The 57,671-nt window shown below is 65.3% G+C and carries 39 protein-coding genes (1 of these 39 running past the window's edge); 23 read left to right on the forward strand and 16 right to left on the reverse strand.

Annotated features, from left to right (window positions below; all coding sequences use genetic code 11):
* Positions 1 to 152: 152 nt before the first annotated feature.
* Entirely contained in the window at positions 153 to 1,091 is a 939-nt protein-coding gene (locus GNK13_RS13260) for an AMP-binding protein (protein WP_203329054.1), read from the reverse strand.
* Between the two features lie 183 nt (positions 1,092 to 1,274).
* On the opposite strand from GNK13_RS13260, the gene GNK13_RS13265 reads away from it, so the two are divergent.
* The 4 genes from GNK13_RS13265 (at position 1,275) to GNK13_RS13280 (ending at position 5,921) form a co-directional block, all read left to right on the forward strand.
* Positions 1,275 to 1,466, forward strand: coding sequence for a YqaE/Pmp3 family membrane protein (locus GNK13_RS13265; RefSeq protein WP_164103017.1), 192 nt, complete (start codon positions 1,275 to 1,277; stop codon positions 1,464 to 1,466).
* A gap of 257 nt (positions 1,467 to 1,723) precedes the next feature.
* Complete coding sequence (locus GNK13_RS13270; RefSeq protein WP_164103018.1) at positions 1,724 to 4,633, forward strand: serine/threonine-protein kinase; 2,910 nt, start codon at positions 1,724 to 1,726, stop codon at positions 4,631 to 4,633.
* 74 nt (positions 4,634 to 4,707) lie between these two features.
* Positions 4,708 to 5,121 (forward strand): hypothetical protein, encoded by a 414-nt coding sequence (locus GNK13_RS13275; RefSeq protein WP_164103019.1) that lies wholly within the window; start codon positions 4,708 to 4,710, stop codon positions 5,119 to 5,121.
* Positions 5,122 to 5,249: 128 nt separating this feature from the next.
* Complete coding sequence (locus GNK13_RS13280; protein ID WP_164103020.1) at positions 5,250 to 5,921, forward strand: 3-keto-disaccharide hydrolase; 672 nt, start codon at positions 5,250 to 5,252, stop codon at positions 5,919 to 5,921.
* Here the strand turns inward: GNK13_RS13280 and GNK13_RS13285 are convergent, their stop codons facing one another.
* On the reverse strand, positions 5,922 to 6,443 hold the full coding sequence (locus tag GNK13_RS13285) for a hypothetical protein (protein WP_164103021.1): 522 nt from the start codon (positions 6,441 to 6,443) through the stop codon (positions 5,922 to 5,924).
* A 546-nt stretch (positions 6,444 to 6,989) separates the two neighbouring features.
* Between GNK13_RS13285 and GNK13_RS13290 the strand changes: the two genes are divergently transcribed.
* Together GNK13_RS13290 and GNK13_RS13295 are read left to right on the forward strand one after the other, a co-directional pair.
* The gene (locus tag GNK13_RS13290) at positions 6,990 to 7,937 is read left to right on the forward strand and encodes an aspartate carbamoyltransferase catalytic subunit (protein WP_164103067.1); all 948 of its coding nucleotides are present in this window, start codon (positions 6,990 to 6,992) and stop codon (positions 7,935 to 7,937) included.
* Positions 7,937 to 9,241 (forward strand): dihydroorotase, encoded by a 1,305-nt coding sequence (locus GNK13_RS13295; protein ID WP_164103022.1) that lies wholly within the window; start codon positions 7,937 to 7,939, stop codon positions 9,239 to 9,241. Before GNK13_RS13290 ends, GNK13_RS13295 begins: the two co-directional genes overlap by 1 nt.
* Before the next feature lie 23 nt (positions 9,242 to 9,264).
* On the opposite strand, the gene ruvB is transcribed toward GNK13_RS13295, so the two are convergent.
* On the reverse strand, positions 9,265 to 10,293 hold the full coding sequence (ruvB, locus tag GNK13_RS13300) for a Holliday junction branch migration DNA helicase RuvB (protein ID WP_164103023.1): 1,029 nt from the start codon (positions 10,291 to 10,293) through the stop codon (positions 9,265 to 9,267).
* Between the two features lie 177 nt (positions 10,294 to 10,470).
* Here ruvB and bioA point away from each other — a divergent pair, with 177 nt between their 5' ends.
* The gene (gene bioA / locus GNK13_RS13305; protein ID WP_164103024.1) at positions 10,471 to 11,835 is read left to right on the forward strand and encodes an adenosylmethionine--8-amino-7-oxononanoate transaminase; all 1,365 of its coding nucleotides are present in this window, start codon (positions 10,471 to 10,473) and stop codon (positions 11,833 to 11,835) included.
* Positions 11,836 to 11,847: 12 nt separating this feature from the next.
* Positions 11,848 to 12,441 (forward strand): sigma-70 family RNA polymerase sigma factor, encoded by a 594-nt coding sequence (locus tag GNK13_RS13310; protein ID WP_164103025.1) that lies wholly within the window; start codon positions 11,848 to 11,850, stop codon positions 12,439 to 12,441.
* A 220-nt stretch (positions 12,442 to 12,661) separates the two neighbouring features.
* Here the strand turns inward: GNK13_RS13310 and GNK13_RS13315 are convergent, their stop codons facing one another.
* Together GNK13_RS13315 and GNK13_RS13320 are read right to left on the reverse strand one after the other, a co-directional pair.
* A complete protein-coding gene (locus GNK13_RS13315) occupies positions 12,662 to 13,015 on the reverse strand; it encodes a hypothetical protein (RefSeq protein WP_164103026.1) in 354 nt (117 codons plus the stop codon).
* Between the two features lie 169 nt (positions 13,016 to 13,184).
* A complete protein-coding gene (locus tag GNK13_RS13320) occupies positions 13,185 to 14,921 on the reverse strand; it encodes a serine/threonine-protein kinase (protein WP_164103027.1) in 1,737 nt (578 codons plus the stop codon).
* A 140-nt stretch (positions 14,922 to 15,061) separates the two neighbouring features.
* Between GNK13_RS13320 and GNK13_RS13325 the strand changes: the two genes are divergently transcribed.
* Both GNK13_RS13325 and GNK13_RS13330 read left to right on the forward strand, forming a co-directional pair.
* Complete coding sequence (locus GNK13_RS13325; protein ID WP_164103028.1) at positions 15,062 to 21,169, forward strand: hypothetical protein; 6,108 nt, start codon at positions 15,062 to 15,064, stop codon at positions 21,167 to 21,169.
* On the forward strand, positions 21,169 to 22,803 hold the full coding sequence (locus GNK13_RS13330) for an ABC transporter permease (RefSeq protein ID WP_164103029.1): 1,635 nt from the start codon (positions 21,169 to 21,171) through the stop codon (positions 22,801 to 22,803). Before GNK13_RS13325 ends, GNK13_RS13330 begins: the two co-directional genes overlap by 1 nt.
* A 57-nt stretch (positions 22,804 to 22,860) precedes the next feature.
* On the opposite strand, the gene GNK13_RS13335 is transcribed toward GNK13_RS13330, so the two are convergent.
* The 3 genes from GNK13_RS13335 to GNK13_RS13345 form a co-directional block, all read right to left on the reverse strand.
* Positions 22,861 to 24,315, reverse strand: a complete 1,455-nt coding sequence (locus GNK13_RS13335; RefSeq protein WP_164103030.1) for a hypothetical protein — start codon at positions 24,313 to 24,315, stop codon at positions 22,861 to 22,863.
* A gap of 115 nt (positions 24,316 to 24,430) precedes the next feature.
* Entirely contained in the window at positions 24,431 to 25,735 is a 1,305-nt protein-coding gene (locus tag GNK13_RS13340) for a DUF1552 domain-containing protein (RefSeq protein ID WP_164103031.1), read from the reverse strand.
* Positions 25,735 to 29,055, reverse strand: a complete 3,321-nt coding sequence (locus GNK13_RS13345) for a DUF1592 domain-containing protein (RefSeq protein WP_164103032.1) — start codon at positions 29,053 to 29,055, stop codon at positions 25,735 to 25,737. Before GNK13_RS13345 ends, GNK13_RS13340 begins: the two co-directional genes overlap by 1 nt.
* Before the next feature lie 265 nt (positions 29,056 to 29,320).
* Between GNK13_RS13345 and GNK13_RS13350 the strand changes: the two genes are divergently transcribed.
* Positions 29,321 to 30,787: a DUF1570 domain-containing protein gene (locus tag GNK13_RS13350; protein ID WP_164103034.1), complete on the forward strand. Its 1,467-nt coding sequence runs from the start codon at positions 29,321 to 29,323 to the stop codon at positions 30,785 to 30,787.
* A 5-nt stretch (positions 30,788 to 30,792) separates the two neighbouring features.
* On the opposite strand, the gene GNK13_RS13355 is transcribed toward GNK13_RS13350, so the two are convergent.
* The 3 genes from GNK13_RS13355 to GNK13_RS13365 all read right to left on the reverse strand — a co-directional run bounded on the left by GNK13_RS13355 (position 30,793) and on the right by GNK13_RS13365 (position 34,436).
* Entirely contained in the window at positions 30,793 to 32,169 is a 1,377-nt protein-coding gene (locus GNK13_RS13355; protein WP_164103035.1) for a DUF11 domain-containing protein, read from the reverse strand.
* A 55-nt stretch (positions 32,170 to 32,224) separates the two neighbouring features.
* Positions 32,225 to 33,073: a hypothetical protein gene (locus tag GNK13_RS13360; protein ID WP_164103036.1), complete on the reverse strand. Its 849-nt coding sequence runs from the start codon at positions 33,071 to 33,073 to the stop codon at positions 32,225 to 32,227.
* 130 nt (positions 33,074 to 33,203) lie between these two features.
* Entirely contained in the window at positions 33,204 to 34,436 is a 1,233-nt protein-coding gene (locus GNK13_RS13365; RefSeq protein ID WP_203329056.1) for a hypothetical protein, read from the reverse strand.
* 218 nt (positions 34,437 to 34,654) lie between these two features.
* On the opposite strand from GNK13_RS13365, the gene GNK13_RS13370 reads away from it, so the two are divergent.
* The 7 genes from GNK13_RS13370 to GNK13_RS13400 all read left to right on the forward strand — a co-directional run bounded on the left by GNK13_RS13370 (position 34,655) and on the right by GNK13_RS13400 (position 46,078).
* Positions 34,655 to 35,698: a hypothetical protein gene (locus tag GNK13_RS13370; RefSeq protein ID WP_164103039.1), complete on the forward strand. Its 1,044-nt coding sequence runs from the start codon at positions 34,655 to 34,657 to the stop codon at positions 35,696 to 35,698.
* Positions 35,699 to 36,036: 338 nt separating this feature from the next.
* On the forward strand, positions 36,037 to 36,996 hold the full coding sequence (locus tag GNK13_RS13375; protein ID WP_164103040.1) for a UbiA family prenyltransferase: 960 nt from the start codon (positions 36,037 to 36,039) through the stop codon (positions 36,994 to 36,996).
* Between the two features lie 33 nt (positions 36,997 to 37,029).
* Positions 37,030 to 37,962, forward strand: coding sequence for a TIM barrel protein (locus GNK13_RS13380; RefSeq protein WP_164103042.1), 933 nt, complete (start codon positions 37,030 to 37,032; stop codon positions 37,960 to 37,962).
* A gap of 15 nt (positions 37,963 to 37,977) precedes the next feature.
* On the forward strand, positions 37,978 to 39,312 hold the full coding sequence (locus tag GNK13_RS13385; RefSeq protein WP_164103043.1) for an alkaline phosphatase family protein: 1,335 nt from the start codon (positions 37,978 to 37,980) through the stop codon (positions 39,310 to 39,312).
* 1,054 nt (positions 39,313 to 40,366) lie between these two features.
* Complete coding sequence (clpX, locus tag GNK13_RS13390) at positions 40,367 to 41,656, forward strand: ATP-dependent Clp protease ATP-binding subunit ClpX (protein WP_164103044.1); 1,290 nt, start codon at positions 40,367 to 40,369, stop codon at positions 41,654 to 41,656.
* 380 nt (positions 41,657 to 42,036) lie between these two features.
* Positions 42,037 to 45,015 carry a VWA domain-containing protein gene (locus GNK13_RS13395; RefSeq protein ID WP_164103047.1) on the forward strand — a complete coding sequence of 993 codons (2,979 nt, stop codon included), beginning with the start codon at positions 42,037 to 42,039 and terminating at the stop codon, positions 45,013 to 45,015.
* A 22-nt stretch (positions 45,016 to 45,037) separates the two neighbouring features.
* Complete coding sequence (locus tag GNK13_RS13400) at positions 45,038 to 46,078, forward strand: alpha/beta hydrolase family protein (RefSeq protein WP_164103048.1); 1,041 nt, start codon at positions 45,038 to 45,040, stop codon at positions 46,076 to 46,078.
* Positions 46,079 to 46,253: 175 nt separating this feature from the next.
* Here GNK13_RS13400 and GNK13_RS13405 read toward each other — a convergent pair whose 3' ends face one another.
* On the reverse strand, positions 46,254 to 47,360 hold the full coding sequence (locus GNK13_RS13405) for a pyridoxal phosphate-dependent aminotransferase (RefSeq protein WP_164103049.1): 1,107 nt from the start codon (positions 47,358 to 47,360) through the stop codon (positions 46,254 to 46,256).
* A 120-nt stretch (positions 47,361 to 47,480) separates the two neighbouring features.
* Here GNK13_RS13405 and GNK13_RS13410 point away from each other — a divergent pair, with 120 nt between their 5' ends.
* From GNK13_RS13410 to GNK13_RS13430, 5 genes are all read left to right on the forward strand, one after another.
* Positions 47,481 to 48,041: a DUF4416 family protein gene (locus GNK13_RS13410; RefSeq protein WP_164103051.1), complete on the forward strand. Its 561-nt coding sequence runs from the start codon at positions 47,481 to 47,483 to the stop codon at positions 48,039 to 48,041.
* Between the two features lie 209 nt (positions 48,042 to 48,250).
* The gene (locus GNK13_RS13415; RefSeq protein ID WP_315852988.1) at positions 48,251 to 49,384 is read left to right on the forward strand and encodes a glycosyltransferase family 4 protein; all 1,134 of its coding nucleotides are present in this window, start codon (positions 48,251 to 48,253) and stop codon (positions 49,382 to 49,384) included.
* A gap of 91 nt (positions 49,385 to 49,475) precedes the next feature.
* Entirely contained in the window at positions 49,476 to 51,731 is a 2,256-nt protein-coding gene (locus tag GNK13_RS13420) for an O-antigen ligase family protein (RefSeq protein WP_164103052.1), read from the forward strand.
* A 189-nt stretch (positions 51,732 to 51,920) separates the two neighbouring features.
* Entirely contained in the window at positions 51,921 to 53,156 is a 1,236-nt protein-coding gene (locus GNK13_RS13425; RefSeq protein ID WP_164103054.1) for a DUF1573 domain-containing protein, read from the forward strand.
* Positions 53,157 to 53,219: 63 nt separating this feature from the next.
* Positions 53,220 to 54,965 carry a multiheme c-type cytochrome gene (locus tag GNK13_RS13430; RefSeq protein ID WP_164103055.1) on the forward strand — a complete coding sequence of 582 codons (1,746 nt, stop codon included), beginning with the start codon at positions 53,220 to 53,222 and terminating at the stop codon, positions 54,963 to 54,965.
* Here GNK13_RS13430 and GNK13_RS13435 read toward each other — a convergent pair.
* The 4 genes from GNK13_RS13435 to rbfA all read right to left on the reverse strand — a co-directional run.
* Positions 54,950 to 55,090 (reverse strand): hypothetical protein, encoded by a 141-nt coding sequence (locus GNK13_RS13435; RefSeq protein WP_164103056.1) that lies wholly within the window; start codon positions 55,088 to 55,090, stop codon positions 54,950 to 54,952. The genes GNK13_RS13430 and GNK13_RS13435 overlap by 16 nt on opposite strands.
* A gap of 89 nt (positions 55,091 to 55,179) precedes the next feature.
* Positions 55,180 to 55,932, reverse strand: coding sequence for a YebC/PmpR family DNA-binding transcriptional regulator (locus tag GNK13_RS13440; protein WP_164103058.1), 753 nt, complete (start codon positions 55,930 to 55,932; stop codon positions 55,180 to 55,182).
* Between the two features lie 190 nt (positions 55,933 to 56,122).
* Positions 56,123 to 57,175 (reverse strand): hypothetical protein, encoded by a 1,053-nt coding sequence (locus GNK13_RS13445; protein ID WP_164103059.1) that lies wholly within the window; start codon positions 57,173 to 57,175, stop codon positions 56,123 to 56,125.
* 39 nt (positions 57,176 to 57,214) lie between these two features.
* Positions 57,215 to 57,671 carry the 3' portion of a 30S ribosome-binding factor RbfA gene (gene rbfA, locus GNK13_RS13450; RefSeq protein WP_164103060.1) on the reverse strand. It continues 17 nt past the right edge of the window, so only the last 457 of its 474 coding nucleotides appear in the window; the start codon falls outside the window, past its right edge; it ends in the stop codon at positions 57,215 to 57,217.

The raw sequence follows: 57,671 nt of genomic DNA on the forward strand, positions 1-57,671 counted from the left end.
TCGGCTTGCCGTTAAACGACTTGGTAGCCAACTGCTGGGCACTGCTGACTTTATGGCAATTCAGCGTAAGAAAGTGGCGCTGTCCAGCTAGCGCCCCGCGGCTCACCCGAGGCTAGCGCCTACGGCTCAAAAGATTGGAAGCTCACCCGAGGCTAGCGCCTACGGCTCAAAAGATTGGAAGGCTGCAGGAGCCGCTTGGCTTGGTCACGGAGATTTGGGAAGGGGCAGAGGTTTAAGTAGCTGACCTCCGAATACAGGAAATCGAGGGAGTGGGCTTCCAGTCGCTGGCTGCGTATTAGCCGCCTCGCCTGGACCGGGAGCGGGAAGCTTTGAGGAATGCGAATGCCTTGGAGAAGCCTCCGAGCGATGGCGGCGAATCGCGTCGACGTTCGCCGCAGCATTTCCGAGCGGACGATGCGATGCGAGTGAGCAAAAACTCTCACGTTACTCAAGTACAAAACGTGACAGAACGGCAGCCCGATCACCGCAGCGGCCTGCAGGGGTCCGCTGGCCATCAGCCCCTCCTCGACCTCGGTGGGGCTGATCCGAAAACCCGAACTTTTGATCAGATTGTCGCGGCGCCCGATGAAGTAGAAGTAACCTTCCGCATCCTGCCGCACGAGGTCCCCGGAATAACAGACGCGATCCGGGACACCTCCCCCGTCCCGCGGAAAGGGATGCGGACGGATCACGCGATCGGTCAATTCCGGCTGTCCCCAGTAGCCGAGCGAAACGGTCGGGCCGTGGTGGACCAGTTCGCCGACCTGGCCGGGCTCGCACCGCCGCCCCGCCTCGTCGACCACCAGCAACTCGGTGTTCGGAATTGCCCGCCCCATCGATCCCGGGCGACGGTCGAGTTCGGCGGCCGGCAGATAGGTCGAGCGAAACGCTTCGGTCAGCCCGTACATCAGGATGACCTCGGTCTCGGGCAGCGCCGCGCGGAGTTTCTCCAGCACGGGTAACGGCAACGCGCCGCCCGTGTTGGTGATGTAGCGAAGCCGCAAGTTCTGCTTTTCGAGCGCGGCGTAGGAGTGCACCAGCAAGGCCCACAGCGAGGGGACGCCAGCCAAACCAGTAATCCGCTCGGCCACTACGCCCCCAGATTTCCTGGATTCGCCGCCGGACGCTCGCCCACGGCTCCTGACAAGCATCCGGGGCTGTCAACGGCTCGCCTGCCGACAGCTTTGCCGCAGCGTCGGCGTGCCGCGGCACAGTGGTTGCATTCTGAACAGGCAGAGTTGACCCACCACTTCCGCTTGTAGGGCAGACCACTGATGTCCACCGCTAGAACGAATACCGTCACCGGAAGCGACTTTTTCAAGCTGCTGTTCGCGATCCTGCTGCCGCCTGTCGGCGTGTTTCTCGAAGTCGGCCTCGGGCTGCACTTTTGGCTCAACATCGTGCTGACGATCCTCGGCTACATCCCGGGCATCATCCACGCGGTCTGGATCATCGCGACTCGCTGAGCCGGGTGCCGCCTGGACGCACGTTGACCAGTGCCAGCGCAAGCTGACGGGCTAGAGCCAGCGCAAGCGGACCGGCCAGAGCCAGCGCAAGTTGACCGGCCCCGGCTTGATAACTAGGTTGAATTGATACTGCTCGGGCTCTTCGGACGCATGTCGAGGAGCCCGACCGTTCTTGTCTTTCGCCCGGTTCACGCCACACACGCTCGTCCGACCCGCGTCCCGATCCGCCCGCGACCCTTACTCCTGCGCCCACCCTGATGGATTCTCGTTTTCCTCATGCGGTTTCCTCGGGCGACGAGGTGGGGCGTGCCAAGCCCCAGTTGTCCGCCGGGACGAATCCGCCCGAGGGGCTCGAGCCGCCTGAAGAAGCGGGTTTGCCGGAAGTCGGTCCCGACGACGCCACGGTCCGCCGCGAGTCGGGCTCCACGCCGATCCCGCCCAGCGGCCCCCCTCTGAACGATGCGGAACGACCGGCCGCCGGCTCGAGCGTGGGCCCCACTTTGCCGGTAGGTGGCAGTTTGCAGGAAGGATCGGGTTCGCAGTTGGACCCGGGCTCCAAATCGGGGCTCGAGGAAGCCCAAACGGTCATCACCGATGCGAACCGTCCCGAATTGCCGCTGCAGGCGAGCGGTGCGGGAACTCCAGCCGAGGTGGCCAAGGTGCTGCTCGGGCACCAGCTCGACCACTTTGAGCTGGAGAGTCTGATTGGCAGTGGCGGGATGGGAGCGGTCTTTCGGGCCCGCGATACGCGGCTCGACCGAACCGTGGCTCTCAAAGTGATTCCGCGGGTCGGGGACGATCCAGAACTGCTCCGCCGGTTTCGCAACGAAGCTCAAAGTGCGGCGCGGCTGGACCACCCCTGCATCGCGCGTGTTTACGACGTCGGCCGCCACCAGGAGTGGCACTACATCGTTTTCGAGTACATCGAGGGGACGAACCTGCGGGATCTCGTCGCTCGCGAGGGGCTGCTCGATGTGGACGACGCGATTTACTACACGCGGCAGGTGGCCGAAGCGCTCGATCACGCCCATCGGCGCGGCGTGACGCACCGCGACATCAAGCCCTCCAACGTGCTGGTGACTCCCGACGGGCTGGTGAAGCTGGTCGACATGGGATTGGCTCGGGCTCAGCAGTTGGAGATGTCCGAGGACATGACAGCCAGCGGCGTGACGCTCGGCACGTTTGACTATATCTCGCCGGAGCAGGCCCGCGATCCTCGCAACGTGGACGTCCGCAGCGACATCTATTCGCTCGGCTGCACGTTGTACTTTGTGCTCACTGGCCGGCCGCCCTATCCGAGCGGCACGGTGCTCCAGAAGCTGCTCAGCCATGGATCGTCTCCGCCTCCCGATCCGCGGCTGATCCGCAGCGATTTGAGCGACAACCTGGTCGCGGTCCTGCACAAGATGTTGGCGAAGCAGCCCAACGACCGCTATCGCAAACCGCTCGACCTGATCTCGGATCTGTACGCGCTGGCTCAGCGTGAGAATCTACCTCGGTCGCTTTCGGCCGGCTCGATCGCGATCGCCCCGGACCATCGTTTTTCGCAGCTGGTCGAGCGGCACCTTCCCTGGATTGCGGCGGTCACGCTGCTGATCGCCGTGACCGCATGGCTGCAGCTGCTCTCCCTGGCCGGCAGCGACCTGCCGATCACCGAGCCGGGGCCGGCTCCTCCGGCACTCGTCCGGACGGCCGACCGCGCGGTTGCCGAGCCCGCGGGGCCGGAGCCCGATCCGGTGATCGCCGAGACCGACGCGGAGGCGGAGTCGGCTGGTAATGCCAATCTCCAGTCGCCCGACGAGGCGGCCGAACCGCCTCGCTTTGAAGGCATCCCCGCGGCGGTCGTCGGCCTCAACCGTGAATCCCGCAGCAGCGACAGCGGCAGCAGCAGCAACAGCCCGCCGATGCCCAGCTCGACCGCTCCGGCCCCGGCGCTAACGACGATCCGCGTGATCGGTCCCGGAGAGGAGGGAGCCAGCACGATCGACAGCAACAACCGCTTGCTGGTCACCTCGTTCGAGGAGGCGATCGAGGCGGCTCGCAACGCCCCGGACATCAAGCTGATCGAGCTAGCCGCTCCAATTATTCGCAGTGGACCGGTGACGCTGCCTCGCCGCGGGCTGACGATCCGTGGCACCGGCGAGTCGAACGTGCTGAGTTTCGTCTCGCACACGCCGCAGGTTGAACAGCGGACGGCGATGTTCGACCTCGGTCCGCACAGCGTTGATTTTGAGGACCTGCACCTGGTCTACCGCCTCCCGGAGTCGGCGGTCGATGGGGGAGCGATGTTCACGTTGGCCGGTGACAACACGGTCCGCTTCAGCCGCTGTTCGATCACGGTCGAGAACCCGATGCAGCGGGACGCGGTCTACGCCTTCGAGACTCGGCTGCTTCCCTCGGAGCCGAGCGAGGACGCCGCGGAAGCCGACGCCGACGCATCCGACGCCAAGGAGGGAGGAACCGCCGCCAGCTCTTCGCCGCCGCTGGTCGCGATCCAATTGAGCGATGTGATCGTGCGAGGGCAGATGTCGATGCTGTCGCTCGATGCCGCCGCGCTGGTCCAACTCGTCTGGGACAACGGGCTGCTGGCGGTCTCGCAGCGGATGATCGAGTCGGCCGGAGCGCTCACCCATGCGCCAGCCGGGGCCGCGGTCCGCATGACGCTGCGGATGAGCAACGTCACGGCGTCCCCCTCGGAGGGGCTCGTGGCGGTTCGCTTGAGCCCGGAGTTGCCCGAGCCGGTCGTCGTCGATCGGCTCGCCCAGAGCTGCGTGTTTACGCTCAGCAGCGACGCTCCACTGGTTGAAATGAACGGGCTGAGCGACGTCACGGCGATCGACCGCCGGGTGATCCTGCGGGGCAAGGATAATCACTACGACAGCGCCGATGGACGGACCAACGTGATCGTCCTGGCCACCTCGCTCGACTCCGGACGGTTGGTCTACGGCGTCTCGGATTTGCTGGCGGCCGACAAGCCTTACTGGACGCAGGAAGAGTCACCGCAGGGGATCGTGCTGTGGGACGGACCGATGCCGGTCGAGATCCCCACCCACCTGCATACCCCTTACGATTATCTGCAGCAGGGGGTCGTCCGCCCCGGTTTCCAGCTCGAGCGATTGCCGGAATTGCCACTGCCGAGCCCGTCGAATGGGTCAAGTGGAATTTGACATTCCAGGGATCACCACGTTTAATCAAGTGACAGCGATCCGAGCCTGCCCTTTAATCTATCGGAGATTTGTGGATGAAACGTGTTTTGATGTTCGCTTTGGTGGCCGCCTTCCTGACTTCCCCGGCGATGGCGATCAGCCATTTCAAGAAAGTCTGGGGGGAGCACTATACGCCCAGCGGTGACGACCCGGGGGCCGATAAAGTCGATCCCGAGTTCCGCTCCGCGACTCGCAAAGCGGGCTGCTTCATCTGTCACGTGAAGGGTGAGGACAAGAAAGAGGTGCGGAACGAGTACGGCAACGCGATGCACGACTTGCTCGACGCCGAGAACTACGATCGCGACCGCATCAAGGCGGAGCCGGAAAAGGTTCAGAAGGAAATCATCGAGGCTTTCGAGAAGGTCGCCAAAATGAAGTCGAAAGACGGCAAGACCTTTGGTGAAAAGCTGCAAGCTGGCGAACTGCCCGCGACCGACGCCGGGCTGTAAGCCGCACCGAGCGTCCGCGGACGCTCGCGGTCCCTGCGACACAATCTTTTTGCGACTCCAAACGCCAGGCGGCACCGCTCGTCTGGCGTTTTTTCTTGACCCCCCAGCCCCCTCCCAAACTTCCTATCATGCCGAACTTGATGCGATTCACCCTGGCTCGCTTGGCGGTTGCCACCACCGTCGCCCTCTCCGCCGCACTCCCCGCCCAGGCCGCCGAGCCGGAGGCGAAACCACAGGCCGCTGAAGAGGGCTTCATCCAGCTGTTCAACGGCGAGAATCTCGAAGGCTGGAAAGCCAACGAAAACTCCTCCAGCTGGTCGGTCGAAGAGGGAGCGATCGTCTGCGAAGGCCCCCGCAGCCACCTCTTTTACACCGGCCCCGAAGCGCCCTTCAAAGATTTTCACTTCATCGCGGAAGTCAAAACGACCCCCGGCAGCAACGCGGGAATCTACTTCCACACCAAGTATCAAGAGCAGGGCTGGCCGAAGTTCGGCTTCGAGTGCCAAGTGAACATCAGCGGCCGCGACGGGAAGAAATCGGGGGGGCTGTATGGCATCCGCGACGTCGCCAATCCCCCGGCCAAGGACAACGAGTGGTACACCCAGGAGATCATCGTCCGCGGCCGCAACATCGTCCTGAAGCTCAATGGCGAGACGCTGGTCGACTACACCGAGCCGGAAAACCAGCCCGCGTTTGACGAACGGTTCGAGCGACGGATCGGCAAAGGCACGTTCGCCCTTCAGGCGCACGACCCGGACAGCAAGGTGTACTTCCGTAACCTCCGCGTCAAACCGCTGTAGCTAGAAGCCCATCGCGGCGCGGCGACCATTGGCCGGAATGATGTCGTCGAAGATGCCTCCGAACATGCTCGACTCGACTTCGGCAACCTGCAGCCGGTCGCCCGGCCGCAGGCAGTAGTCATGCTCGGGCAACAGCACGTTGGTGCCCGGGCGGAAGCGGATGCCCATCCGCACGCCCCCGATCGCATCGGGCGAATTGCGGTAGAGCACGGCCTGCATCTGCGAGAACTGTTTGCTCAGGCCACTCTGCCGCAAAAGATCACTGACGTACACCGGTTTGCCGTCCGCCGGCAGCGGCAGAATCCGCGTCGGCGGCTCGGCGCCTCGGACTTGAAGCACGATCGAGTTCTTCTGTTGAGCTTCGGCGATCGCGCTAAATTCGCGGGTCGCTTGGGAAGCCTGGAGCTGCAGGGGCTCGGCTGACTCGTCGTTGCTTCCGAATCCAGCGGGGCTGAACATCGTGCAACCGCCGCTCGCGGCAGCGAGCGTGGCGACGAGCAACAGGGATCGCAACTTCTTCATAGCGGCGAAACGCCTTGTGCGTGATGGGTGAAAACGCGCGCCCCCCCGAGCGACCCTCGCCCCCCCCGGTCGACTTTGCCGATTCCGCGGATACTGCGGGGTATCGACCGCCGCCCCCAGAGAACTTGAGCCGAAAAGGAAAAGCGAGCGGCTGCTGATTCCTGCTCAGCGAAGCGGTGCTCGCGCTCGTACTCGCGCTCGCGCTCGCGCTCGTACTCGTACTCGTACTCGTACTCGCAACCCGGCCCAGAGCCTGCCGTCGAGCCCGCTGCGCAGAGTAGCCGCACCTCGATGCGCTCGATTCGAGTACGAGTACGAGTACCGCTTCGCTGAGTACGAGTACGAGTACGAATAGGAGTACGAGTACGAATAGGAGTACGAGTACGAAGGAGAAGCCTCTCGCCTCTTGCCGCTCGCGTGTTAAGCTGTCGCGAGTTTTTGCCCGCCGCCCCCCAGAGCCCTGTTGCACGCACCGTGAATCAGCCTGCTCAACCCGCCCCCGACGCGTCCACGGCCGCCGCCTCGCCGGCGGCTCGCGGGGGAGCCGTGACGCCTCCGCCGGTCGATTGGAACCGCCGCCATCTGCTCGATCTGGAGCGGCTCTCGGCTGCCGAGATCACGGCGCTGCTCGACACGGCTCAGTGGATGAAGGACGCCACCGGAGGCTGCCGCAACAAGCTCTCCTTGCTCAGCGGGATGACGTGCGCGAACCTGTTTTTCGAAAACAGCACTCGAACGCGCAACAGTTTTTCGCTGGCCGCCCGCCGGCTCGGAGCCGACACGGTCGAGTTCAGCAGCGGCGGGAGCAGCGTGGCGAAGGGAGAAACGTTCGTCGACACGGCCAAGACGATCGAGGCGATGGGAGTCGACTGGGTGGTGACGCGGCACAGCACGCCGGGCACGCCGCACCTGCTGGCCCGCGAGCTGCGCTGCCGGGTGCTCAACGCTGGCGACGGGGCTCACGAGCACCCGACGCAGGGCTTGCTCGACATGCTGACGATTCGCCAGCACCGAGGACGGATCGAGGGGCTGACGGTGGCTCTGGTCGGCGACATCGCTCACAGCCGCACCGCGCGGAGCAACCTGTGGGGGCTGCGGAAGCTCGGAGCACACGTGATCGTGTGCGGACCGGCGACGCTCGTCAGCCCACGCTGGGAGGAGTTGGGGATCGAAGTCGCCCACGATCTCGACGCGATCCTCGATCGCTGCGACGTGCTGAATCTGCTCCGCATCCAGTTCGAGCGGCAGTCGACTCCTTCGTTCCCGAGCATTCACGAGTACGCGCTCCGCTACGCGATGAACGGCCGGCGGATGCGACGCTCGAAGCCCGACATCCTGATCATGGCGCCGGGGCCGATCAACCGCGGCGTGGAGATCACCCCCGAGGTCGCCGACGGTCCGCAGAGCGTGATCCTGGACCAAGTCACCAATGGGATCGCGGTGCGGATGGCGGCGTTGTGGCTGTTGGCACAAGGCACCGGAGAAGAGACTTGATGGAAGCGGTATTGATTGAAGGAGGGCGGATCGTCGATCCCGCTTCGGGAGTCGACCGCAGCGGCCGGATCTTGCTCGAAGCGGGCGTGGTGCGAGCGCTCGACCCGAGCGACGGCGCGATTCCCCCGGAGTGCCGACGGATCGACGCCAGCGGCTGCATCGTCGCCCCCGGCTTGGTCGATCTAGCAACCGAACTCCGCGAACCGGGACGAGAGGAAGACGAGCAGATCGCCAGCGGAGTGGCCGCTGCGGTCGCCGGCGGGTACACCTCGATCCTGTGTGCTTCGAACACCGATCCGCCGATCGATTCTCCGGGCACCGTGGAACTCGTTCGGCAGAAAGCAGCGGTCGCCGATCTAGCTCGCGTCCACGTCATCGCCTGCGTCAGCAAGGGACGCCAAGGCGAAGTGATGGCGGAGCTTGGCTTGTTGAGCGAAGCCGGAGCGGTGGCGTTCAGCGATTCGCCACGGCCGCTGCCGAACAATGCGCTGCTGCGGCGAGCGCTGGAGTACTGCCGGATGTTCGATCGGCCGATCCTCGATCGCCCGGGCGTTCCCGAGTTGTCGATCGGCGGAGTGATGCACGAAGGGCAGGTCTCGCTGGTGCTCGGGCTCAGCGGTCTGCCGACCGAGGCGGAGGATTTGGCAGTCGCTCGCGACGTGCGGTTGGCCGAAGCGACCGGGGGACGGCTGCACGTCGGTCCGGTCAGCACGATGGGAGCGATCGACATGCTGCGGCGCGTCAAATCGCGCGGCGTGCGGGTCACCGCTTCGGCCTGTCCGCACAACCTCACCCTCAGCGACCAGGCCTTGCGGTCGTTCGATGCCCGCTTCAAAGTCCACCCGCCGCTGCGAAGCGAACGGCACATCGAGACCCTGCGCGAAGCGATCGCCGACGGCACGATCGATGCGGTCCAGAGCGGCCACATGCCGCGAGCGGACGAAAAGAAGATGAACGATCTGGACCTTTCCCCGTTCGGCCAATCGTCGCTGGAAACGTCGCTAGCGGTAGTCATCACCGAAATGCTCCGCCCCGGGATCATCGATTGGCCAACGTTGATCCGCCGGATGTCGACCACGCCCGCTGAGATCGCGGGGATCGACGCCGGCACGCTTCGCATCGGAGCTCCGGCCGACCTGATCGTGATCGATCCCGAAGCGGAGTGGACCGTCGACGAGGCGAGCTTCCATTCGCACTGCCGCAGCTCACCGCTCGTCGGCCACACCCTGCACGGCCGCGTCACGCACGCGATCGTCGGAGGACGAGTCAGGTACGAAAGCGGAGTACTGAGTGCTGAGTGCTGAGTGCTGAGTGCTCCTGCGTCCGGCTATCGTGGGTTGGCTCGGCCGAGGTGCTCAAACCCTTTGCTCGTGGCCATCCGGCCGCGGCGGGTGCGGACGATCAATTCGCTGCGGAGCAGAAACGGTTCGACTTCGTCTTCGAGCGTATCGCTGCTGATGTTCAACGTGTGGGCGATCGCCTCGAGCCCGGCTGGTCCGCCGTCGAAAATCCGGATCAGCGTGTCGAGGTAGCTACGGTCCTGCTTGTCGAGTCCGAGCGAGTCGATGCCGGTCATCTCCATCGCTTCCACCGCCACGCGGGCCGTAACTTTGCCCCCGGCGCGGCTCTGGGCAAAGTCGCGGACCCAGAGCAGTCGGTTGTTGGCGATTCGCGGCGTGCCACGGCTGCGGAAGGCGATCTCGTGGGTCGCCGCTTCGTCGACTTTCACCTTCAGCTTCGCCGCGTTCCGCAGGATGATCTCGCGAAGGTCGTCGATCGGGTAATAGCTCAGATGCTCGCGGATCTGAAAGCGGTCGCGGAGCGGAGCGCTGAGCATTCCGGCGCGGGTTGTGGCGCCGATCAACGTGAACGGTTTGAGCTCGAGGTTCAGCGTCCGGGCGTTGACTCCTTCGCCGAGCACGATGTCGATCCGGTAATCCTCCATCGCCGTGTAGAGGTATTCTTCGACGGTCCGCGGCAGCCGATGGATCTCGTCGATGAACAGCACCGAGCCGGCTTCGACGTTCGTCAGGTACGGGATCAGATCCTTCGGAGCCTTCAGCCCTGCGCCGCTGGCCAGCTGCACCGAGGTTCCCATCTCGTGCGGAATGACCGTTGCGAACGTCGTTTTGCCGAGCCCCGGCGGGCCGTCGAAGAGGATGTGGCCGAGCGGTTCACTTCGCGACCGCGCAGCGTCGATCGCGATCCGCAGCCGTTCGATGACGTCGCCCTGGCCGACCATCTCCTGCATCTGCGAAGGGCGGAGCCGCGTGTCCTGGATCGTCTGCGGCGCACCGGGATCGTCCCGGTGGTCGTCATCGTCGCCCGATTGCTGGTAGATTGCTTCGCGTGCCATTGCCCACAGCGCAAATGGTGAAGATGGACAAAAGTACAAACTGGATTGACGTGTTCAGCTTATCGGGGGTGACGGCGAGGGGCGAGGGCTGCCCGCATTTTGCAGCGTTTGCCAATTCCTCCGCCCCGTCCCTGGCGTGCTGAATCGTTCCCCGACGGAGAAAGAGAAAGAAGCTTCATGCTGCAGGAAGAACGACTGGAAACGGATCTCGAGCGTCTGGATCGAACCGCGGTCTGGCACGGCTTTACCCAAATGGCCCACTACAACCCGATGGTCATCGAGCGGGGCGAGGGGAACTGGCTCGTCGACTGCCACGGCCGGCGGTATCTGGACGCAATCAGCAGTCTGTGGTGCAACGTTCACGGGCACGCTCACGAGCGGATCAACGCCGCGATCCGCGAGCAACTCGACCGCGTCGCCCACGTCACTTCCCTCGGCATGGGGAGCGCCACGGCGGCAGAATTGGCCGGCCGGCTCGTGGAGATCGCCCCCCCGGGACTCGAACACGTCTTCTTCAGCAGCGATGGTTCCTCGGCGGTCGAAGCGGCCCTCAAGATGGCCTTCCAGTATTGGCGGCAGATCGCCAATCCGGAACCGCAGCGGTCGCGGTTTTTGGCTCTCGGCTCGGCCTACCACGGCGACACCACGGGCGGGGTCAGCCTGGGAGGCGTCGAACATTTCCATCGGCTGTTCGCCCCGATCCTGTTCGATCCGCTCCGCGGCCCCTGTCCCGACGCCTACCGCCGCCCCGAAGGGATGGACGTCGACCAAGCCTGCCAGTTTTACTTGGATCAAATGCAGCGGCTGCTCGAGCAGCATCCGGGCGAAATCGTGGCGGTCGTAATGGAGCCGCTGGTCCAAGGGGCCGCGGGGCTGATCATGCATCCCCCCGGCTTTCTCGCGGGCGTCCGGCGGCTGACTCGCGAGCACGACGTGCTGCTGATTTGCGACGAAGTGGCCACCGGGTTCGGTCGCACCGGGCGGATGTTCGCCTGCGAGAACGAAGACGTGGCGCCCGACATCCTGTGCCTTGGCAAAGGGCTCACCGGCGGTTACCTGCCGATGGCGGCCACGCTGGCTTCGGATCAGATCTGGCAAGCATTCCTCGGCGAACCGTCGGAGAACCGCCAGTTCTTCCACGGGCACACCTTTGGCGGCAATCCGCTCGCCGCCGCCGCCGCACTCGCTTCGCTCGACCTGTTCGAATCGGAGCGGACACTCGAGCGTCTCCCAGCGAAGATCGAGCAATTGGCCGCAGAGCTGGCTCCGCTGGCCGAACACCCGCACGTCGGCGACGTTCGCCAGCGCGGCCTGATGATCGCCATCGAGCTGGTCCAGGACCGGGCGACCCGGCAGCGGTTCGAGCGAGCCGAGATGCGGGGGCGGAAGGTCTGCCAGCGCGCGACCGACGAGGGCGTCTGGATTCGTCCGCTCGGCGACGTCATCGTGTTGATGCCGCCGCTGAGTATCCTCGAGTCGGAGATCGAGCTGCTCGGACGGACGGTCCGCGAGGCGATCGCCGATGAGTTCGCGGGAATGTGAAGCGGAGCTGGCATGAGCGAGTCGCCACCCAATCCAGAATCGCCATCCAGTCCGGGGTCGCTGCAGAACGTCGAGAATCTGTGGCGGTACGAGCCGTACCTGCGGATGCTGGCGCGAGTCCACATGCGGCGGGCGTATCAAGCCAAGATCGATGCCTCGGACATCGTCCAGCAATCGCTGATGCAGGCGGTCCAGGGGCTCGACCGGTTCCGTGGCGAGACCGACGCCGAACTGCGAGCTTGGCTGCGACAAATCCTGGCCCGGAACATCGTGCACCTCGACCGCGACCTGCATCGCGAGAAGCGAGACATCCGCCGCGAGCGGTCGATCGAGGACCGGCTCGCCCAGTCCTCGCTTCGGCTCGAGGGCTGGCTGGCCGCCGGAGGCCCTTCGCCGAGTCAGAACGTGGCGGTCGGCGAGCGGATCGTGCGGCTCAGCACCGCCATCGAGTCGCTCCCCGAGGCCCAGCGCGACGCGGTGCGACTGCACTACCTCGAAGGGCTCAAGCTCTCCGAATGCGCCGGACGGATGAACAAGACGACCGGAGCCCTGGCCGGCCTGCTGCACCGAGCGATCAAAACCCTCCGCAACCAGTTGGGAGAGTGATCGCCTTCATAGTCGCCTTTCGCTCCGCGAAAGTAGCGCCGACACCCTCCCCCCGGGAGGGTCGCGAGGAACGAGCGGGGAGGGCGCTCCGCGACGTCGAGCGATGAGCGGGGGTGGACTCAGCTGGCCCTCCCCGGGCCTAAGAGCCCGACCCTCCCGGGGGGAGGGTAATAGTGACGAGTTAGCGTGCTGCGGCTGATGGGATGGCCCAAAGCGAGGCTCACTCTACTTCCGGTGTGACGGGGGTGCGGGGGCCGACCGGCAGGGCTTCCCACGGTTTGGGGTAGAGGTACAGCGGCTCGATCCGCCCCGCATGGTTGGCATAGGCCCCGCGGTGCACGTTCTCGTGCCAGCTCATCGCTTCCTGGCTGCTCGGAGCGATGTAGTAAGCGATCTTGCCACCGATGTAGGTCGGCCGGTTGTAGCGAGCCCGGTAGGACCACGGCAGATTGTTGCCGAGCGGCGGGATCGGCTCGAACCGGTAGCCGACCGGAGGCGGTTTGACGAGCGGCTCGTGAGCTAGGGCGGGAGTCCCGAGCGTCAACAGCAACAGAGCAGCAGCAAGGCTTCGCATAGTCTCGGTTCCAGTTCCGATGTCGGTCGTCGCGAGTGCGTTTGTGGGTCTATCGACTTTAGCTCGAGAGAGCTGTGCGGCAATCGATTCGGCCGTTCGTCGTCTGTGAACGTGCGGTAACAATTGTAGCGATCACACCGGCCGCACCGACTCAGTACTCAGTACTCAGTCACTTCTGCCCGCTGTAGCGGTAGGCCAGGGTGGCGAGGCTTACCAGCCACGCGGCTCCGATCCACAGCGGTGCGGTCACGGGCAAGAGAGCGGCCGGAATCGCCGCGGCGAGGAACAATCCGCCGAGCACTTGGCACCCGCCCCAGATGTGTCCTCCCATGGCGATGAACCCAAAACCGCCGAGCGCGGCGGTGATCGGCAGCAGGATCGCATGCTCGACGTCCATCCAGTGAATCAGCAGATGGATCATCGTCAGCGAGGCGAGGTAACCGCCCCAGATCGACCACACCGGCCGTTCGGCGGCCGACCGCGGCAACACCGCACCGCCGCGGTAGTAATAGAAGCTGGCGGCCAATCCAGCGAACATCACCGCGCGCGGCAACCGGCGGCTGAACCAGGGAGACCAGGGCAGGAAGCTGAACGCGAAGATCGCCACGTGGGCGGCAAAAATGATCACTCCCATCAGCAGCAAAGCCCGGCCCCAGTGGGCGAAGTACTGCTGGTGCTGGTCGCGGCGGAGCGAGCGGACGACCGCGCTGAGCACTCCCGATCCAGCCGCCGCCACCGTTTCGCCACTGGCAAACCGGTCGAGATCTTCGGCTAACTCTTCAGCTGTCCGGTAGCGATCGGCCGGGTCGCGGTGCAAGCACTTGAGGCACACCCGTTGGAGATCCGCCGGGACCTCCCGGCAAAGCTCACGGGGCGGGATCGGGTCGTCTTGCAGCACGCGGCGGAGGATCTCGGCGGGTGAGTAGACCGCTGCGGCGGCGTCGGCGTATGGCGGGCGACCGGTCAGCAGCGAGTACAGAATGGCTCCGAGCGCGTAGATGTCGGTGGCCGGTCCCACGTCGTGTTTTCCCGCCGCCTGCTCGGGGCTCATGTAGTGCGGCGTCCCCAACACCTGTCCGGTCTGCGTCAACAGACTGCCGTCGTGCGGCGCTTTGGCTAACCCAAAGTCGGTCAGCTGAGGCCGCCCCTGGTCGTCGATCAGAATGTTCGCCGGCTTGAGATCGCGGTGCACGATTCCCGCTCGATGGGCGTAGGCCACCGCCCGCGCGATCGTCGCCATCGTCGCCGCCGCTTCCGCCGGCCGGCAGCTTCGCTCCCGCACCCAGACTTCCAGCGAAGGCCCCTCGATGAGCGCCATCGAATAGTAGTCTTGCCCCTCCCACGATCCAATTTCATAGATCGGCACGATGTTCGGATGCTGCAGCCGCGAAGCCGCTTCGGCTTCGATCCGAAATCGCCGCCGCTGCTCATGGCTGGCCAGCACTCCGCTGCCGATCAGTTTCACCGCAACCGCCCGCTCGAGCCCTGCTTGGCGAGCCCGGTAAACCACTCCCATCCCGCCGCGAGCAATCTCCGCCTCCAAGCGATACGCCCCCACCTGCTGGCCGACCAACGAGCCTTCCTCGCACTCCGCCCCCTGCAGCCAGCGGTGATTGTGAAAGAAGACTCGCAGCTCCTCGGCCAAATGCGGATACCGCGACAAATACTCGTCGGGGCAGGGGAGGGAACCGCTCTCGAGCCGCTCGAGGTACTCGGCCATCACCGCTTCGAGCTGAGAATCACTCCCAGGCGTGCCACTCCCAGGCGTGCCACTCCCAGGAGCGCCACTCCCAGGAGCGCCACTCCCAGGAGCGTCTGTGCGAGCCTCGCGGGCCCGTTCACTTCCAGCGGTGAGCTGCAGCGTCGGATCGACGCTGCCGGGCTTCTTCGTGGGCGGTTCGTCCATCGCAGGGCGGCAGTCGAAGGGGGAGCGCCAGTTTAAGAGGACGTTAAAGGGGACGGGGGGACGCCAGCGCAACAATCTCCCGTGGCGGTCTCCCTACTGTGTACCAGAAACCGTCCGTCTCTCCTTCACGCGAGCCCGCCATGCCTGTGGAATTCTTGCTCGTGCTGCTGTTCCTGCTGTTCCTGCTCGCAGGCGTCACCGTCGTCGGTCACGGGCTCTGGCTGATCGCGGCCGCCTTCGTTCGAGCCTGCACCGGTCACTATCCGACGCCGGAAAGGCAGCACGGCGACGAGCGGCAGTGTCAGTTTCAGGACTTTCTGGCGTTTCGCCGAGTCCTCGGCAGCTTCCGCGACCGTGGCTGGGTCAGTCCCGATGCGGCCCGCAAGCTGTTCCAGCTGTGTCGCCGCGGCGAAGAAGAACTCGCCGCCGCCGAGCGACCCCCGCTCGCCGAGAGCCGGGCCGCCAAGAGCCAGTCGCCCGGGGAGTGGCTGGTCACCGCGGCTCAAAACGCTCGCCGCAGCCCCAAACCGGTCGCCGAGCGAGAGTGGGTCCAGGCTCGGCTGATTCCCCAGTCTGCAGTACCCCAGTCTGCAGAGCCGACCGCGGCACCGGCCAAGGTCCACCCCGCAGCCCACAGCCGTTCTGCTCCCCCCAGCCATTCCGCTCTCCCCAGCCATTCTGCTCCCCCCAGCCATTCCGCTCTCCCGAACAATTCCGCTCTCCCCAGCACTCCAGTTCCCCCGAGCGTGGTGCTCGCCCCTCCGCGGCGAGCGGTGAGCGAAGTCCTGCAATCCTTTTTGGCGGCGCACAACATCCGCTGGGGCGAGCTGGTCGCAGGCATCCTGATCGTCGTCTGCTCGATTGGACTGGTTATCAGCCTCTGGAACACGATTACGGCGACGCACCGGCTGTTGCCCGCGGCGGTTTTTCTGCTGGCCGCTGCGGGGATCGAGGGAGCCGGTTTGTACACGCTCCGGCGATGGAAGCTGAGGCACACCAGCCGCGTCGTTTTGATCATCGGCACGATGCTGATCCCGCTGAGCATGATGGCGGGGATCTCGGTCGCCGGGAGTGGACCGGCGGCGGTTTCGCTCACCGCTCCCTCGACATGGATGGCGATCGCAACGGGCTGGCTCGTCTGTGGCGGTTTGATCTACTTTGGGGGTCGAGCGCTGGTTCGCCGACCGGCCGATCGTTGGTGGACGCTGGCCGTGGGTCTTCCCACGATCCTGCTCCCCTTGGTGCCGGCGGCGACGCGTTACTTTGGCGATTCGGCGGCGTGGGTGCTGTTGGCGGCGTCTTCCGCTGTCGCCGCGGCAATTCTGTTCGACGCCCACCGGCGGAAATCGATCGCCGGGGGGGCTCAGCCGCGGCGGTTGGGTCCCGGTGCGGTCCAGCGGCGGACGTTGTTGGCGGGGATTGGCGTCTACGCCTTAGCGGTGCTCACGGCGATGTTCGTGCTGCGGCTCGGCACCGCTCGCGAGATCGTTTTATCGCTGGGGCTGAGCTGGATTCCGACGTTCGCCGCCTTGGCCGCCGCGGCCGTTTCGATTCGTGCTGCGGCAACGACCGGCGCGCACCGGATCGTGGGAGTCGCAGTGGCCGCGGTGGCTGGGGTTGCCACTGCGGCGTTGTTCCCACCGACGCTCGCGAGCTTTGGCTGGAGTTCCCTCTACACCTTGTTGGTCGTCGTCTCGGCCGTTGTGGCTGGCTGGCGGATGCGAGCCGCAGCGGTGGTGGCCGCCGCCGCGGTGGCACTCGGCTTGTTCGCTCCGCTCGCTGCGGTCCACTGGATCGGCGGGATCGCGTGGGCCGAGGAGCTGCCTCTTTGGCGGCGCTATATCAGCGGCGAATCGATGCTCAGCCTGTTCGCGGTTGCCGCTCTGCTGCTGCCGCTCACCCGAAGCCGAGCGGTGGTCGAGCGGTTCGGCCGAGCAGGACAGCGGCTGCTCGGAGCCGTCGCGATCACGCTGGTCGCCGGAGCTCTTGGAATCGGACTGGTGATCGGGCTGGGTCCCTCAGCGTGGCTCGGCATCCTCCCGCGGTTCATAGTGGTCGGATTGCTCGCGTTGATGGCCCTCGCCCTGGCCGTCACCCAGGCTCCCCGTCGACAAACGGTCAACCTCGTCAGCTTCGCGGTCCTGGCCGCCTGGGCCGCGGCGTTGGTACCGATGGATGTCTGGCGCGGGCAGCCGATGGCCGTTTGGCTGTCGCCTTTGACCGTCGTGGTGCTCGGCAGTGCGGTCGCCATTGGGCTGCTCGGCGAAGTGTCCCGGACCCGCTGGCGGAAGTCTTTCTCTGGACGCATCGAGAAAGATTCCGCCTCCCCAAGAGGCTTTGGGGTTCGAGTTCTCGGGTGGTGGTGGGACGCGGCCGCGGAGTTGGCTTTGATCGGCGGCGTGTTGGCGGCGGTCTTGTTCGTCACCCACGATCGATCGCAGGGAGTGCTCGCGGCGGGGCTCGCCTCGGTGGTTTTGCTGGTCGCCGCGGTCCGTTCTCAAAAGCCGCATTGGCTCGCGGCAGGCCAGTGCGTCTCGTTTGTCGCTGCTGCCTTTGCCGCTGTTTGGTTTCGTCCGGCGTGGTTTCTGCCCCTTTCGGCATGGACGACGACCGACGCGCTGTTTGCTTCGGTCGCCGTCGCTGGTGGTGTTGCCGCGTCGTGGGCCGGATTGCGGAGGCTGGCGGCGATGGGACCAGGGTCGATCGCTCGAGTGTTGCAGCGGGATCGGCTGCTGGTCGACGCTCACTTGGCCCGGCTGGGAATCGCAGGCTGGACGCTCGGCACCGTCGTCGTGCTGCTTCGCCTGTTCGGCGGTCATGCACGATCTCTCCCGCCGCTCTTGCCGAGCGCCGCATGTCTGCTCACCGCGATGATTCTCACGGGGATCAGCGTAGGAGCATGGTGGTGGCATGCCACCGGAGCCCGTCGCCGCCCCGCCTTGGCCCCTTCCGAATGGTCGCTGTCGACCACGATCGTGGGCCTGACTGCAGCCCTGATGCTCACCGTGCTCGGTTGCGGGGCGGGAGCTGTGGGAGTTGCAGCGGTGGGCTGGTCGACCGTCGCCCTGGCCAGCTTGGGTGCGATCGGGATCTGGTGGCTGGGACGGCGAGCGACGGATGCGGCACGCGGCGAGCTTCTCCGCCAGCTTCGCGCGGTGAGCGGGATCGCGCTGCTGACCCTCAGCGGAGCGAGCGTCAGTTTGATCGTCGGGCTCGGCGAGGCGAGCTTCTTCTTCAGCAGTCCCGCGGCGATGCATCGCTGGACGATCGGCACGCTCGTCGCCTGGGGTTTTTGCGGCACGATCGTGCTGGCGATTCTCTCGCGATGGTTCCACAGTCCCGCGGCAGCCTACCTCGCCGGGCTCCTGACCCCCGCCACCGCCGCGCTCGCCTGGCGGCTGCTCGACCGATCGGCCGTGGGTCAGGAGTGGATGGCGATTGCGGTGGCAACGACGCTCGTTTCCGATCTGATCGTCCGACGACTCGATCGCGTGGGAGCAACCGCCCGGCTCGACGCCGCGGCTTGGCCAACACCGGTTTCGAACCCAGCCGATTCGCTGCGAGCTTCGGGCAAGTCGTCGGCGGTGTGGCAGATCGCCGTGGGAGGCATTGTGTCAACTTTGGTGGTGGCGGTGGTCGCAATTCTGTTGGCCTGGATTGGCGAAGCCCAGGCGCTGCGAACCGTCGTGCTATGGAGTGGAACGTATCTGCTCGCCGGGGGCCTCATTATGGGGCGGGCGGGCAGTTTCCGGATCGCGCGAGAGGACGCGGGTTTGGGGCTGGTGGTCCTCGGCAGCGGGTTGGCGGCCGCCCTCTGCGTGAGTCGCGGTTGGCTGCCGGCGGACCGAGGCTGGGTCGCGATCACGACGATCTGGGTGTTGTCGACCGCCGGGTTTGGAACGCTGGGGATCGTGCGGGCGCATTCGCTCTTGGTCAGTTGTTCGCTGGCACTCTCGGCAGCCGTCGCCGTGGCGGCAGCGGTTCACGTCGATTCGAATCGGGAGAGCGTCTGGTTGTGGCTGGCCGCAACGGTGATCGCCAGCGGATTGGCGCTCGCGGCTTACGTCCGCTTTCCTTGGCCGGTGGCGGCACAGTGGATCGCAGCCGCGGCGACCGCTTCAGGGCTGGGCTTATTGGTTTGGTGGGTCCCGGAAGCATACCTCCTCACCGCGGCAATGCTCGTGCTGGCGAGCCTCGCGATGCTCTGGCGAACGGTCCCCTGGCTTGCTGGGAGTGGGCTGGCTGGGAGTGCGCTGGCTGGGAGTGCGTTGGCTGGCAAGCATCAACCGACCGCTCCCGGGCTCTCGAACCGCTTGGTTTCCCCAGCCATTGCGAGCGGCTTTACCGCAGTCACTCTGATTGCCGCGAGCTTGCTGGTGACGCTCGTCTTTGCCCAGCTCTATGGCAACGGCGGAAGGCTCGGCGAGTGGCGGATGGCGATGAGTGTCCTCTCGCTCGCGATGCTGATCGTGACCACGCCGCTCAGCGTCGGCCGGCTCGGTGGGCTCTCAAGCGGGTTCGTCGCGACGCAGTTGCTGGTCGCGCTCGGGGTTGCCGGGATGTGGCAGGAGGGCATACCGGCCTCGCCGCTGGCCGTCGTCGTGATGGCTGGAATGTTGGTCTCGGGCGTTTGGGTTTGGGGCTGGCCGTTGCGGCGGCAGTTACGGAGTTTCCGCCACTCGTTCGATCCGCGGGCGACGCGTGAGCTGGTCGCGATGCTGCTCGCGGCGACGGGAATCGTGCTCGGCATCGCCGCCTTGGCAATTATCGGGGGCGTCGAAGCGAACTCGCGGTGGCTGATGATCGGTTCGCTGGCGGGTTACGGGTGGTTGCTCGCGATCGCCGCCGGTTGGTCGGATCCGCTCGGACCGTGGGAGAGTGAGGGGGCCGAGCGGAGTGGGGAGCCGGAGCGAAGTGGAGGAGCAGAGCAGGGCGGGTGGCTGCGGACCCTTTCGGTGCTGGTCTTTACCGCCGCGCTGTTGCTGACCGCGGCGGGGCTCGATCCGGGGACGCGGCCGTGGGGCTTGATCGTCGTGATGCGGATGTTGGTCGCCGGCGTCGTCTTGGTTCCCATCATGGTGTGGGGAGCGCCCCGGCTGCTGGTGCTCGACACCGTTCGCTGGGGAGGTGCATTGCGCATCGGTGCGTTGGTTGGTGGGATCGTCGCGGCCAGTTCGCTCGGATTGATGTTGGTTTTGGAGTGGCAGCTCCGCGGCAGTGTTTTGGCGGCGGCCGTTCCGCTGCCGCTGGTGATCGGGATCGCGATTCTGTTGGTCGGTTGGAGTGCGACGCTGGCGGTGATCGGGATTCGTCCGAGCTCGACGAGCGGGGTGTTGCCGGCGATCAGCGACACGGATCGACGTTGGCTGCTCCGCGCGGCGCAGGGGGTCGGAGCGATCGCTTGGCTGCACGTCTTCCTCTGCCGTCCCGATTTGGCACTGGTTGGGTTGCGACCGTACTGGCCCTACCTCGTGCTGGCACTGGCCTTCCTCAGTGCAGGGATTACGGAGTGGGGGCGGCGTCGCGGGGACGCGGTGGTCGGCGATACGATGCGGCAGACGACGCTGTTTCTGCCGCTGATTCCCGCGATCGGGTTTTGGCTCTCGGCGGGCCGAAGCGAATGGGTGTTTGTTGGCGGCGCGGTTTCGTACGCATGGCTACTGTTGCTGGCGGCCGCCTTGTATGGTGGGCTGGCGGTCGTGTGGCGCCGCGACCTGGTCCCGCGCGTCGCCAGTATCGTGCTGGCGAATCTCGCGCTGTGGGTCGTGCTGGCCCAGAGCCCGAGCTTCAGTTTTCTGGCGCATCCGCAGCTGTGGTTGATTCCTCCGGCGGTCTGCGTGCTGTTCGCCGCGCACCTGGAGCGTCAGCGGCTGGACCCCCGCACGCTTGCGGCGATCCGCTATGCGGCGACGCTGGTGATCTACGTCAGCAGCACCGCGGACGTTCTGCTCGGGGAGATCGGGCGGGAGCTGCATGGACCGATCATCCTGATCGTGCTGGCGTTGGCCGGGATGGCTGCCGGAGCGGTGCTGCGAACGCGGGCGTTCCTTTACTTGGGTACCTTGTTCGTGATCGTGGGGGTGCTCAGCATGGTGTGGCATGCCCAGCAGGCGATCGATCAAGTTTGGCCCTGGTGGGTGTTCGGAATCACCACCGGAGTTCTCCTGTTGGTCGGCTTGATGGCGATCGAGAAGAACAAGCCCAAGATTCGTCACTGGGCCGATGCGCTGGCGACCTGGGAGAGTTAATGTACGTTTTTGAAAATCCGGTCCTGCAACGCGAGCTGCTGGTCAATCTGCGGACGCAGCGGTCGTTCTGGCTGCTGGCCCTGTATCAACTGTTGCTGGCTGGTGTCGTGTTGGCCGCTTGGCCGAGCGACGAGCGGTTGGATTTGACTGAGAATCCGCCCAGCGCGCGGCGGCTGGTGAATCTGTTCTTTCTCGGCCAGTACGTGATCGCTTCGTTGATGGCTCCGAGCTTTGCGGCTAGCGCGATCAGCGGCGAGAAGGAGCGGAAGACGTACGAGATGCTGTTGGCCAGCCCACTGCGGCCCGCAGCGATCGTGCTGGGCAAGATGATCGCGTCGCTGACCCACCTGGGAATGCTGATCCTCGCCTCACTGCCGATCATCGTGCTCTGCCTGCCGCTTGGAGGCGTGAGCGTCTACGAAGTCTTGGCGGCGTATTTGGGGCTGATCGTTTCGGTGCTGGTTTTTGGAGCGATCAGCATCGCCGCGAGCAGCTACTTCAAGCGGACCAGTTCGTCGCTGGTCGTCAGCTATCTGATGATCCTGCCGCTGGTGATCCTCGGGGTGCTCGGGTGGTGGTCTCTCGAGGCGCAGGGAGAGTTGCGGCTGAAGCTCGCGCTGTCGGTCGTCCCAGCGTACGGTGTGGCGGCGGTCGTGATGCTCTGCGCCGCGGCGGCCGCCCGGATGCTCTATCCGCCGGATGTCGGCAGTGAAGGAGAGGAAGTCGTCGATCTCGAGGAGGAGGCGGACGAGGCGATCGGGCTGGTCATCCAGCGCGATCAGTTTCCCGACAAGCTGTTCGCTCCACCGAAGAAGCAGCAGCTGATGCGGGACGGAGCCAACCCGGTCTACGACAAGGAGATCCACAGCGAGATCTTTAGCCACGGGACGTTGATGCTGCGGCTGGTGATCCAGATCAGCATGCTGCTGGCGATTCCCTTGATGGCCGTCCTGCTATTCGCCCAGCCGCACTTGTGCGCATGGTACGTGGTCTACGTGATCGTCTTCAATCTGCTCGTCGGTCCGGTCTACTCGGCTGGGGCGATCACCGGCGAACGGGAGCGGCAGACGCTCGATTTGCTGCTGACGACGACGCTCACGCCGTGGCAAATCCTCTGGGGCAAGCTGATCGTGGGACTCCGCGTCTCCGTGGTGCTGACCAGTTTCCTGCTCTGGCCGCTGCTGCTCGGAGCGCTGATGGTCACGCAGTTTTGGAGCAACTGGGCGAGCGTGCTGGCGATGTTCGCGATCGTCCTGATGGCCTGCGTCAGCGGCTCGGTCGTGGCCCAGTTCTGCAGCACGATGTGCCGCCGCACGGTGGTCAGCTTGACCGTGACCTATTCGATTCTGCTCAGCCTGTACGCTCTGCCGACGGCGATCCTGCTGGTCCTGCAGATCGTCGGCTTCTCGGCTTCGACGCTCGCCGTGGCCGAGTGGCTGGGGGTGGCCAGCCCCTTTTCCGCCGCCTTCGCATTGCCGCTGGATGCCGACCTCTCGCCCGACGGCCTGCAGCCGGCCGCCGCCGGAAACGTGCCGCTGGTGATCGGGTACTTTGTGGCCAACCTCGCCCTGGTCGTCGCCGCCCTGGCAGCGATGCACCGCCGGCTCGCCAAGCGAACGCAGTTCGGGGAATAAGACCACCAGGGGCTCACGCCCCTGGCTATTCTATGCCGCCGCGACGCGGCTCAATGCCTACTCCACGATCTCGAGCGGGATGCTTCCTTGGCCGTACTTCTCGCCCTTCATGTCTTCCATCGTGAGGTCGAGCCGGTAGGTGCCGGGCGCGAGACGGCTCGGCAAATACAACTGGTAGGCGATGAAGTAGTCGCGACGGTAGTTGTTGCAGGTCTGGCGGTCTTCGGGCAGCACTTGGTCGGCCACTCGCCGGCCTGAGGAATCGTAGATCTGATACGTGCCGCGAAGATGGGTTTCAAAGCCGTCGCTCAGCCGCTCCGCCACAAAGTTCTCGAGCTCGCTGTAGAGGATGACCTGCTGGCCAGCGGTGAATCGGTCGGCCGGGAACGGTTTGATTCGTCCGTAGCTCTCAACCTCGGTGCAGAAGGACATCCCGCGGACATCGAGGCTGCCGGTCGCTGCGGCTAGATGATTCGTCGCCTGCCGCAGTTCCGGTAGCGCCGTCGCCCACCGCCGCCCGCGGACCGGATGGGCCTGCGGATCGACCAATTGCCAGAGAGCGAGCATTTGGTAGTTGAGGAATTCCTGCTCCGAAGCCTCCCAACCTTCGATCGGAGCGACCGCGGTATCGGGATCGCCGGCGAGCATCGTCAGCATCCGGAGGGTCACCAGGTCACCCATCTGCGATTCGCTCGGCGTCTCGGTCGCCAAGCGTTTTTGGTAGCGGGCGATCAGTTGTTCGTACAGTTGTTGTTCGCTGGCCGTGGCCAAACCGGCGGCGCTGGGTTTCTCGGGATCGGGCGCAGCTTCCTCTTCCGCCGCGGGACTCGTCGCCGAGGCCGTTTGGACTTGCCCTTGCTCTTCGGCCTCCCCTTCGCCGACCGCCTGTCGGATGGCGACCGACTCCTCGGCGGCTGGCTCCTTGGCGGCTGGCGGCTCTTCGGCAGCGGCTGGCTTTTCCGCGGCAGCCTCTTTGGCAACTTTGGTTTCCGCCGCCGGTTCAGCGTCGAGCGTGGGCAGCTTCTCCTCTTCCGCAGCTGCCTCCGCCACTGCAGCCGCTTCGACCGGAGCAGCCCCTTCGGCCGCCGCCTCGGCAGCGACCGGTTCGGCAGCAGGTTTGGCCGCGGTCTGTGGAGCTCCGGCTTGTGGAGCTCCGGCCTGTTGGGTACTGGCTTGGTGAGCGGCTAACCGCTGCTGCGCCAGCGCGCGGATTTCGGGGCTGGCGTCGCGGAATGCCTCCATCAGCGCTGCGTGCTCGGCTTCGCTGAGCTGGACCTCGCCGTTCGCTGGCGGTGCGGACTGCGGGGTGGGCGTTTGCTGGCCGACCAACACCAGATTGCCGTTAGCGTCCCGCTCTCCCACCGCCGGAGCCGCGGAGTCGGGGACCAGACGCGAGGCGGGAGGATCGATTTCACTCGAAAACGTCCGCGGCCCGGGGCTGATTTGCACGTGGCCGTCGACCGGCTGCGAACGACACCCGGCGGCAGCCAGGAGAACGCCGAGCCACGTCATGACGGACCAATGGGAATCGCTGCGGTGCATCCTTGCCTCGCGCCGGTAGACCGAAAATAGAGGTACAGACGCGAAAGCGTAGAAAAAAGCTCAAGTCCGGGGCAAGAGCGGTCGACTAGACTTCGTCGAGCGGTTCGGTGGCGTCTCCAAATCGCTCGGCCGGGAGCCCGACTTTGTCCAGCATCGAGAGATACAAGCGGCACATCTGGCGATTCGGCTTGCCGCTGTAGTCGACGATTCGTCCGCCTTGGATCCGGCCCCCCGCGCCGCCGAGCAGGACGACCGGGAGCTGCGTCGCGTCGTGGCTGCCGGTGAGCATGCTCGAGCAGAACAGGATCATCGAGTTCTCGAGCAACGTTCGCTCTCCCTCCTGAACCGCATCAAGTTTCCGGGCCAAGTACGCCACCTGCTCCACGAAAAACTGGTTCACCTTGAGCCAGTCGGGAGTGTCGGCATGGGACAGCAAGTGGTGGATCATGTAATCCACGCCGAGATTCGGGAACCGCAGCGAGCTGTGGTCGTTGTTCAGCTTGAGCGTTCCCACGCGGGTCGTATCGGTTTGGAAACCGAGAGCGAGGATGTCGCACATCAGCCGCATGTGTTCGCCGATATCTTGAGGAATCCCCTCCGCCGGCCGCGGGAGGTTGGGAGTGGCGAGGGTCGGTCGCCAGCCCTGCAGTTCGCCACGGTGGCCGGCCCGTTCGATCCGCTGTTCGACTTCGCGGACCGAGTCGAGGTACTCGTCCAGCTTGCGGCGGTCGGCGGCGCTGATCGTGGGCCGGAAATCGGCAGCATCCTCCAGAACCGCATCGAGCACACTACTGTCGCCCCGCTGGGCCTCGTCGCGGAACAATTGATCGAACGCTAGGGCAGGGTACAGCTCGAGCGGCGTGGGAGTGGTTGGGGAACTCCACGAGATGTGCGAGCTGTAGAGCATCGAATAGTTCTTGTGGACCGACGGGTTCGATTTCTCGCAGCCCAGGACTAGGCTCGGGACCTTCGTCGAGCGGCCGTGGCGCTGTGCGATCCACTGGTCGATGCTGGTCCCGGAGCGGATTTCGCCGCCCGAAGCGAGCGGTGCGCCGCTGAGCAGATTGCCGGTCTGCGAGCTGTGGATGTTGCCCTTGAGCGCTTCGGCGTTGTACAGCCCGCGAATGAACAGCATCCGCTCGCGGAACGCGTCGAGCGGCGCGAGGACTTGGCCCAGCTCGAGTTGTCGGCCCTGTTCCCGCGCCCACCACTGCTGGCTGTGAAAGCCATTCCCGGAGAACAGCACGGCCAGCCGCACGGGAGCTTCGCTGGCTGGCTCGGCTCCCCGCGCGGGGTCTCCCCAAACCGACTGCGATTCGAGCCACGGCAGCGCCATGCTGACTCCCACGCCTCGCAGAAACGTGCGACGAGTCCAGCTGTGCGTGTTCATCATTTGGCTCCAGGGAAGGGGGCGGCTGTGGGGAAGGGGACACCGCGGATCTGTTGGAACTGGCGGCTGTGCAGGATCGCGCCGACGGCGGCGGAGACGCGGTAGTCGTTGGCGGCTAACTGCTGCTGCATCTCGGCGAGCAGGGGTTGGTCCGAAAGCTGGACGCTGCGGCCAAGTGCGTAGCCGAGCAGCTTGCGACAGAACTGCTCGAGCACCGCGTCGCGGCGCTCGTCCAGCAGATACGCGCGGAGACCGCTCAGCCCTTCGACCTCACTTCCATCGGGGAGCTGAGCCCGCGTGTCGAGCGTGCGCCCGCCGCTGTCGCGTTCGCGGAAGCGGCCGATCGCGTCGAACCGCTCGAGTGCAAAGCCGAAGGGATCGACGCGGCGATGACAGCCCGCACAGTCCTCATGGCTGGTGTGCAGTTCGGTGATTTGGCGAACCGTCAGGTTTTCCGTCGCAGCCCCGGAGTCGGGAAACGGCGGAACGCCCGGCGGTGGATCGGGCAGCTTCTCGCCGAGCAGCGACTCGCTGACCCAAATGCCTCGCAGGATCGGGCTACTCCGCGATGCGCCGGAGTGTTTAGCCAAGGTCGCTCCGAGTCCCAGAATCCCGCCGCGACCATGCTCCCGCAGCCCCTCGACGCGCCGCCACTGGTCGGTCGAGTTGGCGGCGTCCCAAGAAAGTCCGTAGAACCGAGCCAGTCGCTCGTTGACGAAGGTGTGGTCGGCGTCGAACAGACTCAGCACCGAGCGGTCGTGCTGGAACAGATCCGTGAAGAACAGGATCGCCTCTTCATACAGATCGCCACGCAGTTCCTCGAACTCGGGAAACTGCGTGCGGCTCTTTTCGTCGAGCCCGTCGAACTCGTAGATCTGCAGCCACTGGCAAGCGAACTCGGTCGCCAGCCGTCGGACCCGCGGCGAACCGAGCATTCGCTGCGACTGGTCCGCGAGCACCTCCGGTTCGCGCAAGGTCCCTGCAGCGGCCGCCGCGAACAATTCCTCATCGGGCTGCGATGCCCACAGGAAGTAGCTCAACCGGCTGGCCAGCTCCCAGTCCGAGACCGGAGCCGGCTCGTCTCCCCGAGGCGGTTGCTCGAGCCGATACAGAAAGGCTGGCGAGACAAAGAGTCGAGCGAGCGTGAACCGGAACGCCTCGTCGTGCAACAGCCCTTCCTCGCGAAGCTGGCGATAGAGCGCCCGTAGCCGTTCCTGCTCCGCATCGGCCAGCGGTCGGCGGTAGACGCGGGCGGCGAAATCGACGACGGCTTCGAGCTGGCGAGGCTCGGCGTCGAGCAACGACTGGCGAAAGCGGGCCGCCCGCTGCTCGATCGGCTCGCGCAGCGGTTCAAAGACCGATGGATCACCGTCTTGTGACGCGTACTCGAGCAGTTGTTCAAACGCGTCGACCAGCGTGATCGCGTCGCGGCTGATGAAATGCAGCTCCTCCCACAACCGATCGAGCTCCCGCGATTCGGCTTCGCTGAGCATCAATCGCCGGAGCGGCTCGTCCTCGCGGTGGAACAAGGTCAACGTGACCACTTCGTCGACCGGCACGATCTCCAGGTAACAGAGTGCCGCCGGGAACAGGTTGCGAAAGTCTTCGATTGCCGCTTCGAATCGCCGGTGGGCACTGCTGCCGGCACGGGTCACGACCGGTGTTTCAGGTGAGAGGCGGAGCGAGTCGCCAAGCCCGAAGTCGCCAAGATCGGGTGACGGAGCAAGCAGCACTTTGAACTGCACGCTTCCCTCGCCGCCGGTGGTCTCGTCGAGCGTTCCGCTGGTGACCAGTTCCGCTCCGGCAGCCAGCTCGGCGGGGATCCGGACCTGGAGCACTGCCGGCGCCGCGACGCAGAGGCTCGCCGAGTCGATCGCTGAACCATCGGGGTGCCGACCAAAGCGGCCTGGCTCGGGTTGGCCCGACCGTGGCTGGACTGCACCGGGGATGTCGCGGAGCAGCCGTTCGGGGCGGTCGGGGTGGACCAGCCGGGGCCGCTCCCAGAGGGCAAAGTCCTCCTGCGGACCGTCGCCCGCGTCTCCGGCGACCAGGTAGAACACGACGACGTCCTGGCCGTTCTCACTCCGCGGGGCGGGCAGCTTCAGCCGCACTTCCTGGCGGGAGACCAGCGGCGTGAGCGGTTCTTGCCAAGCGGTTGGACCACCGACTTTGCCGATGTGGCCGACGCTGGAAAAGCGGAACAGTCCCTCCTGAAGTTCTCGGATCTGTGCTGCCAGGGCTGCGGCATCCTCCACCTCCGCCTCCCGCCACTGGGCGCGGACCGCGTCGAGCAACAACGACGGCTCGGTCGCACTGAGGGCCGTCCAAAGGATGCCGAGGTACTTGGCGTTCAGACCGTGCTCGCCGGCGACGTCGGCTACGACTTTCTCGCCCGAGCGGAGGGCGTCGCGCTCGGCCAGCGTCGCCGCGAGATACGGCTCGAGCGGCAGCCTTCCGCCGGTGTTCGTTTCGAACTGAATCCCCTGCAGATTGACGTGTGTGCCCCCTGCCGCTTGAGCCGATGTCGAGTCGCCAGTGGGGCCGCGAGGCTCGGTGTATCGGCGATAGAAGTCACGGATTCGAGCGAGCGACTCGTTCGTCCAATCGCGGCGAGTCTGGGAAGCGGAAAAGCGAAAGCCGTCGGGGAGCGGCACTGCGTGAGCCGCGATGTCTTTTCCCGCCTCGAGATATTTGGTGAGCAGCGCCGGCGACATGACCAGCGAGTTGCCGGTGTTGGTAAACCCTTCACCCGCCGCTCCATCGACCGGGAACTCCGCCGCCGGTTCAAGCGGGACTCCCGTCAGATCGCGAATCGTGTAGGTGTACTGAGCATTGTTCAGCCGCCGCAGGACGACCGGTCCCGGATCGCCGGCCCGGGCCAGGGCTTCGGCGTCGAGGAAGCGGTGGGCCCACTCGAGCAACTCGCCACGCTGTTCGGCTGTCGGCTGAGGGTGTGCGTCCTCCGGAGGCATCTGGTCCTGCTCGAGCATCTCAACCACTTGTTGCCAAACCTCTGCCGCTCGGCGGACATCGGCGAGGGTCGTAAAGCGCTCGAGATCCAACTCCCCTTCGCGAGCGGCAGTCGAGTGGCAGTCGAGACAGAACTGGCCAACGAGAGGCTGAATCGCCGCCGCGTATTCCTCAGCCAGTGCGGAATCGTCCGCCAACCGGCCCTCGTCCGCTCGCAGCCCCTCGTCCGCGCGAAGCGTCGTCGCTGCGGTGCAGCCGAGCAGCAGGATTGCGGCGGCGGCCCAGCAGCGGCGGAGCGAGCAGGGAGAAGCGAAGAACCAGACCGCTGCTGGCACGAGGCGAGCGTGCATCGCAGACGTCTCCCGGAGGGCGGAGGGAAGATGCGGAAAGCGAAGGGGCAGGAACGCTTCCCTGCCAGATTACCCCCCTCGCCACCCGTACGTCACGCCTTTCCAGCCTGACGTACACGTCCGTTCAGAAATTTTGGGGTCCGCAATCGCGGCGGCGAGGTTACATTGGATGGGGGGTATTCATCCCCAGCAAGCGAGTCACCGAGGGGTTGTTGGAGACGGGTGGGGCGTTTGGCCACTCGATTTTTGTCGCTGGAGAATGTGGATGTTTGCGAGCGTGGGTAGGAGGCTGTGGGTCGGTGCCGTGCTGGGGCTCTTGGGAGCTTTGGCAACTTCCCCGGCCAGAGCCGATTTTGTCCTCTATCACCTCCCCGGGACCAGCTTGGCGTTGGTGCTGCGCGGTGAGGCCTCGGTGAATCCGGGACGCACGATCACTTGCCGCCACCCGCTCGGCAACCTGCACTTCGACCATACCGATGTGCAGATCATCCAGTCCCCTTCGCCGGCCGAACAGTATCAGCGGGTCAAGGGCGAGAAGAACCGGGTGGGGACGGTCGACGCGATGCTCGAACTGGCCGCGTGGTGCGTCGATAACGGCGAACTCCGCTGGGCCCGCGAGGCGCTGAGCGAAGGCTACAAACTCGCTCCGGAGGATCCTCGCATCCAAAAGATGGTGTTGCTCAACCGCTACCTCACGTCCGCGGTGCCGGAGGATCCGGAGGCCGAGAGCGAGATGCGGGAATTCCTCAAAGGGAAGGAGATGAAGGTCGCTCGCAGCCGCCACTTTCTGCTGATGCACGACACCGACGACCGCCCCGATCCTCGCACGCGACGGACTCCGGCCGAACAACGGCTCGAGTTGCTCGAACAGGTCTACGACAGCTTCTACATGAACTTTGCGCTCCGCGGCAAATACCTGCGGATCCCCAAGGAGCCACTTCGCGTGGTGCTGTTCAACGACCACGCCGATTACTTGACCTTCGTCACCCGGCTCGACCCGGACCTGAAGAAGGCAGCCGGTTTCTACGATCCGGAACACAACGTGGCCATCTTCTACCGCCAACAGACCGACGAAGGGCTGGAGGGTCACAATCAGTTGGCTGATATCATGCGAGACCTGCAGGAGAGTGCCAAGCGAGCGAGGAGCAGCAGTTCGGCGGCACTGATTCGCTTCGCCAAGACGCTCGAGTTGTTGCTCAGGATCACCGGCGAGAATCTGGATATCGAAGTCGTCTCGCATGAGGCGACGCACCAACTGGCCGCCAACAGCGGGCTGCTGCCACGCGACAAATTTATCGCTCGCTGGGCCCACGAAGGGCTCGCCGCCTACTACGAATCGCCCAGCGAAGCGACTTGGGCGGGGATCGGAGCGGTCAACGAACAGCGGCTCGAGTACTACCGCGCGCTGGCCCCCGACCGCGAGCATTCAAACCTCGAATTCATCGTCACCGACCGGATCTTTCTCCAAGCGGCGAACAACGAAGGTACGCTCCACGCGTACGGCCAAGCCTGGGCCCTGACCCACTTTCTGATGGACCGGCACTTCGAGCAGCTGATGAGTTTCTACGCTCGGATGAGCGAGGAAGGGGAGAGCGAGATGCTCGTCAGCGAATGGCAAGAGCGGGTGCTGGAAATCTTCCGCGACGAGTTCGGCGACCTCGAGCTGCTCGAAGACGATTGGCGGCGCTACATGCGGTCGCTGAAGACCGACATGCAAGTGCTGATGCAGTAGTACGCTTAGCGGACGCGGCAGCGGAAGCGAATGATAGCCGCTTCGCCGACTTTGAATTCGTCGGTGAAGCTCCAGGTCAGCCGCAGCGAGCCACCGTCGTTCGCTTCGGTTTCGAAGATCGCCCCTTTGCTGCACGTCTGGCTGCCTTCGATATATTCCAGTCGCGTGGTCAGGTTGTCGGTCAGCACGACGTTGTTGAGTTTGCCTTCGCCCGTGTTGTCGACTCGCAGCACGAAGGTCACGACGTCGCCGACCTGGGCGCTGTTGCGGTCGGCCAACTTGCAGACCCGCAACCGTCCGCCGGGCAAGTCGTAGACGGTCAATCCCTCGACCGCCACGTCGCCCGCGACGACCGCCGCCTGCACGTCGTCGACCACCACTCCCACCGCTTCGTCGAGCGACCAGCTGATCGCCGCGGCCGCACCCTTGGCCAGCCACGGTTTGTCGGCATCCCGCAGCACGCCGTCGGAGATGATCGAGAGATCGACCAGCGCCGCCAGCACGTCCTCGGCCAACAGCGGCGTGTCGACGTTCTCGACCGGCACACCCCGATCGCGGCCGCGGAACGCGTCGGGGCCGCGGGCCATATCGCGGCCAAGCGGTTGAAGCGGAGCCATCACGGCGCTGCTCGGCTGGTTGCGATCGATCCCCACCGGTCCGCGAGGCAGATCGTAGCCCACCGCCGCGACCGCTTTCTCATCGGTCACCGCGCCGGTCACTTTGCGGACCGAAGCGAAGCGGGGAGCGTAGATGCAGACGCGATTGCTCGGCTCCAAATGCAATCCGCCGTCGACCGTCTCGTACTTGACGACCGTGTCCTCGAGCCCGATGCCGATCATCTGGTCGTTCAAGTTGACCGCTGCGGCCGGAGCCCGGTCGCCCCCGTCGCAGAGGAACTCTTGGGGGTCGATCCCGAACGAAGCCAGCGGCGGCATTGTCGGATAGACCGGACCCCTCGTCCCGCAACAACCCGCCGTGCAGGCTGCAGCAGCGTGACTCGGCGCAGCTGCTGCCGCAGGCCCGTAGTTGCCTGCGTGAGGTTGGTAGGCTGCGTGAGGCTGGTAGGCCGCGTGGGGCGCTGCGTGGGGCTGCATTCCAGGGTGGGTGTAGCCGACCTGAGCCACCGCCGGAGCGCTGGCCGCCGGTTGAGCCGGGGCCGCCGGTTGAGCCGAGGCCGCCGGTTGAGCCGGGGCCGTCATGGCAGAGGCGGCTCCCGTGCTAGCCACTGCTCCCGTGCTAGCCACTGCTCCGGTGCTTGCCACTGCTCCGGTGCTTGCGGGACTGGCCAGTTGCCCCGGCAGAGCGCAGCCACTGGCCAACAGCGATGCCGAGGCGAGCGTCGCGGCCAAGGCGAATCGGGCAGAATGGGCGGGTCGGTTCATGGCAGTGGCCGGTTGGGAAGTGAAGCCTTGGCGGGGCGGGGCAGGGCGAGCTCGCTCAGGGAGCTGCCGGCGCGGCGATCGTCGCGGGGATTGGCGCGGGGACCGGCGCGATCGGCAACCACGGAGGGCAGCCGAGCAAGAATTGGTTCAGCAGCGCTGCGTCGCGAGGCGGTGCGAGCGAGCCGATCCGCAGCACGGCGACCGGACGCCCGAGGCGGTCGGCTTCGAGCAGCGGGTCGTGGTCGGCGCGGACATCGAACGTCCGCTGGCTTTCCGGTTCGTCGGCCACCGGCAGCGCGGTTTGTGGGTCTTCGAGATAGATCACTCGAGTGACCAAGCGGCCTTCGAGGGCCTGTGCCAAATCGTCGGCGTCGAGGTGCACGGGGATCGGGAACCGCGTCTCCTGCCCGGGCGGCGGATGCAGGCGGTCGATGATCTCGATCGTGGGAAACAGCTCGACTCCCGGCTGGTTGGGGATCCGAGTGACCTGGAAGCGATACACCGACCCGACCAGCAGAGCCGCCTGGAGCGGGGCTTCGACCGGCGGGGCAAAACCGCCAGCAGCGGCCAGTGCCAGCTGCGAGCCTGCGGGGCCGTAGATCGCGACCGGTTGGTAGTAGCCCTGGAGCGGGAAGCCGCGTTGCCCGCCGCTGGCGAGCCGCGCCGCCCCGAGCGCCCCTGGCGGCAACGAGGCGCTGAGCAAGGGATGGCCGGGGTTGTTCGGCAGCGCGGTGCCGGCGTACCCACCCTGCGGATACTGGCCGCGGGCCGAAGACGCTCCGACCGTCAGCGAGGTGGCGGCCAACAGGACGGCTGCGACGCAGAGCCGAACGCCCCCCAGGCTCGTGAGCTGGGGTTTCGACAGCTGCTGCGGCGAACTCAGCGGATCGAGGCTTCGGTGCATCGCAGTGTCTGGAGAGGTTTGTAAGGAAAGCGATCGGTGAGAATCGCTGGGCACATCTGCAGCGACGCGGCCGGGTCGCTTGTTTCGCTCCGGCCGCGTCGTTCGTTCGCTTGGAGTCAACGCCGCTCGACTAGTGGACGGGCTGACTCGCCTTTTCGTAGTGCGGGCGACCGTAGGGAACACCCGGGTGGATGTTCTGCTCGCTGATGTGCACGCGGTTGGCCGGTTGCGGGTAGCTGATCCCCGGCTGGTGACGCACATCGATCTTGAGCTTCTCGGTCGGCTGCGGCAGATGCATGTGGGTGTGATTCTTGATCACGTGCTTCTGCAATCCGGCCGGGACTCCGAGCGGAATGTGGGGCGGTCCGGGCAATCCGATCGGTGTACCGGTGATCGGCATCCCGTAGCTCGGCGCGGTCATTCCGGCGATCGCACCGGGCAGGCTCGGAGGCAGGCCGGCCGGTCCGCCCACGATGCCCGGTCCGGCAGCTCCGCCGCCGCAGACTTCGCTGCACGGAGCAAACGGCACCGGCAACCCGGGAACCAGCGGAGCACCGAAGGCCGCAGCGGCCATGCCCGCTTCGCCACCGACGCCCATCATCTCGATGTCCTTGTCACCCAACCGGACGATCGCCAGGATCGAGCCGCGGCGGTCGGCTTCGACGATCGGGTCGACGCCCGGATCGAGCCGCGTGCTGACCAGCGTGTCGATGCCCGCCAGAGCCGGACCTTGGAAGTCGGGATCGGGCAGATAGATCACCTTGGTGACGAAGTTCCCGGTCAGGACCTGGTCGAGGTCTTCGTCGGTGAACTGGATCGGGATCGAGTTGTGAGCCAGGTAGGCTCCGGTTCGCGGCGTGGCCGGAGCCAGCTCGAGCGTCGGGTAGAGTTCCACTCCGGCTCGCCCGACGATGTCGGTCAGCTTCAGCCGATAGAGTCCGCCCTGCGGAAAGTTCTGGCGTGCCGGAACCACCAGCGGCTCGCTATCGAACGCGCCCGAGCCGGTCGCGTTGTAGCGAATCTGCATCGACTCGGGACGTGCAAAGGTCACTTGGACGGTCGGCGGAGCGGCGGGAACCATCCCAGCCATTCCCATTCCAGCCATCCCCATCGGGCCGCCGAGCGGCTGGCCGTCGGGGCCGCAAGGGCCTCCCGGTCCGATCATCCCCGCTCCGACCACTCCGCCGGCAAACCCGGGGTTGATCGCAGGCGGTCCAATAACGCCCGGTCCAGGGCCGCCCACTCCGGGGCCCGGTTCCATCAATCGTTGTTCTGGCGGCAGGTTGTGGCGGACCGGCGCGCACCCGGTAGCCATGACCGTTGCCGCGACACAGAGCAGCTTCGTGGTCAGTCGCATTGTCATCCGTTCCCCCTGAGGTCGCGGCCTTCTTGGCAGCGGTGCGTTGGCTTTCCCGATGCAAAATCGATCGGTGGCGACGGGACGGGGCCGATTCGCCTGGACCGACCAGCGGCACGTCCCTAGAATCCGCCGCGCGAGTCGCGGTGGGATTGAAAAAGTCACCGAGGTCAGCATCGGCACCCGAGGACACGAATCTTTGGCAAAACCGACACAACCGGCTTATGAGCATCAATCGCCACTACCCCGGCGGCCCTCAAAACGCGACGCGGCGCCCGGCCAGGCCGCCGGCCCGACCCTCCCTTTGGCTGCTTTTTGCCGCTCTTAGCGGGCTCTTCGCCGCAGGCTCCGTCCCCTCGCCGCCGAGCCTCGGCCAGGAAACCTCCGCGGAAAAAAAAGTTCCCGCCGGACAGAAAACCACCCCCCCAGCTCCGCCGCAAGCCGATCAGGAGCCGCAAACCGATCAGGAGCCGCAAACCGATCAGGAGCCGACGCGCGGCTCCCGCGAGGATGCCGCCGCTTTGGCCGAACGGATGGTCGAGTACCTGACTCTCGGACCGCCGCTCGAAGCCAAGCTCCGGCAACGCGTCTGGGCGGCGGGACGCGAAGTCGTCGAAGTCGGCCACTACCAACAAGCGGGCCGCGGCAGTGGTCGGCTGCGGATGGAGCTGCAAGTCCCGATCGCCGATGGCAAAAGCCGCTGGCAGCAAACCTGCGACGGCCGCCTAGCGTGGACTCGCGAAGAGATGGCGGGTGAGGTGCGGGTGCGACGTGTCGACCTCGGCAAACTCGAAGAAGCGACCGCCGCGACCTACAGCCGCCGCGTCCCTCCACGGCTGCGGGTCGGCGGGTTGGCCGAGATCATGGACCGGATTCAAGCCGATTTCGATCTCCGACTCTCCGAAGGGCACATCGACGGCAGCCCGATGCTGGTCCTCAAGGGGATTCTTCGCGAGGAAGTGGCCGAGCAACTGCTCCAGAACCTCGAGCGGGAGGAATGGCCCGAGCTGGTGCCTCGCCAAGTGCGGATCGCCGTCGCCGCCGACTCGCTCGCCACGCCCCTCCCGTCGCGGATCGAGTTCTGGAGCAAGCCCGACGGACGGCTGCTCAGCCTGCTCGAAATCTACGACGTGGCGGAGATCGAATCGCCGGGGCTCGATCAGTTCCGCTTCGAGCCCGGCGGACACGATTTCACCAACGAAACCGACCTCTACATCGCCCGTTTCGGCTTGGGGCTGGCCGCCAACCCCGTGAGCCGACGGCGCTAGCCGCGGGTGAGCCGACGGCGCTAGCCGCGGGTGAGCCGACGGCGCTAGCCGCGGGTGAGCCGACGGCGCTAGCCGCGGGTTCCGTCGCTCGGCCGGACGCTGCGTTAAATCAGCCGCCACGCGCTAGCGTCCGGTTCTCACGGCGCTTTCGAGAACCGGGGGCTAGCGCCCGGCGGCTGATGAATAATTGGGGCGAGAAGCGTGGCGGCTGATGAGAAACGCTGGGCTCGGACCGGCGGCTCAAACAGACCACCGCTGGGCAGGACCACCGCTGGGCAGGCGCGCCGGTTGCCGCACAATGGGGCGATCTGTTTCTTGCCTCCTACGCGTCTCGCTCCATGCACAGCCCCACGCACCGCACCACCTGGATGGATTGGGCTCGGCTCGTCCGCCTGCCGAACGTGTTCACGATCCTGGCCGACGTCGGAGCCGCGTTTCTCTTGGTCGCCCATTCGCACGAGCCTCTCTCGCGGTTCCTCTGCGTGCTCGCTGCCGGGGTCTGCTTGTACTGGGCCGGAATGGTGCTCAATGACGTGTTCGACCTCGAGATCGATCGCGACGAGCGTCCTACGCGGCCGCTCCCGGCTGGCCGCATCTCGCTCTCGGCGGCCAAAACCGCCGGCTGGGCGCTGCTGATCTGCGGCGTCGGCATGGCGGCACTCTCGGGGTTTCTGCCCGCCGAAGATCTGCCCGCGACCTGGCGACCGGGGCTCATCGGGGTGCTGCTGGCCGTGGCGATCGTGCTCTACGACGGGCCGCTGAAGGCGACCGCCGTGGCTCCGCTGGCGATGGGGCTCTGCCGGGCGCTCAGCTTTCTGCTGGGAGCCTCGCCGATTCTCAGCGACGAGCTGGCCTGGTTTCAGTTCCAGCCCCACGTGTTGGCCGCGGCCTCAGGTTTTGGGATCTACGTGATGGGGATTACCTTGATGGCCCGCCACGAAGCGGGCGTCTCGGAGACCACCAAGCTGGCGGCTGGTCTGGTGGTTCTGTTCGCCGGCTGCGGGCTGTTGGCCTTCTCGCCCCAGCTGGCCGGGGCCGATGCGGGGCTGCATTTCGCCGCCGGCCCGTTTGCCCTGCTCATCGCGTTGCTGTCGCTGACGACGCTCGTGCGCAGCGCGAAAATTTTCACGAACCCGAGTCCCGAACGGGTGCAGTTGGCGGTCAAGGTCGCGCTCCTGACGCTGATCCCGCTAGCGGCGGCGTTCGCGCTGCTCGGTGCCGGTCCCTTCTACGGCTTGGCCATCTTTGGGCTCGTCTTCCCGGCGACGCTGCTGGCGGCCCGCTTTCAGATGACGTGAGCGGGCCGTCGCCTCGCTATCTTAGGGACGACCATGATCGCCGGCTTCCATACGACCGCCTTGCCCGAACTCGACTGGCAGACCGCCGCGGCGCTGCTGGAGCAGATCGGCTATCGGTCGCTCGTCGTGCGGCTGAGCCGGGCGCGGCTCGATCCGTTGGCCGACGCGGACGAGTTTCAGGCCCAGTGCCGACGGCTGGCGGCCGCAGTGGGCGAGCGGGGCGTTGGCGGCGAGCGGGGCGGTGGCGGCGAGCGGGGCGGTCGCGGCGAGCCGAGAGCTAGCGGGGTGGTCATCGACGCCGACGGCCGGTACTTGCTCGACCCTTGGTCTGCCGAGATCGGCGACTTGATGAGCTCCGGGGCGGCCCGCGAGCAGCGGCTGGAGTGTTTGAAGGGGGCGGTGAGGATCGCCGAGCAGGTCGGCGGTCGGTGGGTGACTTTTTCGTCTGGCAAACTCCCCGCGGGGATGGACGCCGAGCGGGGACTCGAACGGTTGCGGGACGCGATCCTGGAGCTGGCCGCACTCGCCGACCCCTGGGGCGTGCGGCTTGCGATTCGCCCCCGCTCGGATCACTTCGTCGACTCGCTCGGCCGCTTCGAACGCTTGAGTGAGTGGGTCGCTGGCGAGGCCGATCTCCAATTGGCGGCCGATGTCGGTACCATGGTGGCTGGCGGAGAGATGCCGATCGTCGATTTGCTCCTTCGCAACCGACGATTGGCCTGTGTCTATCTTTCGGACGTCCGCTGGGTTGCCGGAGTGGGCTCCGCTGCCGACGCGCTGATCGGCAGCAGCCATATCGCTGCCGATCGCGTGGTGCAGGGGCTCGCCGAGCATGGGTTTGGCGGTCCGATGCTAGTGGAGCCAGCTCCGCCCGAGCACGTCGACCTGCGGCTGGCAGCCGGATTGTATGAGCGGATTTTCGGCCAGGTCGCTGGAGGGCCGCCGAGCCTCGATACCCTCTCTTGAGATGAAGCACCGACGATGGCGATGATTTTTCTTTCGATCCCCGGCCTGCGTCCCCAAGATGTCAGCCGGATGCCGAACCTGCAGAAGCTGACCGCCGCGGGCGAATCGCGGTCCCTTTCGGCCAGCTTTCCCGCGGTGACCTGGCCCGTTCAAGCGAACATGCTGACCGGCTGCCTGCCCCGCGAGCACGGCGTGGTGGCCAACGGGTTCTTCTGGCGCGACTCGGCCGAAGTCGAGATGTGGACCGCTTGGAATAAGGTCATCGAGCGGCCGCAGATCTGGACGCGGCTGCACGAGCCGGCGGCGGGGGAAGCGCCCAAAACGTCGGCCGTGTGGTTTCCGATGCTCAGCAAAGGGTCCGAAGCCGATTACATCTGCATGCCCGCTCCGGTGCACAATCCGGACGGTTCCGAGTCGCTCTGGTGTTACACCAAGCCGCCCGAGTTCTATGGCGAATTGCTCGAGCAGCTCGGCCACTTTCCCTTGAAAAATTTCTGGGGGCCGCTGGCCTCGATCGATTCGAGCCGCTGGATCGCCCGCTCGGCGGTGATCGCGGCCGAGCGGCATCGCCCCGACTTGTTCTTCATCTATCTGCCCCACCTCGATTACGCCGCCCAGCGGACCGGCCCGGATAGCGAACCGGCTTTGGCGGCGGTCGGCGAACTCGACGCCGAACTCGGCAAACTCGCCGATTCGATGGCAGCAGCCTACGGCGAGCCGCCCCAGTGGATCGTGGCGAGCGAGTACGTGATCACCGAAGTCGACCACGTCGCCTATCCCAACCGGCTGCTCAGTGAAGCGGGACTGCTCCGCACCCAAACCGCCGACGGCCGCGATCGGTTGGACGTGGCCGGTTCGCCGGCCTGGGCCCTGGTCGATCACCAACTGAGCCACGTGTTTGTCCGCGATCGCGATCCCGGAGTGATCGACAAGGTCGTGCGGCTGATGAGCGGCCAGCCGGGAATCGACGAAGTGCTGGCCGGAGACCAGCGTAGCAAATACGCGCTGGACCACGAGCGAAGCGGGGACGTGATCCTGGTTTCCTCCCCCAATAGCTGGCAAGCCTACTACTGGTGGACCGACGATGCCCGCGCCCCGGAGTACGCGCGGACGGTCGACATCCACCGCAAACCGGGCTACGACCCGGTCGAGTTGCACGTCGATATGGCGACCCGCAGCATCCCGCTCAACGCCGAGCTCGTCCGCGGCTCGCACGGAGCCCCGGTCCGCGAAGCGTTCCAGCGGGGGATCGTGCTCGCCAGCCACAGCGGGCTGCTCCCCGCCGGAGAACCCGGCAGCGGAGCCCTGCGGGATGTGGATATGTACGCCGCAATGCGAGGGGGAAGGTAGCAGGTAGCAGGTAGCAGGTAGCAGGTTTCAGGAAAGAATCGCTTCGTACTTGTACTCGTACTCGTACTCGTACTCGTACTCGAAACGGCGGCTGGGGAATCGAGTACGAGTACGAGTACCGCTTCGCTGAGTAGGAGTACCGCTTCGCTGAGTACGAGTGCCGCTTCGCTGAGTACGAGTACGACCGGAGCAACCTCTCGGCTCCTGAAACCTGCTCCCTGAAACCTTTCTCCCTTGAAATCTTTACAAAATTGCTGGACGTTTCGCCGGACGCCCGCGTAGGATTCGACATAACCGGAACGGGAGCCTGGCGGTTCCCGTCGGGGGAGCGGTCAGTGCAATTTTGATCAGTACCATGCAGCTTTCAGGACTCGAGGTCGTCGCCCAGTGGTGGGCTCTGCCGACCGTGCAGGCTGGGCTTGGCGTAGTGGTGCTATGCATCTTGATTGCGGGCGGATTTTGGCTTGTGTCAATCTTTCGCGATCGCACCGCTGACGACCGGTCGAGCGACCCCGAGTGGCTCGCAAACTTCGAAGAAATGCACCGGGAAGGTGACATCAGCGGGAAGGAATTCCGAACTATAAAGGCGTCGATGGACCGACACCGCAGGAGCACGCCAAGCGACGGCGACGCAGCGACTTAGGATGGGTCGCTCGGAGGCGTTGGGCGGGCTGGTCCGGATTGACCTACTTAAATCTCGCCGTTTCCTCCCCGAGGGAAGCTGTGGCGGTCCTCCCGGGACGCCTCGGCAGTGGGGATCGGGAGCGGCCGAGTTCAATATACCCACTACGATCGGCTCGAGCTTCGCGGACACGGATGCCCCGAACTTCGGAAATGAGAACGCGACGGCGGCGATTGGATCCTGTGCAGGGTCCCCTGGTTGCGCTGTCGTCCGCGGGATTCAAGTTCCGGATGCATTCGAGCTGTGGACACCCAAGCCCGTACTCGTCCATCCGTGCGTCACCGTGGCCGTCGTGCTCCGATTTTTTCGGCGTGCGGCAGGCGATGAGCGGCAGCGGATGGGGCGGTTGATGATCACAGCAAGGAGTCGTGTATGTCCTCGAAGGAAATGACTGGAAGCCGTCGCAGTGGCGGGACGACCAAAAAGAACGCGTTCTGCTCGTTCTGCCGGAAGAGCTATCGCGACGTCGGCCCGCTCGTCGAGGGTCCGGGCGACGTCTATATCTGTGGCGAATGCATCGAGCTCTGCCAATCGATCCTCGAGCAGGAGCAGAAGCGCCGCGGCCCCTCGAAGAATCTGTTCGAGAACATCCCCAGCCCGCGGGAGATCGCTGCGCACCTCGACCAGTACGTGATCGGCCAAACCTCGGCCAAGCGGGTGTTGGCCGTCGCCGTCCACAACCACTACAAGCGGCTCAGCGCCGAATGGAATGGCACGGGCGACGTCGAGATCGAGAAGAGCAACATCCTGCTGGTCGGCCCGACCGGCAGCGGGAAAACCTTGCTTGCCCGCTCGCTCGCCCGGATGCTGAACGTTCCCTTTGCGATCGGCGACGCGACGACGCTGACCGAAGCGGGCTACGTCGGCGAGGACGTCGAGAACTTGCTGCTCAAACTGCTCCACGCTGCCGATTTCGATCTCGAATCGGCCCAGCGGGGGATCCTCTACATCGACGAAGTCGACAAGATCGGTAAGACCAGCCACAACGTGAGCATCACCCGCGATGTCTCCGGCGAGGGGGTCCAGCAGTCGTTGCTCAAGATGCTCGAAGGGACCGTCGCCAACGTCCCGCCCCAAGGCGGACGGAAGCATCCCGAGCAGCAGTACATCCAGATGGACACGAGCAACATCCTGTTCATCTGCGGCGGAACGTTCTCGGGGATCGAGGACATCGTTCGCAAGCGGCTCGGCAAACGGACCCTTGGGTTCGGTGGCGGACAGAGCTTCCGCAACGACGCCGATGCGGCGGAGCTGATGACCCACGTCGGCACCGATGACGTCCTCGAGTTCGGCCTGATTCCGGAACTGGTCGGCCGCTTGCCGGTCGTCAGCTATCTGCAGCCGCTCGACGAGGAAGGACTGATCCGCGTCCTGCGGGAACCGAAGAACGCGCTGGTCAAACAGTTCGAAGCGCTGTTCCAGATGGAAGACTGCAAGCTCGAATTCACCGACGAAGCGCTGCGGGTCATCTCCCAGCGGGCCCTCGAGCGAGGCGTCGGAGCTCGCGGACTCCGCGGGATCCTCGAAGAAGTCATGCTCGACATCATGTACGACCTCCCCGACCAGGAACGCGGCAGCACCTACGTGATCGACGAAAGCGTCGTCACCGGCAGCCGCAAGCTGTTCACGATGCCACCGGCTCCCCAGGCCAAAAGCGCCTAAGCGGTCGCTCTCACAACTTGTCTCCTGCCACCGCGGCTCGGGCTCTTCGGACCCCGAGCCGCGGTTTTTTTGTTCGGGAGCCGGGAGCCGGGAGCCGGGAGCCGGGGGGAACCACGAAGGACACGAAGAGCACGAAGGAAGAGTGGGGAGTTGAACCGCGGATAGCGCAGATAACTCGGATAATTGGCTGTTGATCCCCCTTCCATTCGTGTTCTCCGCGTTATCCGCGGTCCTTCCTTTTTCCGTGCGTTTCCGTGTCCTTCCGTGGCCACCATTCGTTGGATTCGTATCATTGGCGGTTGGTATCCGCGGCTCCCAACTCCCGCTTCTGATAAGATTATCTCTCCGAGCTTCGCCTCAATCCGCCGGAGACGTTCTGCGTGCTTCAGTACGAGATCAGCTTTGAGCAGCCGGCGTTTCTCCTGCTGCTGCTACTCGCGCCGCTGTTTTGGGTGGTCGCCCTCCGCAGCCGCGCGAGCCTTGGCAGACTGCGGTGGACGTTGGCCGTCGCCCTGCGGATGCTGATCTTTGCTCTGCTGGTGCTGGCGATCGCCGGCTTTCAGTGGGTCCGCCGCACCGACGATGTGACGGTGCTGTATCTGGTCGACCGATCGCTGAGCATCCCCCGAGCGTCGCTCGACCGGGCCGTCGAGTTCGTCAACGCATCGATCGCCCAGCACCGGCGCGAGGATCGGGGCGACCGGGCTGGCGTGATCTCGTTTGGCAAGCAGGCCGCCGTCGAGGTTCCGCCGCTGGCCGAGCCATTCCACCTCACCTCGCGGTTCGAGACCGAACTGGTCCTCGAGGAGACCGATCTGGCGGCGGCCCTCCGGCTGGCGCGAAGCGTGATGGCGCATCCGTCGGCTCGCCGCGTGGTGATCCTCAGCGATGGGAACGTGACCCAGGGGAATGTTCAAGGGATCGCGGCGGAACTGGTGCGCGACGGGATCGGTGTCGACGTGGTCGCGATTCCCGGCGAGCTTCGCGCGGAAGTGGCGGTCGAGAAACTGGTCGTGCCGACCGAGGTTCGCAAAGGGGCTCCCTTCGAGATCCGCGTCGCCCTCTCACGGCAGACTCCACCGACCTCCGCCGCAGCGACTCCGACGCGTGGTTCGCTCTCGATCTATCGCCACGATCAGGACGAACGGTTGATGATCGCCAGCCAGTCGCTGACGCTCGACTCCGAAACGCACTACCTGACGCTCCGCGACCAGTTGGAGACGCCCGGGTTCTACAGCTACGAAGCGGAGTTCACGCCGGAAGATCCGGCCGCCGACGGGTTCGTGCAAAACAATACCGCTCGCGGCTTCGCCCAGATCCGCGGTGCCGGTCGGGTGCTGTTAATCGAAGACCACTTCAACCCGGGCAGCTTCGACGAGCTCGTTCAACTCTTGCAGCGTGAAAAGATCGAGGTCACCGTCCAGCGAACCGATCAGCTCTTCACGTCGCTGGCCGATCTTCAGGCCTACGATCTGGTCATTCTGGCCGACGTTCCCCGCGGCAACGGCGAGCAGGACAACAGCCTCCAGTACTTCACCGATCAGCAAATCGAAATGCTGGTCCAGAACACCCGGCAGATGGGCTGCGGACTGATGATGCTCGGCGGACCGAACAGTTTTGGAGTCGGCGGTTGGTCCGACACGAAGCTCGAGGAGGCGATGCCGGTCGACTTTCAGATCAAAAATTTGAAAGTCCAAGCGGTCGGGGCGCTAGCCTTGGTGATCGATAGCTCCGGATCGATGTCGGGAGAAAAGATCCAGCTCAGCAAAGCCGCGGCGGTCGCCGCCGCCAAGTCGCTGCGGCCGCAGGACTCGATCGGCGTCTTCTCCTTCGACACCGAAGTCCACCAGATCGTGCCGATGCAGGAGGTTTCGGATCGCGGACACATCATCCCGATGATCTCCCGGCTGGCGGCCGATGGCGGCACCAACATGCAGCCCGCGATGCAGCTCGGCTTTCGGGCGCTGGCGAATTCGAATGCCGCGACCAAGCACATGATCATCCTCAGCGACGGCCACACCCAGCCCGGCAACTTCAACGAGTTGGCGACCCAGATGCGCCAGCAGGGGATGACGGTCACTTGTGTGGCGATCGGTGACGAGGCTGATACGGGGCTGCTGAATCAGATCGCCGCGGTCGGTGGCGGCAAGTTCTACCAAGTCAATTCGCCGCGAGCGATTCCGCAGATCTTCATGCGCGAAGCCCGCCGCGTCGCCCGGCCGTTGATCTACGAGAACCAGTCGGGGATTCCGCTCGAGCTGGCCGCCGACCACGAGGTGCTGCGGGGGATCGAGCCGCCGTTCCCCCCTGTCACCGGGTACGTGATGACGACCGTCAAGCCGACCGCGCTGGTGCAGACACCCCTCCTGGCGTCGCTTCCGAGCGGGCAAGCCAACAGCATTCTAGCGAGCTGGCAATTTGGTCTGGGGCGAAGCGTGGCGCTGACGACCGACGTCGGCCAGCGATGGGCCAGCCGCTGGAAAGAGTGGCCCGAGCGAGACAAATTGCTCGTTCAGCTCGTCCGCTGGACGATGCGTCCCACCAACGAAACCGATCACATCGCTGTCGATGCGCATCTGGAGGGAGACCGGATCCGGATCGTGATGAACGCGCTTGATCTGGAAGACCGGTTTATCAACTTCCTCTCCCCTCAAGTCGCGGTGGTCGGGCCTGGCATGCAGGCTTCCAGCGCAACGCTGCAGCAATCGGCTCCGGGACGCTACGTCGGGGAAGTCGAAGCGTCGGACAAGGGCACGTACTTTCTCTCGATCAGTCCAGGAGCGGGTTCCGAAACGATCCGGCTGGGAATCGACGTCAATCGCTCGGCTGAATTTCGCCCCCGACCCGACAACCTCCAACTGCTCGGCGAGCTGGCCGCTCAGACACCCGCCGAAGGGAAAGCGGGAGACATGCTGGTCATGGAATCGGAGAGCCAGTGGGAGTCGGCCGCGGGTGCCCTCGATACCTTCCGCAGCAACCTGCGGTTCGGCATCGATACGCGCCCGGCTTGGTATATCCTGGTGGTGATCGGCTGCGTCGCGTTCTTCACCGACGTCCTCAACCGTCGCTTGCACTGGAATCCGACCCACGCTTTCCGCCGCGCCGCGAGCAGCGAGGCGCAACCGACCGCCGAAGTGCTAACGCTCGAGCGGCTGCAGCGGCTGAGGCAGACCAAATCGGCTGCCAGGGAAGCGGTCCGAGACCCGTGGGAAGAGACTTCCGCCCCGCCCGCGGCACCGTTACCCAAAAAATCGCTCGCTCCCGTCGCAGCCGGCCCCGAGCAAGCCGAGTCCTATACCGAGCGTTTGCTGAGGGCCAAACGCGAAGCCAAGCGGTCCCAGCAATCGCATGAGAATTAACGCCACGGCAGTGCAGCAACCGATGACTTCCCGACTTTTCACAGCCTGTGTATGCACCCTCTTCGCGACTTGCCTCGGACCGGCGACGGCGAACGCGGAGGAACTGCCGCCGCTGCGGGACGTCGAGGTGCAGAGCTCGCTCGACGGCCAGCCTCAACCTTGCCGGGTGTGGGCGCCGGAGGGCGCGGCAACCACGAAAACACCGCTGCTGATCTTCCTGCATTCCTGGAGCGGCGATTACCGGCAGGACAATCGCAAGTGGTTGGAGCAGGCGGTCGATCGCGACTGGATTTACTTGCATCCCAACTTCCGCGGCCGCAACGACGACCCGCAAGCTTGCGGATCGCCGCTGGCCCGCCAAGACGTCCTCGACGCGCTCGATTGGGCGTTTGAGCATTACCAAGTCGATCCCGCACGCGTCTATCTGGCGGGAACTTCGGGTGGCGGTCACATGGCGATGCTGATGGCGGCTCGGCACGGCGAGCGGTTTTCGGCCGTCTCGGCGTGGGTCGGGATCAGCGATCTGGCTCAGTGGTATCGGTTCCACAGCCGCCCGAACAAGCTGGGGAATGCCGAGCCGGGAAATTACGCCAAGATGGTTGCGGCTTGCTGCGGTGGCGCGCCGGGCGAGTCGGCGGCGATCGACCAGCAGTATCGTGACCGCTCGTCGATTTACTGGCTGCAGGATGCCGGCGACCTGCCACTCGACCTGAATGCCGGAGTGACCGACGGCAAAACCGGCTCGGTCCCGTTCACCCACACCTTGCGGGCGTTCAACGAAGTGGCCGCTGCGGGTGGCTATGCAACCGTCTCCAAAGCCGAGATGGACCAACTGTGGCAACACGGCCGGCTCGAGAAACCCCAGCCGCAAGACACCGCTGAAGATGCGAGCTTCGGCCGGGCAATCCATCTGCGGCGGCACGCCGGGCCGGCCCGGGTGACGATTTTTGAAGGAGGGCACGAAGGCTTACCCATCCCCGCCTGCGACTGGCTTGAACGGCAGAGGCGAGAGGTACCGGTGCCGGCGACAAGCGAAGAGGTCCCCTCCGCCGCCGCGCGTTAGGCCAATGTCGTCGACGTTTGAGCCGCAAGGCGCTAGCCGCGGGTTCCGGAGCGCTGCCGAACGGACCGAACTCGTAATTCAACGTCGCTACAGCGCAACATGTTCCCACGGCGCGAACCGGATCGGGCCCGAGGCTAGCGCCTACGGCTCAGGGACTTTGCCCGACGTCAGGGCGTCACACCAACTCTCGCAAGATCTCGATGCCGCGGCGGAGGGTTTCGTCGGAGGCGGCGTAGCTAATGCGGAAGTGCGTGTCTTGGCTGCTGAAGATGCCTCCGGGGATGACCAGCAGCCCGCGCGCGATGGCTCGCTCGACGAGCTCGGTTCCGGTCGTCCCTTCGGGGGCTTTGGGAAAGGCATAGAATGCGCCTCCCGGATGGACCAGTTCGTAGTAGCCGCGGAGCCCTTCGACGATCCGATCGCGTTTATCGCGGTAGGCGTCGCGGTAGGAAGACAGATCGACATCCATCGCTTCCAGGCCTGCCCACTGTGCCGGCTGCGGAGCGCAGACGAACGTGTACTGCTGGAGTTTGATCATCGTCTCGATCACTTCGGCCGGGCCGTGCACGTAGCCCACCCGCCAGCCGGTCATCGCGTGACTTTTGGAGAAGCCATCGATCACAATCGTGCGGGGGTTGAATTTCGCTGGGGAGACGAACGGTTGGTCGTACTGGAAGGAGCTGTAGATTTCGTCCGAGACCAGGGCGATCTCGTGCCGCTCAGCCAACTCGGCCAGCCCTCGGAGCTCGTCGTCGCTGGCCACGATCCCCGTCGGGTTGGCCGGGCTGTTGACGACGATCATCTTCGTGCGGGGCGTGATCGCCGCTTCGACACGTTCCAGGTCGATGCGAAAATCGGGATAGGTCGAGATCGGTACCGGAACGCCTCCGGCCAACGCGATCAGGCTCGGGTACATCACGAAGTAGGGATCGAAGTAGATCACCTCATCGCCGGGATTGACCAACGCCATCATCGCCAGCACCAATCCGCCGCTGGTCCCGCTCGAGACGAACACCTGGCGGTCCTCGTGCCCGTAGCGAGCCTCGATCTCCGCCTGCAGCCGTTCGCGGAGCGGCGCGATGCCCTGCGTCTGCGAGTAACCGTTGCGGCCTTCGTTGATCGCCTCGATGCAGGCCTGGCGAACCCGCTCGGGAACAGCAAAATCAGGCTGCCCGATCGAGAGGTTGATCGGGTCCTTCAGCTTGGCGGCCAAATCGAACACGCGGCGGATGCCGCTGCTGGTGAAGGCTTTGGTACGCTCGGCGATCCAGGGTCGGGGCATGACGGCTCAGGTGGGTTTGAAAAAGGACATCAGGCAATTCGGGCCTGGCTCTGTCAGAAAACTTGAACGACACCCTCCCCCCGGGAGGGTCGGGCTCTCGGGCCCGGGGAGGCTTGAATTGTGGCTCGGATCTGTCGTGTCGAAGCGGTGATTGCGTTTTCGGCCATCATCTCGCGGCACGAGGAGGCGATACAGTGGGCGTGCGAGCGGCTGGCCCTGCTGTGGGGACCGCTCCCGGTGGTCAGCCCGCCGATGCCGTTCGAGGCTTCCGAGTATTATGCAAACGAGATGGGATCGGGGCTGCGGAAAATCATGGTCGCTGCGGAGCGGCCGCGGGATCCGTCCGAGTTGGCCGACTGGAAAGTCGCCACCAACGCGCTGGAAGCCGACTATGCCGCTTTGAGCCCCGCGGCCGAACCACGACCGCTGAACCTCGACCCGGGCTACATCAGCCAATCGAAGCTGGTCTTGGCCACGGTCAAGGATCGCGATCATCGGTTGTATTTGCGGGAGGGGATCTTTGCCGAGGTGACGCTGCGGTACCTGCGGAGCGGCTGGACGGAAAATCCGTGGACCTACCCTGACTATCGGACCGATCCGGTAAAAACCTTCGCCAACCAAAATCGCCTGCGGCTGCGAGAATTTTTAAAGGCCGAGGACGGCTGGCGGCGGCGAGGATAGAACCACTTCCTACTCAGCGAAGCGGTACTCGTACTCGAAACCGGGTGAGGGCGGGGCAGGGGAAGGGGCAGGGGCAGGAGCGAATCGAGGACGGGTGGGGTCGCCTGGGTGAAATCACGCGTGCGTTGTCGAGTACGAGTACGAGTACCGCTTCGCTGAGTACGAGTACGAGTACGAGACAGATAGACAGACAGTAAAGGGAACTTCGCTTGGACGTTCAGACGGCGGTGTGGATGGTGCTGGTCACGGCGGTCCCCGCTGCGCTGATCGCTTGGGGATCGTTGTATGCGATCCGCCGTCGAGCGGATGCTTGGGGGTTGCTCGACCGCCCGGGGGCTCGCAAAGTCCACACGGTCCCGACGCCGCTCGGCGGTGGGATCGGCATCTGGCTGGGCGTGATTGGCGTGTTCGCTTTGGGAACGGCGGCGGTCGCGGTCGCGCGGCTGCAGCCGGAGCTGTTGGCCTGGCTTCCCGAGTCGCTGCGGATTCACATTCCGGGGCTGTGGTCGCGAGTCGAAGAGCTGTGGATTCTGCTCGGAGCCGCGAGCGTGCTGGCGGTGCTGGGGCTGGCCGACGACATCCGCGGCCTGCCTTGGCAATTGCGGCTCGGCTGCCAGTTCGCGGTGGCCGCCGTCACGGTGCTGGCCTTCGGCTATGGGCTGACAGCCTTCATTCCCGTCGCGATTGTCACCAGCGGGCTCTCGATCGTGTGGATCGTGGCGATGATCAACTCGTTCAACATGCTCGACAACATGGACGGGCTGAGCGGCGGCGTGGCGGCGATCATCGCGGCGACCCTCGCAGCGGTGATGTTCCTGACTCCCGACCCGGGGAGTGGTCGCCCGCAGCTGTTCATCGCAGCGTTTTTGATGATCGTCTGCGGGGCGCTGCTCGGGTTTCTGTGGCACAATCGCCCGCCGGCGCGAATCTTCATGGGAGACGCGGGAAGTTACTTTGTCGGCTTCCTGATCGCCGTCGCGACGCTACTGGCCACTTACGCAGGCTACCAGCAGAACCGTCCCCACGCGGTGCTGGCGCCGCTGTGCGCGATGGCCGTGCCGCTGTACGACATGACGACGGTGCTGTGGATTCGGATCCGTGAGGGGCGGAGTCCGTTTGAGGCGGACAAGAGCCACTTTTCGCATCGCCTGGTCGCTCTGGGCTTGAGCAAACCGCAAGCGGTCCTGACGATCTACTTGCTGACGGGCACCTGTGCGCTGGCCGCCTTGCTGCTCGGCCGCGTCGACTCGTGGGCCGCGCTGCTCGTGCTGGGGATCGTCGGCTGCATGCTCGCCCTGACGGTTATCCTGGAATCCACCGGATGGCGGCGCGATGCCTCCTAAACCTCGACGAACCGGTTCCCCCGCGCTGCCCAGCAGCCCAGCGGCCGCTCGGTCGACGGCCAGCTGGAGCTCTGCGTCCGGCCGAACTGCGGTGGCCAGCTGGATTGCCGCAGCAGGACTGGCCGGGCTGCTGGTCGTCGTGCTGCTCGTACCGTCGGACAGCATCGAGGTAGAGCAGGGGGGGGCGCTGCCGCTCGTGCCGCTGGCGGTGCTCGCCTGGGCCGCCGCCGCGCTGAGCGTTTCGGATCACTCCGCATCGGCTCGCACCTTTCGCAGCGAGCGGATCCTCCACGGCTTGGTTTGGGTCTTGGCCGGTTGGATCGCGATTGCAGCCGTCGCGGTCGCGGACGTTGGCAATCTCCGTCAGGCGGTGAATGAAGCATGGTGGTGGATCGTCGCCGCGGCCACGTTCACTGCGGCCCGCTGGAGCTTGACCAGCCGCCATGGATCGCTCGCATCGATCGTGCTTCTAGTCTCCTTGGCGAGCGGCTTGGCAGTCCAGGCGGCCCATCAGCAGTGGGTCACGCTGCCCGCCGACCGCGCGGCGTACGAAGCGGATCCGGAGGGAGCGTTGCAGGAGATCGGGCTGTTCGCTCCACCCGGTTCCCCCGAGCGAGCGCTGTTTGAGAGCCGGTTGTATGGAGGCGGACCGACAGCCACGTTTGCGTTGACCAACTCGCTCGCCGCCGTGCTGCTGATCGGAATCGTGTTAGCCGGCGGGATTTTGAGCGAGGCTGTGCGGTCGCGGCGCGGCGAGTCAGAGGGAGCCCAGCGGTGGCGGGTCGGAGGAGCCGCGGCCGTCGCTGCCCTGCTGTGCGGAATCGCCCTGCTGTGGACTGAAAGCCGCTCGGCATTCGTTGGCTTGGCGGTCGCGGGGGGATTCGCCGCGGTGGTTTGGTGCTGCCGCTGGCGTTCGCTCTCGAAACCAATGCTCGTTGGCGTTGCGGCCGCGGCGGTTGTGGTGGGACTCGGGATCCTGTCACTCCTGCTCCGGCCGGGGCTGCTCGCCGGTGCACCTCGGTCGCTGCGGTATCGCTTCGAGTACTGGCAAGCGACGCTCGACTTGGTCGCCGATCATCCCTGGTTTGGCGCAGGACCCGGCAATTTCCAGGAGCGGTACGTCACGTATCGGCTGGATCAGGCGAGCGAGGCGGTCGCGGACCCGCATAACTGGCTGGTCGAGACGCTCGCCACCGGTGGCGTTCCGGCGCTGGTTCTGTTGCTCGCGACGATCGGCGTAGGATTGAAGATCGCCGCTGGGCGACGCCGGCCCGTGTTGCACGACGCCGCTCCCGCGCCGCGGTGGGCGATGTCCGCCGGAGCGGTGCTCGGTTTTATGGGAGTGCTGCTGGCGTGGATCTCGCAGGCCTATCTACCGAACTTCGACGCGCTCCTGCTGTCGCTGATCGTGGTGGTGGCGGTGTCGTTGACCCTCTATCCACTGGTGGCGTGGGGCTCATCGCTGAGCGAGCCCAACGGCGGCCGGATCGCGGCAGCAGCGGCGGTGGCGGTCGCCGTGCACTTGCTCGCTGCCGGTGGGTGGACCGTTCCTGGAGTCGCAGCTCCATGGTTGGTCCTCCTGGCGATCGCCCTCGGCCCGCCAGCGGCTGGGAGTGCCGAATTGCCGCCTGCCGGTGCAGCGAGGTTCGGCCAGCCGCGGTGGAGAGGGGCTTGGGTCGGCGGCGTGGCGGTGGTGCTGCTCGGCGCGTGGTGGGGGACAGCGTGGCTGCCGGTGCAGCGAGCCGCGGAGCATCTCGAGCAGGGCGACTTCGCGATCGCAACGGGTCGCTCGCAAATCGCCGCCGCAGCCTACCAGGACGCCGCGGAGGCCGACCCATGGAATCCCCTGCCGCTGATCCGCCGAGCCGATGTGTTTCGCTGGGCGATCGTCCGCCAAGCCGACTCGCCCGCCACCCGCGACCAGTGGAGCAAGGCTTGGGAGGGAGCGATCGCCCGCAATCCGGCGGCGGCCGGACTGTGGCTGAATCGCGCCGTGCATCGACTCCACTTCTTCCAGCGATGGGGGGACCGCGACGATCTGGAAGAGGCTCGGCAGGATCTGCTAGCGGCAGTCGCCCGCGACCGGAGCAACGTCACGATCGCCGCCCAATTGGCCGTCGTCGAAGCCGCTCTGGAGAATCGCGAGGCGGCTGAAACGTGGCAAGCGCGAGCCGAGACACTGGCCGCGGCCGGAGACCACGCCGATCGGCAACTCTCGGTCGTCCAGGTGCTGCCAGCCGAATCGATCGGCGAGCGAGCCGAACCGGGAGCCTGGCGCGTCGCCGCCGCCGAGCGTCTGGGGGGTAGCCACAGAGAGCACCGAGGGCACGGAGACGGGGGAGGGTGAGGTCGATGGCCGTGGTTAGCCGAGGCACGCCGCGTGCGAACCGGGGGCGATGGCTCGGCGTATGATCCTCGCGGGGCGGGGCGGGAAGCGAAAATGGCTCGCTGCGGTAGCCCTTTGCGGCGGCCGGCAGCCATAATCGAGTGAACAACACAGAGCGAGTCTTCGATTTCCCCCGGGAGGTTTCATCCGTTGAAAGCCGCAATCCTCTTTCCTCTGCTCGCTCTGGTCGCTGGTTCCGCCATCGGTGCCACGCTGGCCTATCAGCAGTACGCTCGGCCGACGGGTGTGCTGGGTCCATTCTCGTCCGCCGAGCCGATGTCGGCCGCGGAAGTGGATGCTTACCTGGCTTCGCTCCGGGTGGATGGGGTGCCGAAGCTCGAGATCGTGGGGGGACCCGAGTACAACTTTGGGATCATGCGGCGGCACGCCCAGTCGACCCACGCGTTCGAAATCCGGAACGTGGGGACCGCTCCGCTGGAAATGGCGGTGACCGGGTCGACTTGCAAATGCACCGTCGGCAAACTCGAGCAGCGGTCGCTCGAGCCGGGCGAGTCGACGCAGGTCAAACTCGAATGGACCGCCAAGACCGACGCTCGGACCTTCAGCCAATCGGCGACGCTGCAGACGAACGATCCCGAGGCGGGCGAACTGAAACTGCTCGTCGAAGGAACGGTGGTGGACCTCGTCGACGCCGAACCGCGGATGTGGGACTTGGGGGATGTGGAGGCGAGCGAACCGCTCCAGCTGCGGACCACCCTCTTCAACCATGCTGAGGAGCCGATGGAGGTCGTCGACGTGCACTGGGTCGAGGAGGCTTTCAACCAGCGCAGCGAAATCGAAGTCACTCAGCGGCCGGTCGACGCGGCGACCGACGGAGCCCACAGCGAGGCTCTCGAAGCATTTGACGTGGCAATCCAGATCGCTCCCGGAACCACTCAGGGGACGCTCAACCGGACGCTGCGGATCAACTATCGGAACGTCGGTTCGGAGGAGAATCACCCGCCGCTGGAGCTCGTTCTCAATGCTCGCATCGTCGGTGCGATCAGCTTGCTCGGCGGCTCGCAGTTGGACGGACACGAGACCGGCAAATACCTCTTGCGGATGGGGCAGAGTGCACTCGGCAAAGGAAGCCGCGAGAAGATTCACGTCGTGCTGCGAGGCCCCCATCAGGATTCGGCAAAGCTCCAAATCGGGCAGGTAGAGCCAAGCGACGCGCTCGAGGCCGAGCTCGGTGAACCGCTCAAGCGTGGCTCGATGACGCTGATTCCGCTGGAGGTCCGCGTCCGCGAAGAGGCCCCCGAGATGGAGCGGACCGGGAAAACCAAAGACGACTACGGATTGATAGTCATCGAGTCCGATAATCCTAAAATCGCTCCAGTCCGCATGGCAGTGACATTCCGCGTGGGGATGCCGCTGCGGGACTGAGTCGCGAGTCTGAGTCCTGAGAGCAGCCGTTACCGCGGATTCCCGCAGAGCGCGAGTGGAAAGATGCGTATTCGTGTGAGCCGTCGATCGTCGACCCCGTCCCGAAACACGCGCCGGCTCGCCGCGGGCTTTCTGCTCGGAGCCGTGGCGCTCGGAACGGTCTCGCTCGGAACGCTCGGCTGCCGCCCGGCGGCGGAGCCCGAACCGAACGAAAGCGAGCTGGCCGTCGCTCCCCCGGAAGTCGACGTCGACGATTCCGAGCCAACGCCGATCCGCCTCGAGGCCGACGCGGCCCAGCCGACCGCCGAAGCCGTTGCGAACAATCCTCCCGCCAGCTCGGCTCCCGCCAGCTCGACTCCCGCCAGCTCGACTCCCGCGGCTCCGGCTGGGGACCGTGCCACGGGGGACGAAATTGTCGGCGGCGGCAGCGCTCCGGAGGATTGGCGGAAGTGGCCCAAGCCCGAAGGCGTGCTGGTGATCAGCGGCCAGCAACACGGCTATATCGAACCGTGCGGCTGCACGGGGCTGAAGAACCAGAAGGGCGGGCTGGCGCGGCGGGCGACGCTGCTCAAGCAGATTCGCGAGCTCGGCTGGGAAACCATCCCGGTCGACGCCGGCAACCAAGTCCGCCGCTCGGGTCGTCAAGCGGCGATCAAGTTTCAAACCACCGTCAAAGGGCTGGCGGAACTCGATTACAAGGCGATCGGCTTTGGACCGGACGACCTGCGGCTCGGAGCCAGTGAACTGCTGAGCGTCGCAGCCGCGGATGAGGACAACCCCAGCCGGTTCGCTTCGGCAAACGTCGAGTTGCTGGCCCCCGAACTGGTACCGCTGGTGCAGCAGACCGAGGCGGGCGGCCGGCAGATCGGCGTCACGACGGCGCTGCATCCTGAAACCCTCGACTCCCCGGTCGACGATGCAATCCTGATCGGCGAGCTCCACGCGCGGCTGAGCGAGACGCTCACGCAGCTTCGCGAGGAAGGGAGCGAATTCAATGTGCTGCTGCTGTTCGGCGACGCCAAGGCCGCCCAGCAAGTTGCTCGCGAGGTCCCTGGCTACGACTTGATCGTGGCGGCGGCCACCTACGGCGAACCGACCTATCAGGCCGAACGGATCGAAGGGACCGACAGCCGCTTGGTGCTGACCGGCGACAAGGGTATGTACGTCGGCTTGGTGGGGCTCTACGACGGCCAGCTCCGCTACGCCCGAGTGGCCCTGGACAGCCAGTTCGAGGACGCTCCGGAAATGCTCCAGCTGATGGCGGAGTACCAGGAGCAACTCAAGGCACTCGGCCTCGAGGGGCTGCAGGTGCGGCCGATCGCTCATCCCTCGGGAAGGAAATACGTCGGGACCGAGACTTGTGGCGAGTGCCATACGACGGCCTATGAAATCTGGCAGGGGACGCCGCACGCCGAAGCGACCGAGGATATCGTCCATCCAGGAGAACGGAGCGAGATTCCGCGGCACTTCGATCCCGAGTGCCTCAGCTGCCACGTGACCGGCTGGAACCCGCAGAGCTACTACCCGTACGAGAGCGGCTATCTGTCGCTTGAAGAGACGCCCCTGATGACCGGCAGCGGCTGTGAGAACTGCCATGGTCCAGGCTCCGCCCACGTCGCCGCCGAACGGGGCGAGACGGATGCGACTAGCGAAATGATCGCCGAGCTGCGGGAGTCGATGCGGCTGCCGCTCGAAGACGCCCGCGAGAAGTGCATGGAGTGCCACGATCTGGACAACAGCCCCGACTTCCACCAACCCGGGGCGTTCGACGAGTACTGGTCCCAGATCGAACACTACGGGCTGGACTGAGCCGCAGGCTCGTCCACTTTCTCGTACTCAGCGAAGCGGTACTCGTACTCAGCGAAGCGGTACTCGTACTCAGCGAAGCGGTACTCGTACTCGATGACCAAAGACGGGGCAGGCTTGGAGCCCAACGCGGCGTTCGATTCGAGTACGAGTACCGCTGCGCTGAGTACGAGTACGAGTACGAAAGCGAGTACGAGTACGAGTACGAAAGCGAGTCTCACCCCGCGTTGATTTCGGCCATCACGTCGGCGGGGATATCGAGGTTGGTGAAGACGTTTTGGACGTCGTCGTGATCGTCGAGCGCCTCGAGTAGCCGCAGCACCGAGCGGGCGGTTCCGCCGTCGACTTCGACCGTCGTTTGCGGGATTCGCGTCACTTCGCTGACTTCGGCTTCGAGCCCCGCCGCGGTGAACGCCTCGGCCAATTCCGCGTAGGTGTCGGGAGGGCAGGTGACCTGCAGCTTATCGCCGTCGATTTTCTGCACGTCTTCGCCGCCGTTTTCCAGGGCGATCAACGTCAGCTGCTCTTCGTCGACTTCCGGCGGGAAGACGAACATTCCCTTGCGGTCGAACAGGTACGCGACGCAGCCGGTAGCTCCGAGATTGCCTCCGAACTTGGAGAACAGGGTCCGCATCTCGGGGGCGGTGCGGTTGCGGTTATCGGTCATGATCTCGCACATCACTGCGACGCCGCCGGGGCCGTAGCCTTCGTAGAGGATTTCCTCGAGGTTTCCTCCTTCGAGCTCGCCGGTCCCGCGTTTGATGGCCCGCTCGATGTTGTCTTTGGGCATGCTGACCGACTTGGCGTCGTCGATCGCCTTGCGAAGGCGAATATTGGCATCGGGATCGCCGCCGCCCATTTTGGCCGCGATGATGATCGCCTTGCTGAGCTTACTCCAGAGTTTGCCCCGCTTGTTGTCGATCAGCGCTTTCTTGTGCTTGATCCCAGCCCAGTGGGAATGGCCTGCCATCGGAGGTGCCTCGAACTCGAAAGACCTAAATCAGTGGTAAGCGCGTGTTTCGATAAGGGTTCCAAAGCGTCACCCTCCCCCCGGGAGGGTAATATTTTGACGCGCCGTTTCTCCTTCTGGCGACCTTTCCCTCCGGGCTTTTCACCATCCCCGGGGTCAGTCTCTCAGGGCCGGGGAGGGTAAGAAAGGTTCAGCGGGGCTTGCGTCGGGCGAGCGGCTTACCGGTGATTTTACCGGCCGGCCGACCGGCATTCGACGGGCTCGACTTAGTGCTGCGTTTCTTCTTGGGAGCCTCGGAGGCCGATTTCGCTTTCTCGGCCGTCTGCTCGGTCCCGCCGGAGGGCTCCGAACTCTCGGCCGCACCGTCGTTTGCCGCTTCGGCAGGGGCTTGCTTGTCCGCCGCTTTCTTTTTGTCCGCCTTGCCCTTGGACGTTTTGCTCGCCGCCTTGGCTCCCCCTTTGCCGCTTGAATTTTTCGCTTCGAGCGCCGCTTCGGCTTCGGCCGCTTCCTCGTCGGCCTTCTTTGCTTTGGCCTTGGCCACTCGGCGCTTCTTTACCGCGGCGACGTGGTCGGCCACCTTCTGATCGAGGTCGGGGTTCAGAGCCAGCACGATGCCGCGGGCGGTCTCATCGTTCTGGTCCATGTTCAGGGCCACCGCCGCCTGGTGCAGCAGCGACGAAAACTCGAGGCCTTTGTTTTTGGGAATCGCCCGCTCGAGCCCCGTCACCTTGCCGCTCTTCAGCTCGTTCTCGCTGATCATGTCGGAGAGCCAGAAGAACCGCAGGGCGGCCGAGTCGAGCGGAATTGCGTGCCCGCCGAGGCCATGCTGCGTGACGTAGGCCAGCACGAAGGGAGTCATCGCCGGCAGCTGCTCAAATTTCTGCAGCGCCTTGCCGAGGTTCTGCTTTTTGAGCTCGTCGATGTCGAACGTGTAGACCGTCTCGAAGAGCCCGTGCAGGTTCTTCTTCAAGCGGATCGCAGCGGCGGTCGGATCGGGCAAATGACCGAGGACTTCGGCCAATTCAGTGATCGTGGTGACGCGGACCTCGTTCCAATCGAAGTAGTCCTGCTCGAGCTTCGCCAGCGCCTCGTCGGCCAGCTCATAGGGAGCGTTCTCGAGCAGGCAGCCATACAACAGATGCTCGATCAACGGCCGCTCCTCGGTCGTCATCGTTGGCTTGTAGGCTTTTTTGAGAAGCGTGTGGAGTTTGGCGATGCGCGCTGCGCGGTTGGATGCGGTCATTGCAAAGGGGCTAAGCGGCGGATGGCTGGAGCGGCTCAATCAGGAGCGGAAATCATCTTCATCAGGCATTTCGGGCGTCGCCGAAGCGTCGAACGGTGCGGCGTTGCTTGCGTCGCTCGCCTCTTCGTCACTCGATTCTTCGTCGCTCGCCGAAGAGCGTTCGGCCTCTTTCTCGCGGCGGATCCGGGCCAGGATCTCTCCCACGGCGGCAGCATTCTTGAGCCCCTTGTCCAGCACGAACGTCAGCCGCGGGGTGTAGCGGGTCTCGATCCGGTTGGCGATCTTCGACTGCAGGAAGCCGGCCGAATTCTGCAGCCCCCGCACCGAGAGTTGCTGCTGCGTCTCGTCCCCCATCACGCTGACCATCACCTTGGCCTCGCGCATGTCGGGGCTGACCTCAACCCCGACGACGGTGACGTCGCGGATACGAGGATCGCGAATCTCGGTCAGGATGGCCGAAGCCACGACTTCGCGGATGGCTTCGGCGGCTTTCAGA

Source organism: Candidatus Laterigemmans baculatus (assembly GCF_010367455.1).
GTDB classification, from domain to species: domain Bacteria; phylum Planctomycetota; class Planctomycetia; order Pirellulales; family Pirellulaceae; genus Laterigemmans; species Laterigemmans baculatus.

Coding starts and splice junctions, on each gene's coding strand:
- GNK13_RS13340 (WP_164103031.1), bottom strand. CDS start 25,735: ATGAACACGCACAGCTGGACTCGTCGCACGTTTCTGCGAGGCGTGGGA.
- GNK13_RS13345 (WP_164103032.1), bottom strand. CDS start 29,055: ATGCACGCTCGCCTCGTGCCAGCAGCGGTCTGGTTCTTCGCTTCTCCC.
- GNK13_RS13400 (WP_164103048.1), top strand. CDS start 45,038: ATGACTTCCCGACTTTTCACAGCCTGTGTATGCACCCTCTTCGCGACT.
- bioA (WP_164103024.1), top strand. CDS start 10,471: ATGCTGCAGGAAGAACGACTGGAAACGGATCTCGAGCGTCTGGATCGA.
- GNK13_RS13265 (WP_164103017.1), top strand. CDS start 1,275: ATGTCCACCGCTAGAACGAATACCGTCACCGGAAGCGACTTTTTCAAG.
- GNK13_RS13360 (WP_164103036.1), bottom strand. CDS start 33,073: ATGCACCGAAGCCTCGATCCGCTGAGTTCGCCGCAGCAGCTGTCGAAA.
- GNK13_RS13375 (WP_164103040.1), top strand. CDS start 36,037: ATGCACAGCCCCACGCACCGCACCACCTGGATGGATTGGGCTCGGCTC.
- clpX (WP_164103044.1), top strand. CDS start 40,367: ATGTCCTCGAAGGAAATGACTGGAAGCCGTCGCAGTGGCGGGACGACC.
- GNK13_RS13445 (WP_164103059.1), bottom strand. CDS start 57,175: ATGACCGCATCCAACCGCGCAGCGCGCATCGCCAAACTCCACACGCTT.
- GNK13_RS13405 (WP_164103049.1), bottom strand. CDS start 47,360: ATGCCCCGACCCTGGATCGCCGAGCGTACCAAAGCCTTCACCAGCAGC.
- GNK13_RS13380 (WP_164103042.1), top strand. CDS start 37,030: ATGATCGCCGGCTTCCATACGACCGCCTTGCCCGAACTCGACTGGCAG.
- GNK13_RS13370 (WP_164103039.1), top strand. CDS start 34,655: ATGAGCATCAATCGCCACTACCCCGGCGGCCCTCAAAACGCGACGCGG.
- GNK13_RS13385 (WP_164103043.1), top strand. CDS start 37,978: ATGGCGATGATTTTTCTTTCGATCCCCGGCCTGCGTCCCCAAGATGTC.
- GNK13_RS13330 (WP_164103029.1), top strand. CDS start 21,169: ATGTACGTTTTTGAAAATCCGGTCCTGCAACGCGAGCTGCTGGTCAAT.
- ruvB (WP_164103023.1), bottom strand. CDS start 10,293: ATGGCACGCGAAGCAATCTACCAGCAATCGGGCGACGATGACGACCAC.
- GNK13_RS13295 (WP_164103022.1), top strand. CDS start 7,937: ATGGAAGCGGTATTGATTGAAGGAGGGCGGATCGTCGATCCCGCTTCG.
- GNK13_RS13365 (WP_203329056.1), bottom strand. CDS start 34,436: ATGACAATGCGACTGACCACGAAGCTGCTCTGTGTCGCGGCAACGGTC.
- GNK13_RS13310 (WP_164103025.1), top strand. CDS start 11,848: ATGAGCGAGTCGCCACCCAATCCAGAATCGCCATCCAGTCCGGGGTCG.
- GNK13_RS13440 (WP_164103058.1), bottom strand. CDS start 55,932: ATGGCAGGCCATTCCCACTGGGCTGGGATCAAGCACAAGAAAGCGCTG.
- GNK13_RS13275 (WP_164103019.1), top strand. CDS start 4,708: ATGAAACGTGTTTTGATGTTCGCTTTGGTGGCCGCCTTCCTGACTTCC.
- GNK13_RS13355 (WP_164103035.1), bottom strand. CDS start 32,169: ATGAACCGACCCGCCCATTCTGCCCGATTCGCCTTGGCCGCGACGCTC.
- GNK13_RS13285 (WP_164103021.1), bottom strand. CDS start 6,443: ATGAAGAAGTTGCGATCCCTGTTGCTCGTCGCCACGCTCGCTGCCGCG.
- GNK13_RS13280 (WP_164103020.1), top strand. CDS start 5,250: ATGCCGAACTTGATGCGATTCACCCTGGCTCGCTTGGCGGTTGCCACC.
- GNK13_RS13350 (WP_164103034.1), top strand. CDS start 29,321: ATGTTTGCGAGCGTGGGTAGGAGGCTGTGGGTCGGTGCCGTGCTGGGG.
- GNK13_RS13335 (WP_164103030.1), bottom strand. CDS start 24,315: ATGACGTGGCTCGGCGTTCTCCTGGCTGCCGCCGGGTGTCGTTCGCAG.
- GNK13_RS13325 (WP_164103028.1), top strand. CDS start 15,062: ATGCCTGTGGAATTCTTGCTCGTGCTGCTGTTCCTGCTGTTCCTGCTC.
- GNK13_RS13430 (WP_164103055.1), top strand. CDS start 53,220: ATGCGTATTCGTGTGAGCCGTCGATCGTCGACCCCGTCCCGAAACACG.
- GNK13_RS13270 (WP_164103018.1), top strand. CDS start 1,724: ATGGATTCTCGTTTTCCTCATGCGGTTTCCTCGGGCGACGAGGTGGGG.
- GNK13_RS13315 (WP_164103026.1), bottom strand. CDS start 13,015: ATGCGAAGCCTTGCTGCTGCTCTGTTGCTGTTGACGCTCGGGACTCCC.
- GNK13_RS13320 (WP_164103027.1), bottom strand. CDS start 14,921: ATGGACGAACCGCCCACGAAGAAGCCCGGCAGCGTCGATCCGACGCTG.